Raw genomic sequence first — 55,594 nt, forward strand, 5'->3', positions numbered from 1 at the left:
TGTTCGGTGTTCGGTGTTCGGTGTTCGGTGTTCGGTGTTCGGTGTTCGGTGTTCGGTGTTCGGTGTTCGGTGTTCGGTGTTCGGTGTTCGGTGTTCGGTGTTCGGGTGGTGCCCGGCGTCCGGGCCGCGGTCATCGGGTTCGGAACCCACGTCCCTCGGGGGCGCGGCGCCCCGGATTCGCGTCCTCGGTCGGCGCGGGGTGGCGAGGTGGAGGCGCGGGCCGATCTGCGCTGTCCGCCGGAGAACAACCCCCACTCGGTGCGTCGATCTCGCTCGCGCGTAGGCCGCTCGATTCCTGCCGGTCTGTGCGGGACCTCCTCGCGGGATGACTGCCGACGGTATGCACGCGACGGCCGGGCCGGGTGACGGTGGAGTCCCGCACCGGGGTCGCGTCCCTTCGGGCCGGCCCCGGGGAGTGCGAGACAGCCGCCGGCGCGGGCGCCGGCGGCAAGGGGTATGACAGTGGCACCGCGCGGGGGCAGGGGCGAGCCCGGTGTGGGATCTCCCGTGGATTACAGCTCCCGGGACCAGTTCTGCCCCACCAACTCCCGGCCGAAGCTGTGATGCCGGTATTCGTCGTCGAGTTCGAATCCGGTCGCCCGGTATATCCGGCGCGCCGAGGTGAGCACATCGTTCGTCCACAGCGTGATCCGCCGGTAGCCGGTGGAGCGCGCGAAGTCCAGGCAGGTGGTGACGAGTCGCCGGCCCAGGCCGTACCCGCGCGCCTTCGGGTCCACCAGCAGGATCCGCAGTTTCGCGGTCTCGGCGTCACCGCGCGAGCAGAGCACGCACCCCACCCGCTCACCGTCGAGAGTGGCGATCCAGGCGGCTTCGCTCTCGGGGTCGTGTTCGCTCGCGTAGCCGGTGACTATCTGGGCGACCAGCGTTTCGAAGCTGCTGTCCCAGCCGAACTCGGCGGCATAGATCTCACCGTGCGCCTGCACCATCCAGCCCAGATCGCCCGGCTGCCCGAGCGGGCGGATCACCGGGCCGGGGGTCGCGCCGGTTTCTGTTTCGATCATGTCCGTCCTCCGGGTACGGCCTGGGCTGCCCACCACTGAAACGACTGTTTCAGTGGTGACAGAATGCCCGTATGGCGGACTCGGACGCAACCCCCTCGGCTCGGCAGACCGAACTGCTCGAAGCGGCCTACCGGTACGTCCTGGCCCACGGGCTGGCGGAGATGTCGCTGCGACCACTGGCCACGGCGATCGGGACCAGTCCCCGGGTGCTGCTGTACCTGTTCGGCAGCAAGGAAGGTCTGGTGCGTGCGCTGCTGGCCCGCGCCCGGGCCGAGGAACTCGCACTGCTCGCCGCCGTAGACGTGCCCGCGGATCCGCCGCACGATCGGCTGCCGCGGGTCGCGGCGGCGCTGTGGGCCTGGCTGTCCGACCCCGCTCGACGCGCTCTGCTCACGCTGTGGCTGGAGGGTTATGTCCGGTCGCTGGTGGAACCGTCCGGCCCGTGGGCGGATTTCGCCCGGGAAACCGTCGCGGACTGGCTGGAGGTGCTGGCGGCGGCGCAACCCGCCCGGATCCGGCAATCCGACGCGGGCCGGGCGGAACGCACCCGGGTGCTCGCGGTACTACGCGGCGCGCTCCTCGACCTGCTCGCGACAGGTGCGGACGACCGGGTGGGCGCGGCCGTCCGGCGGGAGTTCGGCGAACCCGAGGTGGCGACCGGGGTCGATCGGGTGGCCGGCCCGACGGGGGTGTAGCCGCCCGGCACGGAACCGACAGCGGGCAGTGGACCGGCGTGGTGCGGGAACGAGAATCAGCGCGGGCCGAGGAACAGGGTCTGGGTGCTGCGACCCAGCGGGCCCTTCTCGTCGAACAGCGCGGACTCGGCCGAGCCGATACCGTGCGGCTGCGGATGGGTGACGGCGTCGAGGCAGACCCATTCGCCGACCGGCTGACGGTGCAGGGTGACGGTGAGATCGGTGTTGATGAACAGGTAGCGGTCCCAGTCGAGGACCGCGCTGACACCGTTGCCGGAGTCCGCCGCCGCGAGAGTGCGTTCCAGCGGGCTGGGCGTGGTACCGGCGACGATCGGGTACTTCAGCCGGATCCAGCACACCGCGGGGCCCGGTTCGCGGAACGAGCCGGTGACGTAGCGGTATTCGATACCGGTGTGGAATCCGACAGGCTGGGTGGAGGGGAACGGTTCGGGATCGGGCGTCTGGTCGGGGCCGGGGCGTGCCCCGGTCGGTAAGAGGTGCTCGGGGATCTCGAGTTCGGGGTCGGCGAGTTTGAAGCGCCACGCGACGGCCCGCATCACGGGACCGCGGTCGGTGGACAGCGTCGCCTCGATCAGTTCCACGCTGCGTCCGGGGCGTACGAGGCGGGCCTGCGCGGTGAGGGGGGCCAGGGGGACGGGACCGAGGATCTCCACGGCGACCCGGCCGACCTGAAAACCCGGGCGGGGTTCGCACCGTTCGATCACATGGCCGAGCAGCGCGGAGGGCGGGCCGGCGTGCTGGGCGTCGGGCGACCACGGACCGCGCGTCAGTTCGGTGGAGACGAACCGCTGCGGGTCCGCCGGATCGGGCAGGTAGAAGGCCTCGGTCACATCGTTGTCCGTTCGTCCGGTCGGCGCTCGCGCCGTCTGTTCGATCTCTGTCCCGACCGTACCGCCGGGGCGGAGGGTGCCGGAGGGTGGGCAGACGAGTGCATGCTTGCATGCAAGCTTGTATCTATCAGCTAGAGTGGCCTGCGTGCGGACATCGTCGTACCCGGCCGATACACCCGGGCAGAGTGCAGCGGATCGGGCCTACCGGCTCACCAAGGAACTGGTCCTGTCCGGTGAACTGCCGGGCGGCCACCTCTTCAGCGAAACCGAGATCGCCGGTCGGCTGGGGTTGAGCCGTACTCCGGTCCGGGAGGCGTTCGTGCGGCTGCAGGCCGAGGAACTGCTGACCCTGGTGCCCAAACGCGGGGCCATCGTCGCACCGGTACCGCCGGGTGAGGCCGAGGACGTGCTGGACGCCCGGGAAGCCGTCGAAACCGCGGCGGTCCGCCGTCTGCTCCGCACACCCGAGCAGGTGCCCGCCGCCGTCGACCGACTGCGCGCCGCGCTCGCGGTCCAGCGCGGGCACGCCGAGTCCGGTGACCTCGAGGCCTTCGCCGAGGCGGACGAACTCTTCCATCGCACCCTGGTCGAGTCGGGTGGCAACGCCCTGCTGATCCGCTTCTACACCGGGCTGGCCGATCGGCAGCGCCGGATGAACGTCGCCGCGCTCGGTCCGGTGCCCGGCCGCATCCCGGTGGTGCTGCGGCAGCACGAGGAACTCGTCGCCATCATCGAATCGGGTGACGCGGGGGCCTTCACCACCGCCCTGCGCGCGCATCTGGACGGGACCCACCGGCGATGAGGCAGGGTTCGTGGCATGCGGCGGTGGCGGCGATCTTCGTCTGCGCCTGGGGCGGTAACCAGTTCACGCCGCTGCTGGTCATGTACCGGGACGAGGGTTACTCCGCGTTCCTGGTGAACGCGCTGCTCGGCGCCTACGTTCTCGGTCTGGTGCCGGGTCTGCTGCTCAGCGGCGCGCTCTCCGCGCGGTTCGGGCGGCGCCCGGTGGCGGTCGCGGGGGTCCTGGCCTCGCTGGTGGCCAGTCCGCTGCTGGCGGCCGGGGTGTTCGGTGTCGGCTGGATCGCGATCGGCCGGCTGATCACCGGTTTCGGGGTGGCCGTGGCCATGGCGGTGGGCACCACCTGGACCACCGAGCTCGCCGTCCGCGCCGGGCGCGGCCCGGCGGCCGGCGCGCGGCGGGCCGCGCTGTGGCTCACGCTCGGCTTCGGTTTCGGCGCGGGCGTCGCGGGGGTTCTCGCTCAGTGGGGTCCGGCGCCGATGGTGCTGCCCTATGTCGTGCACGCGCTGCTCGCCGCCGCGGTGCTGCCCGCGGTGCTGCGGGCGCCGGAGACGCTGCCGGCCGGGACGGGGACGCCCGGACGGTTCTCCGGTCTGCGGCATCCGCGGTTCCGGCGGGTGATCGTCCCGATGGCGCCGTGGATCTTCGGTTCCGCCGGAGTGGCCTACGCGGTGATGCCGCAGCTCGTCGGCGACCGTGTCGGGCAGTGGGGCCTGCTGTACTCGACCACCGTCACCGTCGCCACCCTCACGGTCGGCGTACTGGTCCAGCCGCTCGCCAAACGGCTGGACCGCACCACCAGCGCGCGGGCGGTGGCGGTGGCGATGTCGGTCATGTCGGCCGGGTTGGTGGTCAGCGCGCTGGCCGCGCTGGTCCGCTCGCCTGTCGTGGCCCTGGTCGCCGCGCTCGCCCTGGGATGCGCGTACGGGATCGCGCTGGTCTCCGGCCTGCTCGAAGTGCAGCGGCTGGCGGCGCCGGAGGAACTGGCCGCGCTCACCGGGGCCTACTACGCCCTGGCCTACCTGGGGTTCCTGTTGCCGTCGCTGCTCAGCCTGCTCAGCCCGGCGGCCGACTATCCGGTGCTCCTCGGCGGGCTGGTGCTGGTGGCGCTGTCGGGCACCGCGGTGATAGCCCGGCACTCCCGGTCGCATCTGCCCGCCGTGCCGGCTCCCGGGCAACAGCTGGTACCGGCGAGTTGAGTAATCGCGCCTCGCCGGGGTCCGCGGAGGGTGTGCAGCGGCGAGGGGAGGCCGCGTGACGCGGTTCAGAGGCCCGGGGTGGGGATATCGCGTACCGAGAAGCGGTGGTCGGCCTGCCGGAGCAGTTCGCCCGGGTCGTCGGTCGGCGGATAGATCCACCACTCGTTCACCTTCCGCTTGCGCTCCTTGGCGCTCGCGCCGGTCGCGACCACGCGGCGGTCCCAGCCGTGGGTGAAAACCGCGCCGGCCGAGCCGAGGTCCAGGCAGGTGACGTAGGGCGCCGGTGCGAACGGTACGGCCGGGAGCCCGAACAGATCGGCGGCGGCGTTGTGGCCCGCGAACTTCCCCAGTTGCAGCGCGTGCTGGCAGCACTGCAATACCGGGTGTCCCGGCTCGGCGTCCGCGGCCGCGGTATCCCCGGCCGCGTACACGCCGGGGACCCCGCGTACCCGTAGCTGCTCGTCCACCGCCAACCGGCCCAGCCGGTCCCGGTCGGCGGGGATGTCGGCGGTGAGCGGACTCGCCTGCACTCCGGCGGTCCACACCACCGTCCGCGCCGCGATACGGGTGCCGTCGGACAGTACGACCCCCTCGGGTTCCACCGCGCTCAGGCCGACACCCAGATGTTGTTCGACTCCCAGGCTCGCCAGGGCCTCCTGGATCTGCGGCCGGGGGCCGGGTCCGAGTTCGGGCCCGACCGTATCGGCCCGCTCCACCAGCACGACGCGGACCGGCTCGTGCGTGGCGAGCGCGCCGAGCCGGTCCACCAGTTCGGTGGCGATCTCGAGCCCGGTGAAGCCCGCGCCGACGACCACGGCGGTGAAGCGCCCCGCACCCGGCGGCAGGTCCGGCAGCCGGTGCAGATGCGAGTCCAGTGCCGCGGCGGCCGGGAGGGTGTCCACATTGTGCAGCAGCTCGGCGCCCGGCACACCGGGCCGGACGAGCCGGCTTCCGGTCGCGATAATCATTCGCTCCCAGGGGATTTCCGCTGTCTCACCGTCTCTCCCGACGACGGTCACGGTCCGGTGCGCGGTATGCACGGCGGTCGCGGTACCCGCGATCCGCCGGACTCCGACCGGCCCGAGGATGCGATCCAGCGAGATCCGCATGCGGTCGGGTTCGGCCTGGTAGAGGCGTGGCCGGATGACCAGATCGTCGCCGGGGTCGATGAGGGTGACGGGCAGGTCGCGTCCCGCCGCGCGGGCGAGCCGGACCGCGCCCGCGGCGCTCCACACCCCGGCGAAACCACCGCCCAAGACCACGATTCCGGACATGTCATCCTCCTGGGGATCGGCTATCTGGGAGAGAAAATGTCTCTATTCGGAGACCTCGCGGCGGTCCGGCACCCGGGAGGCGCGACCACCGCCGCGAGTTCAGGGGTTCGCGAACTCGCGCCGGGTGCGCTGCGCCGAGGCAGCCGGAGCGCCGGCGGCGAGGTCGGCGATGGTCTGGGCGGCGAGCTCGCGTCGCCACGCCAGTTCAGCGCGGCGCATGGCCAGCGAGATACCGCACGGCCGGGTGAACTCCGCGCCGCCGCTGTGACCGCTGCCGCCGCGCTGCCGGATCTCGGTGCAGCGGAACGGTTCCACCCCGCCTTCCACGGCGGTGACCACATCGAGCAGGGTGATTCGTTCCGGCGGCCGGGCCAGACCGAAACCCCCGCGCACACCCGGGGTGGAGGTGAGGATCCCGGCCCGGACCAGCGCTTGGAGACGTTTCTTCAGATACTCCACCGGTAGGTCGAACCAGGCGGCCAGCCGGGCGATCGGTACCGGCCAGCGGTCATCGAGCCAGGCCAGCGTGACACAGCAGTGCAGGCTCCACTCGACGCCCTCGCCCATTTTCATAACCGGGATACTAACTATCCCCATTTCGCCTACGCAAGGCCGGGCGGGCCGGCTCCCGCGCGCGGAGCCGGCCCGGAAACCTCAGCGGCTGAGCGCGGGACGCTTGCTGTCGAACTGCCAGCCGGGGATCAGGTACTGCATGGTCGCCGCGTCGTTGCGCTCGCCCAGCCCCTCTCGCTGGTACAGCTCGTGTGCGGCGGCCACCCGCTCCTCGTCGAGATCGACGCCGAGACCGGGACGCTGCGGCAGGGTCAGTTCACCGTCGACGATCCGGTAGGGATCGCGGGTGATGCGCTGGCCGTCCTGCCAGATCCAGTGCGTGTCGATGGCCGTGATTGCGCCGGGCGCCGCCGCCGCGACCTGGGTGAACATGGCCAGCGAGACATCGAAATGATTATTCGAATGCGAACCCCAGGTCAGCCCCCAGGCGTCACAGAGCTGCGCGACGCGCACCGATCCCGCCATCGTCCAGAAATGCGGATCGGCCAGCGGAATATCGACCGCCCCGGTGCGGACGGTGTGCCCGAGTTCGCGCCAATCGGTGGCGATCATATTGGTCGCCGTCGGCAGGCCGGTGGCCCGTTTGAACTCGGCCATCACCTCCCGGCCGGAGAACGACCCCTCCGGGCCGACCGGGTCCTCGGCGTAGGCGAGGACATCGGTGAGTTCCCGGCACAGCGGTACCGCTTCGCGCAGCAGCCAGCCGCCGTTGGGGTCGAGGGTGATCCGGGCATCCGGGAACTCCTCGGCCAGCGCGCGCACCGCGGCGGCCTCCTCGGGACCCGGCAGTACACCGCCCTTGAGCTTGAAATCGCGGAAGCCGTAGCGAGCCCGCGCGGCCCGGGCCAGAGCCACCACCGACTCCGGCGTCAGCGCTTCCTCGTGGCGCAGGCGCATCCACTCGTCGGCGTCCGCCGGTTCGTCCGTACCGGATCGGTAGGGGAGATCGGTACGCCCGCGATCGCCGACGAAGAAGAGGTAACCGAGCGCGGGCACCCGGTCCCGCTGCACACCCTCGCCGAGCAGGGCCGCGACCGGTACCTCCAGATGCTGCCCGAGCAGGTCGAGCAGGGCCGATTCGACCGCGGTCACGGCGTGCACCGTGACCCGCAGATCGAAGGTCTGGTTTCCCCGCCCGCCCTCATCGCGGGCGGCGAAGGTGCGCCGGATATCGGTCAGCACAGCGTGGTATTCGCCGACGCCGCGGCCGATCACCAACTCCCGGGCCTCGGTGAGGGTGGCACGGATCCGCTCGCCGCCGGGCACCTCGCCGACCCCGGTGCGACCGTCGGAATCGGTGAGGATCACGAGATTGCGGGTGAAATAGGGGGCGTGCGCGCCGCTGAGATTGAGCAGCATGCTGTCGTGGCCGGCGATGGGCACGACACGCATCTCGGTGACGCGGGGGGTGCGGGTGGTCATGAACGCTTCTCCAGGGTGGTGACCGCGGCGGTGGCGGGGTGGGCGGGCGCGTCGAGCGACCCGGGTTCGGGAAGGGTTCCCGCGGCGGCCGGGGCCGTGTCGCTGTTCGCTGCGCTCGACCTGCGGACGAGCAGGACCGAGGCGGCGGCGAGCACGGAAGCGGCGGCGAGCGCGTAGAGGCCCCAGGTGACCTCACCGGTGGCCGATTTGATCAGGCCGAAGCCGTACGGCGCCACGAAGCCGCCGAGGTTTCCGAGCGAGTTGATGATGGCGATGGCGGGGGCGAGGACGAGCGGATGCAGCCCGGACTGCGGAATGGACCAGAACAGCGGGCTGGCGCTCTTGAAGCCCATGGCGGCGACGCACAGGAAGACCAGGGCGAGCCACGGCGACGCGATGGCGGCGAGGTAGGTGCCGACGGCGGCGGTGAGGAGCGCGACGATGAGCAGGGGCCGGCGGTTGCCGGTGCGGTCGCCGATGCGCGCCGAGGCGTACATGGCGACCACCGCGCAGATCCAGGGCAGCGAGGAGAGCAGGCCGACGGTTATATCGTTCACGCCGTCGATGCGGCGGATGATCGAGGGCAGCCAGAAGGTGTTCGCGTAGATGGAGAGCTGAATGGCGAAATAGATCCAGCAGAAGAGGATCAGTTTCGGATCCAGCAGCATCCGCCAGCGGGACGCCCGATGCGCGACCCCGGAATTGGCGGCCTTGTCGATCTCCTCGGCGGAAATGGTATCGACGAGAGCTTTCTTCTCACCGTCGGTCAGCCATTTCGCGTCCTTGATATGGGAGTCGAGGAAGAAGAAGGCGATGATGCCGACGAACACCGACACCGTGCCCTCGATGCCGAACATCCACTGCCAGCCGTGCAGGCCGAGGCTGTCGTCGAGGGAGAGCAGCGGGCCCGACAGTGGACCGGATACCGCCGCGGCGACCGAGGACCCGGCGACGAAGAGGGCCGTGGCCCGGCCGCGATGGCTGTTCGGCAACCATTTGGCCAGGTAGAAGATGACTGCGGGGAAGAACCCGGCCTCGGCCGCGCCGAGCAGGAAGCGCAGCACGTAGAACATGGTCGCGTTCTGGACGAACATCATGGCGGCCGAGACCAGCCCCCAGCTGACCATGATGCGGGTGAGCCAGACGCGTGCGCCGTACTTCTCCATCATCACGTTGCTCGGTAGTTCGAACAGGGCGTAGGCGATGAAGAAGACACCCGCGCCGAAACCGTAGGCGGCGGCGCCGATACCGACGTCCGCTTCCAGGTATTCACGGGCGTAGCCGATATTCGAGCGGTTGATCTGATTGCAGATCAACATGATGATGAACAGCGGGACGACGCGTCGGAAGAACTTCGACACGGCTATTTCCAGTTCCGCAGTCGGCTGCCGAGTGAACGACATCGTCCACTCCTTTCGGTCGAACCGCCACCGCGCTACGCAGTGCCGTGGGAATACGTCTGAGGCCCGGTGACTCGCCTCACAGGCACTGAATGTAAAGACCTCGGGTGATTCCGGTCCAACACCAATTACGGATGAATCGATACAGGAAAGGTATCGAAAGTGGCGGAGGTGCTCTCGTCCGCCCCCGCCAATTCCGTCATCAGCCTGGTGAAGGCCGGGTTCTCGTTACCGTGGCGCCACACCAGGTCGAGTTCCACCTGGGTCTCCACTCCCTCCAAGGGGTGGTAGACCACGTGGTCGAACCGCATACCGGTGGCCGATTCGGGCACCAGCGCCACGCCCCAGCCCAGGTTCACCAACGCCAGGATGCTGTGGATCTGGGTCATGTACTGGGTGATCACCGGGATCACGGCCGCCGCGTGCAGCACCGTGGTGATCAGGTCGTGGAAGTACCGTGCCTCGACCGGCGCGTGCATCACCATCTCCACGCCGTGCAGCGCGGTCACCGGTACCGGTCCCGTCTCGGTCGCCAGTGGGTGGTCCGCGGGCAGGGCCACGATCAGGCCCTCGCGCACGAAGGTGCGCGTGGTGAGGTCCGGCCGGGTGATCGGCGGGCGCACCATGCCCAGATCGAGAGCTCCCTCCGAGAGCGCCTCCACCTGGTCCATGGTCACCATTTCGCGCAACTCCACATCGACATCGGGTAGTGCCGCCCGGGTCGCGGCGAGCACCCGCGGCAGCCCGGAGTGCACGCTCGCCCCGGTGAATCCCAGCCGCAGCACACCCCCGGTGCCGGCCGAGACCCGGCGCACCGCCAGGGTGGCCCGTTCGGCCTGCTGGAGCAGCCGCCGGGCATCGAGCAGGAAGGCGCGACCGGCGCGGGTGAGTTTCACCGTGCGGTTGGATCGGTCGAACAGTTCGGCGCCCACCTCCTTCTCCAGGAGCTGGATCTGCCGACTCAGTGGCGGCTGCGTCATCCGCAGGCGTTCCGCCGCCCGGCCGAAGTGGAGCTCCTCGGCCACGGCGACGAAATGGGTGAGCTGGACGAAAGTGAACATCCGATACCGACCTTGTATTGATAGATATGTAATCAGTGTTGGACGTGAATCATAGGGGTTCCTAGGGTGAGGGCAGCAGGTCACCCTCGAACAGGAGTCGCACGCCATGACCACTGCCCCTCCCCAGGAAGTCGCCCGGAAGCTGGGCTCCGGCCTGCTGTCCTTCCCGGTTACGCACCTGCGCGCCGACGGCTCGTTCGACGAGGCCGCCTACCGGGACAACATCGGCTGGCTCGGCCAGTACGACGCGTCCGGCCTGTTCGCCGCGGGCGGCACCGGCGAGTTCTTCTCCCTCACCCCGGCCGAGGTCGACCAGGTGGTCACCGCCGCCGTCCAGGAAGCGCCGGACGGTCTGCCGGTGATCGCCCCCGCCGGGTACGGCACCGCGACCGCGGTCGAGATGGCGCGCGCCGCGGAACGCGCCGGCGCGAGCGGCGTCCTGCTGCTGCCGCCCTACCTCACCGAGGCGAGCCAGGAGGGTCTGGTCGACCATGTGCGGCAGGTCTGTGCGGCCACCGACCTCGGTGTCATCATCTACTCGCGCGCCAACGCGGCGTACTCCGAAGCCGCCGTCGCCGAACTCGCCGACCGCTGCCCCACTCTGATCGGGTTCAAGGACGGTATCGGCAATATCGAACAGATGACCCGGATCTACGCCGGGGTCGGCGACCGCCTCACCTACGTCGGCGGCCTGCCCACCGCGGAGATGTTCGCGCTGCCCTACCTGGCGCTGGGCGTGACCACCTACTCCTCGGCGATCTACAACTTCCTGCCCGAGTTCGCGCTCGACTTCTACCGCGCCCTGCGCCGCGGCGACAACGCGTTCGTGCTGAACGCGCTCAACGAGTTCGTGATCCCGTACTGCGACCTGCGCAATCGCAAACCCGGCTACGCGGTGAGCGTCATCAAGGCGGGGATGAAGGTCATCGGCCGCCCGGCGGGCCCGGTGCGCAGCCCGCTGACCGATCTCGACGAGACCGAACTCGCCGAACTGGCCGACCTCGTGAAGAAGGTGAGCTGATGACCAGCACCGAGACCACACACCTCACCGGCGCGAACCTGCTGGGCGACACCGAGGTCCCCGGGACCACCGGGGCCTTCCGCGCGGTGAACCCGGCGACCGGCGTCACGCTCGAACCGGAGTTCCACGAAGCCGACGCCGCCACCGTGGCACGGGCGGCGACCGCCGCATGGACCGCTTTCGCGGAATACCGGGCCACCGATTTCACCCGGCGTGCCGCGTTCCTGGACGGTATCGCCACGGAGATCGAGAACCTGGGGGAGGTCCTGGCGCAGCGTGCGATCGCCGAATCCGGTCTGCCCGAAGCCCGTATCCGCGGGGAGATCGGCCGCACCACCGGGCAGCTGCGGCTGTTCGCCCAGGTGGTGCGGGAGGGCAGCTGGACCGGCGCCCGGCTCGACCGGCCCGATCCGGCGCGGACGCCGCTGCCGAAACCCGATCTGCGCCAGCGCCGTATTCCCGTGGGGCCGGTGGCGGTGTTCGCCGCCAGTAACTTCCCGCTGGCCTTCTCGGTCGCGGGCGGTGACACCGCCTCCGCGCTGGCCGCCGGCGCACCGGTGGTCGTCAAAGCGCATCCGTCGCATCCCGGTACCTCCGAACTGGTGGCGCGCGCGGTGCTCGCGGCAGCCCGGGAGCACGGTCTGCCGGCGGGAACCTTCGCGCTGGTGCACGGTGGCGTGGAAACCGGCCTCGCGCTGGTCCGCGACCCACATATCCGCGCGGTGGGTTTCACCGGATCCCGGCGGGGCGGGCTGGCGCTGGCCGCGGCCGCTGCGGCGCGGCCGGTACCGATCCCGGTGTACGCCGAAATGTCCAGCGTGAACCCGGTCTTCGTGCTGCCCGGCGCACTGGCGCAACGCGGTGCGAGCCTGGGCGCGGAATTCGTCGCCTCGCTGACCACCGGCGTCGGGCAGCTGTGCACCAGCCCGGGTCTGGTCTTCCTGGCCGACGGGCCCGGCGCCGACGAATTCGTGGCAGCGGCCACCGAGGCGATCGGTGCGGCGTCCGGTGCGCCCATGCTGAACAAGGGGATCGCGGCGTCGTTCACCGCCGGTGTCGAGCGCCTGACCGGGACCGAGGGAGTGCGGCTGGCCGCCACCGGGGCCGCGGGCGCGACGAGTTGTTCCGGCGATCCGCATCTGTTCGTCACCACCGCCGCGCGTTTCCGGGCCGACCGCGCACTCCAGGACGAGGTGTTCGGTCCGAGTTCGATCATCGTGCGCGCCGCCGACACCGCGGAACTACTGGCACTGGCCGGGGAGTTGGAGGGCCAGCTCACGGCCACCGTGCACGCCACCGCCGCCGACCGGGACATCGCCCGGCCGCTGCTGGGGGAACTGGAGCTGATCGCGGGGCGGGTGCTCTTCGACGGCTGGCCCACCGGTGTCGAGGTCGGGCACGCGGTGGTGCACGGCGGTCCCTTCCCGGCGACCACGGCGTCGGCCACCACCTCGGTGGGATCCCTTGCCATCGAACGCTTCCTGCGCCCGGTGAGCTACCAGAACGTGCCGGAGGAACTGCTCGCCGACGAGATCCGCGTGGAGAACCCGCTCGGCATCTGGCGCCGGGTGGACGGGACGGTCACGCGGGACTGATCCCGCGTGTCTCGAGCGGAACCGCTGCCGATCTCCGGATCCGGGTGGATTCCGCGGTGCGCACCGTACCCGAACGGTGGCGGACCGGCGGCGTGGGAACATCCGCCCCGGTCCGCCGGCCGGGCCCGCAGAGCGGTCGGCGGACCTCTCGTGGACAGCAGTTCTCGGTCGGGTGCCGTGAGCGCGGCACGGGCATCCGATGGCCGGAGTGTCCGGGATCCGGCCGAGGAACCTCGTGAGCGGGGACGCGCACGAGAATCATCGACCTGATCCTCATTCGAAGGCGGTGGCCCGCCCGACCTTCTCCCACTCGGCGACTTCGGCGCGTACCGAATCGAGGTGGGCGAGTACCGAATCCACGGAATCCGCGCCGAGCGGCAGGCGCAGGGGCGTGCGCTCGGCCTCCAGCGCCGCGCGGATAGCGGCGGCGGCCTTGGCGGGATCGCCCGGTTGGGTGCCGTCCCCCGTCTCGACCATGCGCCGGGTGGCGCCCGCCGTCTCGGCGTAGACCTCGTTCTCGGCGCTGAAATACGCGGCGCCGGCCCCGAAGAGCCCCGTCCGGAAGGCGCCGGGTTCGACGACCAGCACATCGATCCCGAACGGTGCCACCTCCTCGGCCAGCGCCTCGGAGAAGCCCTCGAGCGCGAATTTGGTGGCGCTGTAGGCGGAGAAGCCGGCGAACGACAGCTGCCCGCCGACACTGCTCATCATGACGATCGCGCCGGACCGCTGGGCGCGCATCTGCGGCAGTACCGCGCGAGTGAGTGCGGCGGGCCCGAAGAAGTGCAGGTCGAACAGGTCGCGCAGTTCGCCGTCGGTGGTCTCCTCGACCGCGCCCACCTGGGTGCGGCCCGCATTGTTGACCAGCACGTCGATTCGGCCGTAGCGTGCGACGATATCGGCGACCGCGGTCTCCATGCGCTCGGTATCGGTGACGTCCAGCGCCAATGCTTCCACCTGGTCGGGGTGGGCGGCGACGAGATCGTCGAGGGCGGCGGTGCGGCGTGCCACCGCGATCACGGTATCGCCGGCGTCGATCGCCGCCCGGGTGATCGCGCGGCCGAAGCCGCTGCTCGCACCGGTCACCAGCCAGATCTTCGGATTGCCCACTATGTTCTCCTCGGTTCGAGTCACGAGAACGATCCTGGCCCCGCGCCGAGATGATGTCCAAGACCGGTTGTGATAACCGTTGGTTATGGATGTGCACGGACGGGACCTCCGCTACTTCGCGGCGGTCGCGGAGCAGTTGAACTTCACCCGCGCCGCGGAGAGCCTTTTCGTCTCCCAACCCGCGCTGAGCAAGCAGATCCGAGCGCTCGAACGGCAACTGGGCGCACCGTTGTTCGATCGGGACGGGCGTTCGGTACGGCTCACGCCGGTGGGGGAAGCGCTCCTCCCGCATGCGCGGTAGCTGCTGGCCGCGTGGGAGGCGGCGCGCACCGATGTGGAGGCCGCCAAGGCCGGGCAACAGGCCGTGCTGACCATCGGTATCAGCACCAGTCCGGGTCGCGGGCTGCTCCCGGCGGTGCGGGCCCGGTTCGCGGCGGCTCATCCTGCCGCCAAACCCGTGCTGCGCCAGCTCGGCTGGCTCGACCCGACCGCCGGGCTGGCCGACGGGTCCACCGATGTGGCGTTCGTCTGGCTGCCGCTGGCCGGCGCCGACCGGTACGAATGGGTGGTGGTGGCGCGCGAACCGCGGGTGGTCGCACTACCCGGATCCCATCCCCTCGCCGGGTGCGATGTGGTGGAGTTCGCGGATCCCTCCCGGAAGTAAAGTAGAACGTGTTATAGTTTTCGCGGTTTGCGAGCCCCGTGGGTGGTTCACGGGCCGCGGCGCCATGTGGCGGTGCCCGCGGCTCGTGACCGCGCCGGAGCACCGGTCGATCTTCGCCGGTTCCGCTCGGTCGGGCCGGCCCGAAAGGCAGACGAATGAACACTGAACCGCACGTCGACGACACCGCCCTGCTGCACCGCGAGCCGCTGGCGGTGGACCTGCTGGGCAAAGCTCTCGAGCGATATGCCGACCGCACCGCGGTCCATATCGACGACGCCACCCTGACCTACCGCGACGTGCGCGATCAGATCAGCCGGTTCGCCCAGGCGCTGGCCTCGGCCGGACTGGGTGTGGGCTCTCCCGTGGCGGTGCTGTCGGCGAACCGCCCGGAGGTGATCTTCGCCCAGGGCGCCAACAATGTGAACGGATCGCGGGCCATGGCGCTGCATCCCATGGGCTCGCTCGACGATCACGCCTACGTCCTCGAGGACGCGGGCGTGGAAACCCTGATCTACGACCCGAGCGGTTTCGACGAACGTGCCGCGCAGTTGCGGGACAAGGTGCCCGGGTTGCGGAACCTGTTCTCGTTCGGTCCGTCCGAGGCGGGGACCGATCTGATCGAACTGGCCGCCGGGTTCACCCCCGAGCGGGTGCGCGGTCCGCAGGTGGATCCGAACGCGACCATGAGCCTGGCCTATACCGGTGGCACCACCGGTAAGCCCAAGGGCGTGGAGATGAGCTTCCGCGGCAGTACCACCATGCTGCGCATCCAGATGACCGAATGGGAGTGGCCCGACGAGGTCCGGTTCCTGGTGTGCACCCCGCTGAGCCACGCGGGCGCCGCGTTCTGGGGCCCCACCGCCCAGCAGGGTGGTTCCATCGTGGTGCTGCCGTACTTCCATCCGGCCAAGGTGCTCGAGGCGATCGAGAAGTACAAGATCACCGCGACCATGCTGGTGCCCACCATGCTCTACGCCCTGCTGGACAGCCCCGACCTGGACAAGTACGACCTCTCCAGCCTGCAGACCGTGTTCTACGGCGCCTCCGCGATCTCCCCGACCCGGCTGGCCGAGGCGATCGAGAAGTTCGGTCCCATCTTCTTCCAGTTCTACGGCCAGGCCGAGAGCCCGATGACCATCTCGGTGCTGCGGCGCGGCGACCACGACCTGAACAAACCGGAGCGGCTGGCCAGTTGCGGCCGCCCGGTGCCGTGGCTGTCGGTGGCCCTGCTCGACGAGAAGGGTAACGAGGTACCCCAGGGTGAGCCGGGCGAGGTGTGTGTCCGCGGCCCGCTCGTGATGAACGGGTATCTGAACAAACCCGAACAGACCGCGGAGGCCACCGAATTCGGCTGGCTGCACACCGGCGATATCGCCCGGCAGGACGAGGAGGGTTTCCTCTACATCGTCGACCGGAAGAAGGACATGATCGTCTCCGGCGGGTTCAATGTGTATCCGCGCGAGGTCGAGGATGTGCTGTCGGCGCATCCGGCGGTGAGCGCCGCGGCCGTGATCGGTGTGCCGGACGACAAATGGGGTGAGGCGGTCAAGGCGGTCGTCGTGCTGCGCGACGGGCAGTCGGTGCCGGTCGAGGAACTGCAGGCGCTGGTGAAGGACCGTAAGGGCGCGGTCTACACCCCGAAAACCGTCGATTTCGCCGAGAGCATCCCGGTCAGCCCGCTCGGTAAACCGGACAAGAAAGCGCTGCGGGCGCAGTACTGGGGCGAGGGCCGGCAGGTCAACTGAGGTCGGGCGGGCAGCTACCGCTCGTATATTTTTCGTCGATGGCCGGCGGAGATCACCAGGATCACCAGCTTTCCATCGTCGCCTCGTAGACGAGCCGGTAGTTGCCCACCTGTCAGCGGACTCCGGGACGCCCGGTTGATGCTTCGACGTCCACGCCGCCCCGTCGGTCCGGGTCGTTATTCGGCAAAGTCGGTGCGACCGGCAGGCGTAACGGGCCTCCTCGGGGGATGGGGTCGCCGCGTCCTTCGCCGGGCGGTCCGCGGCATTCGCATCCAGCATTCGTATTTCATGGCACGGCTTCGTCACCGGCGGCGAGGATCTCGTCCATCATCTGTCCCAGGGTGATCCGTTCGGGCTCGCCTGCTTCGGTAAGTGCTTCGCCCGCCATATGCTCCAGTTGCTCGTCCTCCCATTCTTCGCGCTGGGCGAGCATGAACAACGGGACGATGGCGGCCGCCGGCCGACCGCCGCGAGTGATCACGGTGACGTGCCCCTCCCGCGCAGCGGCATCGACCACGGTCGGCAGTTGTGCACGAACCCGACGAATACTCAGCCGATCGTTCATACGGGCAATGTAGGCCTGTGTGTACTACCTCGACGAGTCGAATAGGCCGCCGGGGCCGAGGTCGAGTCTGCCGTCGGTGATAGGAGCGAGTGGGCGAAGACCTCAGTGATCCGGTGGACCCGTGAGGATCGCGGTGACGGTATCGATCAGTTCGGTGAGCAGTTCGTCGGGGGAGAGCCGGGTTCCGCTGAGCGCCAGCATGCCCCGCAGACCGTCTGGGTCGCCGAGCGTCTGGAAGGTCAGATTCATGGCCTGGGTGAGGCGGAAGCGGATGGTCCGGGACGCGACACCGGGGGCGGTCTGCTCCAGCAGGGCGTTGAACCGCAGGGCCTGGGGGGCGAATCCCTCGGTGAGTTTGGTGAGCGCGGGATGGTTACCGCTCATGATCCCCGCGACCAGGCGGATCCACGGGGTGCCGCCGGCGGCGGCGAGTTCGCCGACCGGGCGGACGAAGGCGTCGGCCAGCGACCGGGCATCGGGTGTGCCGGCGGCCTCCACGGCGTCCAGCAGTTCGGCGCGGCGGGTGTGCAGTTGTTCGCTGCGGCGGCTGATCAGGGCGTCGACCAGGGCGTCCTTGGAGCCGAAGTGATAGTGCACGGATGCGACGTTCGCGCCGGCCTCGGCCATCACCGAACGTAGGGAGACCGCGTCGATCCCGCGTTCGGCGAAGAGCCGTTCGGCGGCCAGGATCAGGCGCTGATCGGTGGGGAGACCGGCCTCGGGGGAGTGCCCGGGGCCGGGGTCCGGACGGGCCTCGCCGCGGGCCGCGGCCGGGCCCCGGCGCGGGGATGCGGCGGGCGAGGACATCGCCCGCCCGGACCGCACCCGGCTTCTCGTCATGACCGGAACTCTAGGAGACCGTGTCCGGCGCACCGTACAGGGTCACGACGCAGGCTCCACCGAGCCCGAGATTGTGGGCGAGCCCGAGCCGCGCGCCCTCCACCTGACGCGCACCGGCCGCACCGCGCACCTGGGTGACCAGTTCCGTGCACTGTGCCAGCCCGGTGGCGCCGAGCGGATGCCCCTTGGAGATGAGCCCACCCGACGGGTTGACCACCCAGCGGCCGCCGTAGGTGGTCGCCCCCGACTCCACCAGCGCGCCGGATTCGCCTTCGCCGCACAGACCCAGCGCCTCGTAGGTGAGCAGCTCGTTGATGGAGAAGCAGTCGTGCAGTTCGAGCACATCGATATCGTCGATGCCCACCCCGGCGGTCTCCAGTACCTTCCGGCCGGCGATCCGCGCCATGGGCGCGCCCACCACATCGATCATCGACCCCGACTCGAAGGAGGCGCCGGTATCGGTCACCAGTTCCTGGGCGAGGATCGGCACCGCCCGATCGAGACCGTGTTCGCGCACGTAGCGTTCGCTCACCAGCACCGCCGCGCCGGCGCCGTCGGACATGGGGGAGCACTGCGAGCGGGTCAGCGGATCGGAGACCAGTTTGTCGCCGAGCACCTGGTCGAGGGTGTAGGCGTCCTGGAACTGGGCTTTGGGGTTGCGGGTGGAGTGTTCGTGGTTCTTCACCGCGACCCGGGCCAGCTGCTCCCGGGTGGTCCCGTACCGCTGCATGTGTTCGTTCGCGGCGGCGCTGAAGAACTGGGCGGTCATCGGCGCGTGCCCGAAACCGGCGGCCGCCTTCAGCGCGTCCATGTGCCGGTCCACCGTGGTGACCTTCGGCATGGTGCCGTCGCCGGACATCGCCTGTTTGGTCATCTGCTCGAACCCGACCGCGAGCACGATATCGGCGAGCCCGGCCTGCACCCATTCCCGGGCGAGCACGAGCGCGGTGGACCCGGTGGCGCAGTTGTTGTTGACGTTGACCATCGGGATACCGGTGAGGCCGATATCGTAGAGCGCCCGCTGACCCGCGGTGGAGGGCTGGAAGACGTACCCGACGGCGGCGCGCTGCACCCGGTCGTACCCCACTCCGGCGTCGGCGAGCGCCTGGCCCACCGCTTCGGCGACCATCTCCGGATACGTCCAGTCCCGGGACTGGATCTTCTCGAACTTGGTCATCCCGACGCCGGCAACGTATACCCGCCCGCTCATGATCTCTCCTCGGAAACTGGTGTCTGCGGCCCGCGGAGGCCGACGCGTTGGCGGAGGTATCGCATCACGATCTCTCCTCGGTAGCTGGTACACGCGAACCGCGGAGGCCCGAGCGCCGGCGGAGGTAGTGCATCATTGCTCTCTCCTCGTCTCGTGCGGTCCCGCGGTCCGCGGAAGTGTTGTCGCCCGTTGCCGGGCGGTGGTGGGGCCGGGCCGAGGGCACCGGACCCACCGGTCAGGAATTCGGTGGTTCGGCGCCGACCACCCAGAGCGCGTGGAACTGCGCCGCCCCGCCCATGGCGTGGCCGATGGCGCGGCGCGCGTCCGGTACCTGGTGCTCGCCCGCGGTACCCCGTACCTGCATGGCCGCCTCGGCGAACCGCAGCAGGCCCGTTGCCCCCGTGGGGTTCCCGGACAGCACCCCGCCGGACGGATTGATCGGCAGTTCTCCGCCGAACGCGGTGCGCCCGGAATCCACCACCTTCCAGCCCTGGCCGACCTCGGCCAGGCCCACGTTCTCCAGCCAGATCGGCTCGAACCAGCTGTAGGGGATGTAGAGCTCGGCGGTATCGATCTCGCGGGCCGGATCGGTGATCCCGGCCTGCCGGTACGCCTCGGCGGCGCACTGCCGTCCGGCCTCGGGGTTCACTTCGTCGCGGCCGGCGAAATGGCCGGTCTCGGTGCGCCACGACATGCCGTGGATCCAGGCGGGGGGACGGCCGGTGTGGTGGGCGTCGTCTTCCCCGGTGATCACCACCGCGCACGAACCGTCCGAGGAGGGGCACGACTCCAGGAAACGGATAGGGTCCCAGAGCATCCGGGATTCGCGCACCTGCTCCACGGTGATATCCGGTAACTGGATATGCGCGTACGGGTTCCGGGTGGCGTTGAGACGGTGGTTGACCGCGATCTGCCAGCCGATGTGCTCGGGTGCCGCCGACCGGCGGATGTATTCCCGGATCACCGGCGCGAAATGCGCCCCGGCGCCCGCGCCGAGTTGCGCGCTGAAGGGCAGCCCGCGCGACAGCGCCCAGGTGAAATCACCCTCGGATTCCTTGGAATACGCGACCACCAGCACCCGCCGGGCCAGACCCGCCTGCACCAGATGGGCACCGTAGATGGCGGCGTGCCCGCCGACGCTGCCGCCGGTGAACACCCGGGTCACCGGTAGTCCGCGGGCTCCCATCGCGTCGGCGAGGTAGAGCTCCGGATTCATCACCCCGTCGAACAGGTCCGGTGTCTTCGACAGCACGACGGCGTCGATATCGCCGAATTCCAGTTCGGCGTCGGCCATTGCCTCGTCGACGGCTTCGCGCACCATCGCGCCGATGGTGACCTTGCGTTTCTTGGCCTGTTTGCTCTGTCCGATTCCGACGACCGCGAGTTTCACCGGTCTCCCTCCATAAGGCAGATCATGTTCTGCTGGAGCGCGGGCCCGTTGGTGGCGTGTGCCAGCGTGCGGTCCGCGCGACCGGTCAGGATGTGCTGTGCCGCGGCGCCGATCCGGATGAGTCCGGTGGCGGTGGTGGGCCGGGCGACCAGTGGCCCGCCGCCGGGATTGATCGTGGCCCCGGACAGTTCGAGTGCCTGCGCCAGCAGCGGTTCCTGGTAGCTGTACTCGGTGTGCAGTTCGGCGATCTGGACCTCGCGGGCCGCGAAACCGGCCTGCTCGGCGGCCTTCGCCGCGGCCACCGTCACCGTGTCGACGCGGGTCAGGTCGCGGGTCCCCGGATAGTGGCTGTCCATCCGGTGGTCGGCACCGCGCACCCAGGCCGGGCGCCGCGCCAGTCGCCGCGCGGTATCACCGGCCGCCAGCACCAGGACCGCCGCGGCATCGCCGATCGGACCCCGATCGTGTTCGCGCAACGGCGACGCCAGATACGGCGCGGCCAGCAGTTCGTCCACCGTGAACTCCCCGGACACCTGCGCGCCCGGATTGCCCACCGCGCCCGCCCGGGCCCGGACCACCACCTCGGCCAGCTGTTTCTCGTCCAGCACCCCGGCGGCGATCAGCGCCTGCGCCTGGAGCGCGGCCAGCGCGTCCTGGTGCGGCCGCAGCGGGGCCAGGAAGTACGGGTCGAGCTGGGTGGCGGTCACCTGGTCGAGATCGTGGGCCAGCGACCCGCGCCCGACCCCGTAGACGACCGCGATCTCGCCCTCGCCGAGTTGCAGCCACGACCACGCCTCGTAGGCGGCCCAGGCGGCGTCCATCTCGACATGGGATTCCGAGATCGGCGGCCACGCACCCACCGCGTCGAGCGATTCGATATAGGCGAAGGTCCGGCCCTCGTGGAAATCGTGGCTCCCCGATGTCCAGAAATCGACCTCGGTGCGATCGATACCCGCCGAGCCGAGCGCCTCGCGCATCACCGGCAGCAGGATCTCGGCCATATCGTCGTGCCGGTCGGCCGACATCGCCGGCGACTGCGCGAATGCGACCACCGCGATATCACGCATCGGAACCTCCTGCGACCGGCCGGTAGTAGCGGATGCTGTTCATGGATGTGTCCAGGTCCTCTTCGGCGCACCACACCGGTTCCACCCGCATCCCGATGTGCACATCGGCGAGTTCGACGTCCCGGATCAGATGCATGAGGGTGGTGTCCGCGCCGTCGACCTGGATATAGGCCACCAGGTACGGCGGGTCGATCACCTGGCCGGGGAACGGGAAGTTCACCACGCAGAACGTTTTCACCACGCCGGTGCCGTCGAGTTCGAACGGCGCGGAGAGCTCGGCCAGGCAGCGCGAGCAGAATTCGGGGAAGGGCAGGTACACGCGCTCGCAGGTCGGGCAGCGGCGGGCCAGCAGGCGGCGTTCCTTCAGCCCGCGCAGGAAGGCCGAGCGCCCGGTTCCGGCGACGAAGGTGTAGTCCACCTTGTGCGGGCTGGTGAACGATTCCACGGGCATGGGCAGGGTGCTCATCACGACCCCACCGGTTCGAAGCAGACGATATCGCGGATACTGCCCACCCGTTCGGCGCGCCAGCGGGGTGCCACCCGCAGGCCCGCGGCCAGGCGGGAGGAGTCGCCGCCGGTGTCGACGGCGTGGAAGAGGCCGCCCTCGGTGCCGTCGATGGTGATCAGGGCCCAGGCGAAGTGGTCGGCTTCGATATCGTCGCCGGGCCGGGTGGGCACCCAGGTCCAGTGGGTGACGGTGCCGGCGGGGGTCAGGTGGACCAGGTCGCCGGTGGGCGCCGCGGTGGCCGGGTCGAATTCCAGGGCCGGGCAGAGTACCGCGCCGGCGGCGGTGCGCACCCCGTACAGTTCGCCGTCGCGCAGACCGCCGAGGAACGTGCCGATCTTCTCGCCGACCGTCCGGTTGTACGGGAATTCGATGCTGTAGGGCGCGGTGAGACTCGCGTCCGGGGACTCGGCTGTCATCGGTCTCCTGCCGATCGGGGGCGCGGTCCGGCACTGGACCGCGTGTCGATGGTGTCCCGCGCGATGGCCCCGTGTCAATCACTTGATTGAATCGGTTGATAGCGGCATCGTAGGTAGTCCGGACTTGTTCGGGCCATCCCCGGTGCGTCGCCCGCGCGCATGACGTAAGCTCCGAATTCGAGTAGAACCTGTTCCAATTCCTCCGGTGAGGAGAGATCACCATGGCCATCGTTGAACAGCTGGAGCCGACCGCCGACGGACGCCGGCGGCTCGAGCTGCGCAGCCCCGCTACCCGCGAACGCGTCGGCGAGATCGAGGTGAGCACGGCCGACGATGTGGCCGCGGTCCTGGCCACGGCGCGCGCCGCGCAGCCCGGCTGGGCCGCCCGGCCGGTCGCCGAACGGGCCGCGATCATCCGCAACGCGGTCTCGGTGCTCCTGGCCCGGCGTGACGAGATCGTCGAAACGGTGATGCAGGAGACCGGTAAACCGCGGGTCGAGGCGCTGGCCGTGGAAATGGTGCCCGCCTGCGACTTCCTGAACTACTGGAGCGGGCGCGCCACCAAGGATCTGGCCGACGAGAAGCGCCGCCTGCACGGCTACATGCTGCCGCTGAAGAAACTCGTCATCAACTATCAGCCGCTCGGCGTGGTCGGCGTGATCACCCCCTGGAACGGCCCGTTCATCCTCTCCCTGAACCCGATCGCCCAGGCCCTGCTGGCCGGCAACTCGGTGGTGCTCAAACCGTCCGAGGTCACCCCGCACTCGGGGGAGTGGGCGGTCAAGGTGCTGCACGAGGCGGGTGTCCCCGAGGACGTGCTCCAGGTCGTGCACGGTGACGGCGAGACCGGCGCGGCCCTGGTGAACGGCGATGTCGACAAGATCTCGTTCACCGGCAGCGTCGGCACCGGTAAGAAGATCGCCGCCGCCTGCGCGAGCCGGCTGATCCCGGTCACCCTCGAACTCGGCGGTAAGGACGCGATGATCGTCTGCGCCGACGCCGACCTGGACCGCGCCTCGCTCGGCGCGGTGTACCTGTCGATGTTCAACACCGGTCAGGTCTGCGTCGGGGTCGAGCGGATCTACGTGGTGGAGAGCATCGCCGACCGGTTCATCGAGGAGGTGCGCAAACGCGCCGCCGAGGTGACCTACGGCGCCGTGGGCAAGGATGTCGGCCCGCTCTTCTGGGACCGGCAGCTCGAGATCGTGGAGAAGCACGTCGAGGACGCCAAGGCCAAGGGCGCCACCATCCTGCTCGGCGGGGAATCCGATACCGCCGAGGGCGTGTTCTTCAAGCCGACGGTGGTCGTGGACGTCACCCACGATATGGACATCATGCAGCAGGAGACCTTCGGCCCGATCGTCGCGATCATGCGCGTCCGGGACGAGGAAGAGGCCGTGAGAATGGCCAACGACTGCCAGTACGGCCTCAGCGGCAGTGTGTTCACCAAGGACAAGGCCAAGGTCGTGCGGCTGGCCAAACAGCTCGAGACCGGGTCGGTGGTGCAGAACGACGCGTCGGTGATCTACGGCGTGGCCGAGGCGCCCTTCGGCGGCCGGAAAGACAGTGGTCTGGGCCTGGTCAACGGCCGGGACGCGCTGCGCGGCTTCGCGCACCCGCAGCCGGTGCTGCTGGACCGGTGGGGCCTGAAGAAGGAGAACATCTGGTACCCCTACAGCGAGGCCACCGCCGCCACGCTGGAGAAGACCATCGCCACCCTGTTCGGCAACAAACTGCTGCGCCGCCTGGTGCGCTGACCGGTGGCCCGGCCGCCTGCGCGATCAGGCGGCCGGGTGATCGGCGGGTTCGTCCTCGCCCGCGGCCGCGGATTTCCGCCCCCCGGAGCGAGAGCGTTTGACCACCTCCCAGACGATCGGGAGCACCGAGACGGCCACGATGAGCAGGAAGATCAAGTCGACATTGTCGCGCACGACCGCGATCTGGCCGAGTAGATAGCCCAGCATGGTGACTCCCGCGCCCCACAGCACGCCGCCGACGATGTTGTAGGTGAGGAATACCGAGTACTTCATCTTGGCCGCACCCGCGACCAGCGGTGCGTAGGTTCGCACGATCGGCACGAACCGGGCGAGCACGATGGTGATCGGCCCGTGCTTCTCGAAGAACGCGTGGGATTCGTCGAGATAGGACCTCTTCAGGATCTTCGCGTCGTCGCTCTTGAACAGCGCGGTGCCGCCCTTGGCGCCGATCAGGTACCCCACCTGATCGCCGGCGATCGCCGCGAGCGGGATCAACACCAGCAGCACCCCGATCGGCGCGAAGGGTTCGATCTCCGCCGATTTGGAGGCCGCGATGAGTCCCGCGGTGAACAGCAGCGAATCACCGGGCAATAGCGGGAACAGCAGGCCCGACTCGATGAACACCACGACGAGCAGACCCAGCAGGACCCAGGTGCCGAACGAATTGAGCAGATTCACCGGGTCGAGAAAACCCGGCATCAGGGCAAGTTCGGTGGTGGCCGCTGCGACGGCTGAGTAACTCACCCCGCCGAAGATACCGCAGCGCGGTGCGCCGGTTTGATCCGGATTGCCCGAATAGTGAATATTTAGCGGCCGGGTAGCCGCTCAACGGCCGGTGGCCTGCCGGCGCAGCGTGGCCTCGATCGAGGCCACCCGCCCGGCGGGGATTCCCCAGGGCTGCTCCAGCCCCAGTCGCGAATCCAGGTCCCAGAGCACGCACTCCTCACCCGGACGCGCCACCAGTGACCACGCCACCACCGTACGGCCGAGCCGGCTCGCCGTGTCCTCGCCCTGTCCGTCGTTCGCTGGACTGCCGTCGCCGTCCGGGTAGTGGTGCAGGAACTGCCCGTAGGCGCGCTCACAGAACCGCGCGTACCGCCGGGTGCACAGGATGAGCCCGTGCCACGCCTCGTCCACCGCCTGCGACGGCATCCCGATCACCTGATCGTCGGCCATGGCCGCGCCGCAGCAGCGCAGCCACTGGCGCAGTCCCGTGGCCACGAGGTCGCGCGGTTCCCACGGGCAGGTCTTGAAAACCGCCTCGGAGAGTTCCAGCTCCTCGACCGCGCGCTCCACGGTGGCGGGGTCTGTCCCGCGCCGGTGCCGGAACGGGGCGAAAGTGAACACCTGCCCAGTATCCCGGACCGCTTGCCGGGGCGGTCTCCCGGAGGGGCCGGTCCCGGTTAGGCGCGGAGTCCGAGCCGAACGTCCGGCGGACTCGTGGGCCACAAGCGTTCCGCGCCCGACAGTTCTCTCGGTACCGTCGATTAATGGATCTCGCGCCATTGATCATTCTGCTGGCATTCGGGGTGGGCTGTCTCGCGGTGGTCGTGGGCATCGTGCTGGTGATCGTCAAGACGAGTTCGCCGCGCGGTGGTAACCGGCCGCGGCGGGGTGGCTACGGCTCGTCCAGCGGTATCTGGTCCGTCGACGGCTCGGGCGGTGGAACTTCCGACAGCAGCGGCCCTTCCGATAACAGCTGCGGCGGCGGTAGTAGTTGTGGTGGTGGAAGCAGCTGCGGGGGAGGTGGTAGTAGTTGCGGCGGTGGCTCGTCGTCCTAGCGGCCCGCCGCGCGGGTTGCGCCCGCCGACGCCTGGAGCCGCCCGCGAGTCGCGGAAGGCATAGCCACAAGCCTTTCGCCCGGCCTTGTCCGTAACCGCAAGTTGCGTTCAACATTTCGCGCCAGCGGGAAGGGGCCGTTTGTGAGAACGCACAAAATTCCGCCTGCCGAATAGGACTCGCCCGCGGCGCTTTTCACAGGTGGGGAACCTGCCGGCGTGTTGCGCCCATACCGATTCGGTATCGGTAAAACTGTGCAATTTCACACCGCATCAAGGGTTTTGAGTTTGTATCCCAAATTGTTCGGCGGTGCATCGATCTACCTGTAGATCCGTCATATCCGGCGAAACGGTCTCCGGTTCGCCGCACCCGGCGCACGCACCATAGACCCATCTCGGGTGCGACGTCACCGTTGACATCATTACTGTGCGTGCCGTGGTTACCGCATTGGTAGTGCTCGCAATCCTGATTCTCGTTGCCTCCGTCGTCCATCTCGCCAGCCGCCCCCCGGAGGACCTCCGCCCCCGGAGAGCGCGTGCGCGGGTCGGCTCGGAGAGCTACTCCGACTGACCCGCACCACTCGCGGGCGATAGCACGACCACGGCAATCGGACGCTTCGTCATCTTCTGGTACTCGCTGTACCGGCCCTGATTCACAGCGTCCACCAACCCCCAGCGGCGCGCGTACTCCGGATCGTCGGGCAGAGTGACCCGGGCTCGAACCGGGAACGCGCGCCGCCCGACTCGAATCTCGCACTCCGGCCGCGCCCGCACATTCGCCAGCCACCCCGGCGGCCGCGGTGATCCCCCGTTCGACGCGGTGACCAGATAATCCGCCCCGTCCCTGGCGTAGGTCAGCGCCGACGTCCGCTCCAACCCCGTCTTGCGCCCCACGGTCCGCAGCAGCAGGGTCGGATTCCCGAACAGCAGTCGATGCCCCACCAGCCCGCCGCTCTTCTCGTACAGCCACTGATGCGCCTGCAACGCCCGCACGAACAGCTTCCCCACACGCCCTCCTCCACTCCGGCAACGATCCCCAGCCTAGCCAGGACCCCGGTGCTCCACACCCTCCCGGACCCGATCGACTGGCCCCCGCCACGCCGACCGGGTACCATCCGACAGTTGCGACCTCAGGTCGCTACCAGGGGCGGTAGCTCAGTCGGTTAGAGCCGTGGACTCATAATCCATTGGTCGTGGGTTCGAGCCCCACCCGCCCCACGTCAGAGCCCATTTCCCCGCCCCGGGAGATGGGCTCTCATCGTTTAATCATCGCTTTTGGACCAGAGTCCTGTCCAGCATCGCGGCTACCAACCGGGAGCTTGCCCGCAGGCTCAAGACCGATATACGAGAGTGGCTGGACCCCGCACTGGCTGAGTTGGAGGACGAAGGCATCGTTCTCACCTCGGAGGCGAAACAGGGTGGTCGGCGCCATCGGCTGGCCGCCGCAAACAGCGACGGGGGTACAAATGGTACCCCCGTGTGAGATAGCCACTCTGACCTGTGAAAACAGGGGGGTACCGACAGGTACGACAGGGGTACGGCACCGGGGGTACGGGGGTACCTGCCGTACCCCCGACGAAAAACGCTATCTACCTGCGGGTTCGATCTATCGGCGACGGGGGTACCAAATGTACCCCCGTCCCTGTTCCTGCCCTACCCGACGACACTGACTGGGGTGCCATGACCCACCGTCCGAATGCCGGATTCCCGTCCATTCGCAAGCTGGCCGCCACCCTCTCCGACGACCGGCTCGCCGGCGCCGAGTGCATCGGCTTGGCCCAGCTGTTCGACCCGCGCGGCCAGAGCGAGCCCGACGCCGCATTCACCTACCGGACCGACACGGCGGGGAAGGTCTGCGGCCGGTGCCCGGTCCGGGGTGAGTGCGCCACGGTCGCCGGTGAACTCGGCGCCGCCGCGGTCGGTATCTGGGCCGGGGAGATCCGTAGCGCTCCGGCCCCGGTCGGGCGACCGAGGAAGGAAGGCGCCGTGTGACCGCACGCGAGATACCGCCCGCCTACATCTGCGAGCGGAAGCGCAACAGATACACCGCGGTCCGCTACGTCCGGGTGCGCTGCCCCCACTGCCGCACCCGCCACTGGGTACCGGATGAACGACAGGGAACCTGCCCCCGCACCGCCCAGCTGTTTCGTATCACCGTCCGGCCACGCGTCTATGACCCATGGGAAGGAGTTCGATGAACATCAACGACACCGAAGTACGGGCCGCGTTCCACGCCATCGACGAATTCGTTCGCCGGAGACGGCGCCACGGCGCAGGAATACCCGAGTCCGTCCGCCGCCTTCATGTTCGGCTCTACCGCGACGTGCGCGGGGAGGTCGACCCGGAAGACACCCCAGACCCGCGGACCGCCGATGACGAGATCGGAACAACCGAGGCCGCAGCCCTGCTCGGATGCTCACAGAGGCACATCCGGCGTATCGCCGCGGACCTCGACGGCATTCGGGTAGGCCGTGACTGGATATTCAACCGGCGCACCGTCGCCGAGTACGCCGAAGCCCGCGCCGCGTAGGCCCGTCCGCATACGGACAGGTCAGCGCGTCTCTGCGTGCACACTCGAGGTAGTGGCGTCGAGCACCACTTGTCGGAAAGAAGGGGTCGACCCCCGGGTTAACAGGATGACCCGCCGGTCGGCCCCTTTCGCATCTGCACACCGAGGAGCGCAATGGACATGGCAACGGCAATGCAAGGGCTGTACGACTCAGTGGTCGACTTCCTCGCTGCACTGGACGACAGAGAGTTCGAAGCCCTGATAGCTCAGGCGCGCCCGCCGGGCGACGAGGAACCCGAACGCCGGACCAAGGAGTCCGCCGTCGAGATGGGCCGCAGTGAAGCGCTGCGCCGTCACGGTCGTACCCGCGGAGGAGAGGCCCGCTGATGAACGAATCACCGATGAGCCTGATTCAACTTCGTAGCCGCCTGAAGAACCCCGTACTCGGTGAAGCCGTGGAGAGCCTGCCCGGATACACCGCGGCCATGGACGTACTTGAGCAGTCCATCCAGCGGCGCGACGCACTCGGCGCACCCCCCGAACTCATCCCCGAGGAGGTCGAAGAGGTCATTACCGCCGGTGTGATCCCCGACGACTTCGCCGAACGCGTCAGCGCTCACCGCGCGGCCACCGCCGACCACCAGGCCACACACGAAGCACTCGAGATCCTGCGCGGCAAGGCACTCCACCGGTGCAACAGCATCATCCTTGCCAACCTCGACCAGGTATTCGTCCACCTCAACGGACGCTTGGTCGCGGTCGTCGACGAAGCCAAAGCCCCGGCCGAAGTACTGCGCGATATCCACAGCGCAGACGACGCTATCCGCGCCGGCACCGACGCCATCCGCGCATTCGAACAGTTCGATGGACTGTGGAAGCGCTACCGCGAGATCCGGGAAGCCCAAGACCACGCGCTCCGGCATTTCGGAGGTGCGGACCTGATCCAGCAGGGCCGCAGCAACCGCTGCCGTGACGAACTGGCGAATGATCTGTTCATCGCCAACCTCGACGAGGTGTACCCGCAGTGGCGGCACTGGCCCGGCGACAGCCGAGAACACAGCGTCGACCGCGGACCATGGCCCGAGCCCGGTCCGCTGCAACTCAAGTGGCTGATCGCCAACGGCGCGTACCTGTGGGTGCCCACCAAGCCGCAGTTCGACGGACTGAAGGCAGCCCGCACGGCCATGAACCAGGAAGTCAGGAAGCAGGCCGAAGCAGCCGAGCGCAAAGGCCAGACATTCAAGGCACCCCGAACCGCCGCAGACATCCGCCGGCTCGTGCCCAAGGACGACCAGGGCCGGCCGCTCTGGCAGGCAGCGAAGGACTGGCCCGACATCGCCGAACTCACCCGCGGGTACTGACCATGCCCAAGGCACCACGCCGCTGCCCCGAACCCGGGTGCCCACACCTCATCAAGCACCGCAGGTACTGCCCCGAGCACACACCGTCATGGAATGTGCCCAGCGGATGGACCAGGCCGCCAGGCTGGGACAGCGACCGCCGGACAGTACTCGAACGAGACCACGGCATATGCCACATCTGCGGCAAGCCCGGTGCGGACACGGTGGATCACCTCATACCGCAGTCAGCCGGCGGACCCGATCGGCTCGACAACTACGCCGCGGTCCACGACCGAGTGCCCCCGCACTGCCACAGAACCAAGACGCACCAGGATCGGAGCAGACATGCCCGTTGAACCGCGAGAGTGGCGAGCAGGCCCCAGGGGTAGGGCATCGGGCCCCCTGCCCCGGTGGCTCCCCCCATCGGGACGCTCTGTGATCTTCGACCCGCGCACGCATTCGGTAGAACCCGGGGATAGCCCGGCTATCCAGTCAGGAGGTACCACCCATGCGCCACAGCGCTGAGGCACGGAAGATGCTGCGCGCCTTGGATGCCGAGCTTGCCGAGGTATCGCAACGACTCGGCCAACCAGTCGAATGGTCCGAGCGAGACCGGGCGATTTTGGACCTGATCGCGGCCAATATCGACCGAAAAACCGACCTTTCCGAGCGGTATTCCGAAGCCGAGGACACCAAGACCCGGGTCAAGCTCTCGGCGGAGTTGCGGTTGCTCGAGGCCGCCCTGGCGCGGCTGCTGAAGCAGATTGACCCCGAGCCGGCCATTCAGTCGCCGCGGTCGGTGCAGGCTTCCCGGGCGGCCCGGACTCGGTGGGAGCGGCGCCGTGCCTAAGTTCACGACTACGCGCGGCGCGGGCGCGACCCGGCCTGTATCGGTGGGTGGGTGAGCAGTTGGAGCGCCGGCATGCCGAGCCGGATCCGCGGTTGGAATCCGGGCCCACTGAGGGGCGGCCGGTGCCAGAGCAGTTGGCCCTGTTCCGTGAGGGTCTACCCGTGTCGATACCGGCGTGGCTGTTGGATGGACACAGCGCACATGCGGCCGGGTGCGTCGGGGTGGTCCCGAAGGATCGGCAGGTGCGCGCTGCGGCCTACGTGGTGTCGGCTGACGACACCGTGGTTTCAGAGTCTCCTGTCGGCAGCCGCTGAGACTCGGCTACTGGTACATAGGCGCCCATGCCCGAACAGTGCGCTGGAGGTATTCGGGGTACCTCGCAGGTCGAGAACCGATATTCGACGGGATCACTGATTGTGCCTCGATCAGCGCCACTGCGCATTCGGTGGTGATCAGTGCCCCGGCGAAAGCGTCCGCAACGAGGCCGAGCAGGTTCGTCGTTCCGTTGAGGTAGTCGGTCATCCATCGGTATCCGTGAACCGATGCGGAGCCGATGTTGTATGCGCGCTTGCCTGCGAAGCCGACGCGCCCCGCGAGCTCGTCCGAATCGTGGGGCGGGGTGTTCTCCGTCAGCCATTTCGCCACATCGTTCATTTGGAACCGGAACGCGGGAGTCTTGACCATCGGTGTGGACCGGACTGTGTTGCGGCGTTCTTCGAAAAGCTTTTTGTGTTCGAGGAAATCGGTGTGGTCTTTGTCGGAGAGTTTTGCTGCGCCGTCTTCGTGGCCGTTCTCGGTGATCGAGATGAAGGTGTTCTGTTCGTCGAGTTCCTTCGAGAGGACACCGAGCGCGCGCTGTCGGCGGACCTCGCGATCAGTATCCAGAAGCACCCAAATCGCTCGGGTGGACAGTTCCATCGCGGCCCGGCAGAGGTTGATCAATGATGGGGCATGCAGCTCGCGTGTGCGGCTGCCGTCCTTGACCAGCACAGACGCGGAAACAAGGTTGTCGGTTGCTGTCATGGCGGGAAACATTGCCGCGCCAGACACCATGTAGCTGTCGGAGAACTGGTCGGAGAATCCGGCGTCATCGAGTGCCAGGCTGCTGCCGGGCTCGGGATGACTCGGCAGCAGGCCCCAAGTTTTCAGCTGTTCACCTCGTTCTGCACGGGTTTTCATCCGGCCAATTTGAGGGACGAGCAGGTCCAAATATTCATTCATGCAACCGTTTCGAGATCTACTGAGGCGGTGTTACGGGCGCTCTACTGCCCAACGCCGCACCATGCGGCGAACCCGCGCAGACTCTCCGTGCTCCGTGCTTCCTGGCGTGCCAGCACCCGCACCGTTTCGTGCACCATCGGGTGGTACCGGGTCTGTATCGGCGCGATCTTCCGGGCCGTGTTCAGCGCGTCCAGAGTCTTGGCTCTGTCACCGTGCAGCAGGAAGCCGCGTGCCAGGTCGATATACAGATGCCCGGCTCGGGACTTCGGGGTAGACGCTGGCACCGGTAGATGCCGGGCCCGGTTGATTCCCTCGGTTCCGTCGAGCATTTCCACGGCCAGCCCGACCGACCAGATACCGACATTCGTGGGACCGAAGTAGAACACCGGTTCGTGGTAGTCCGGATCCCCGACCCGCGCGGCCGTCTCCCGCGCTTCGGCGAGATGTGAGTCCGCGGTATCCCGATCCCCGGCGCGTGCAGCTGCCAGCCCGGATTGCAGATGCAGGCCGCCCCAGCTCACCAGGTGCTCTGTGTCGTCGGTGGACAGTTCGGATTCCAGTTCGGTCCGGCACCGCTCGAGGTAGACAAGGGCGGTGTTCCAATCGCCCGTTGAGGTGAGGATGGACGCCCGGAAGTACTGCGCCGAGGTCACCCACAACCGGCTCCCGGTCCGCCCGGCTGCCCACCCGAGACGCTCGATAGCCACCGTCATTAGATCGGTGTATCCGAGCTTGTGAGCCAGCCCGCGGGCGCACAGGTACATCTCGCACAGCAGTCGATAGGCGCGCTGCAGGTTACCGCCCCGCTCCGAATGAACCAGCGCACGAACCTCCGTCATGAGCGCGGGCAGGTCCTGCGACATCTGCCGCAGACTCGACGCCCGCCGTAAGGTCCGCATCCGCTCCACATCCGCGGCTACCTCAGCAATCGGTCGCGGCTGGAGTCCGGCCGGCGGAATGTCGTAGGCGGCCAGTTCGCTACGGATCAACGCGATACCTGAGGACACCTCGGTTTCGTCACGTGTGGTTCGCGGGTACGGCTGCCCAAGGAGTTCGGCCGGACTCGTCTTGAACGCCTTGGCCACCGAGGACACGAACGCTGGCGAGGCCGGCGCCCTTCCCTGCTCCACGGCGCGCACCAGCGACACCGACACGTTCGCTTCCTGCGCCAGGCGCGCTTGTGTCCACCCGGCGAGCTTGCGTTCTTCTGCTACCCGCTGGCCGATGCCGCGGTTTCGTTCGTTGCTCATCGTGGCCCCATCCTGGCGTGTCCCTGACAACCAGTGTGACAAAACAATTGGCAACCCACAGCGTTCGCCAGGTTGAACCTTGAATCGGCACCCGGGGTGAGTTGACCCCCGACGCTCACTCCGGGCGCTACCACCACACACCGGAGCAGGGGACAGGGGCATCACATGGCCGGCGAACAGCCGAAGGCGATCGGGTTGGTACGACGGAGTGTGAGCGTCCGCGGCGCGAACGTTCACACGATCGCGGATCAACATGGCTACCGGATGGTCATGACGGTGGTTCTCGATACCGGGCCCCTGGTCTCTGCTCTGGTAATCGCGCAGAACGTCTACGAGCACAACCCCGCCGCCATCATCGTGCCGGGGTTCGAGCACGCCGACCCGGTACGGCACATCATCACCGATCTGTGCGACCTCGTGACCCCGATGCAGGTCTATCCGCGCGGCTACCGCTGGCCCCTGCTCGACCTCGACGGCCCGCTCACGTGACGGGCCACGGCGTCGCCCTGGTCCTGCTCTCCCTCGGCCTGGTCGGGTTCACCGTCGCGCTGTTCCGCGGGTAATACAGAATCCCGTAATACCGTCCGCCGGACATAGGGAATTCGGTGGGGTGTGCCTAGTACGGGTCGGCGACCCGGGGGTACGCGGTGAGCGAGTACCCCCAGGTCGCCCAGCTTGCCGCGGTCGACAACCTACGTGACATCGCGAAGATTGACGGGGTACTCACCACCGAGTACCCCGGTTGATCATTTTGTCGGCGCCGGCAATATGACCTGCCGGAGTTCTTCGGCGATCACCGCAATAGTCCATCGTTTATTCAGCGGATATGGGTGAGATTTGATGAGAAACGTCACGGCATCAACAGCAATCCTGTACCTCGAAACGCGCTGTGCACGAGCAACATATGAGTAGCAACGAGATGTGACGAAACGGGTCGGCTTATAATCCATTGGTCGTGGGTTCGAGCCCCACCCGCCCCACAAGATAAGCGCAGGTCAGGGTTCTTTGCGCTACGGCCGAGAGATGGCAAAACGGTCGTGGGACAGCAGTGGGATAGCAGTAGCCGAACTGCAATCCCACTGGCTGTTTTCGGGCCGGTGCCCAGCTCAGGCAGTGACGCCGAGCCTCGCTGCGAGCGCCCGCGATTCACGCTCGTTGAGCCGACCGCCATGCGTGACCAGTTCGGCCGCCAGCGACCGTGCGAGTGGATGACACCTCATCGACTTTTCGCTTACGGCGGTTCCGGTGCGCAGCGAGCCGAGTGTGCCGAGCCAATCCTGCTGTTGTGCGTACGCGCGGGACAACTCCAGCCACAACCGCGACCGCCGGTCCACCGATGGCACCGCGTCGGGGTCGACGACGCTCGCCGCGTCCAACGCTCCGCCGGACTTGCGCAGGTCGACCTGCACCGACACGGCGCTGATTTCGGTGTTAGCGACAACCGAACAGCGTCCAAGGGTGCGCTGTCCCGGTAGGGAGTGCGCGCGCCATTCCCATTGCTTGATCTATGCCGCGCAGCGCGTCACCCTCGCGGCCGATACGTGCGGCTGTAATAGCGCCGTGCAGTTGGCAGGCACCCCGGAGTGCTTGTGCGTCCTGGTCGCCGTCCAAGTGTGGTTCGAGTAGTGCGACGGCGTCGGACGCGAGCCGGTAGGCGTCTTTCCTCGCGGCCCGTCGAGCGCCAGACGTTGCCGAGTACCCACGACGATGTTCTGGATGCTCGCCAATCGCGCGTGACCCAGGCCCGGGCCGTGATCACCGACTGGAAACCGACTACAACCAGTCAGGATGACGGCTGCGGTTTCGTACGCACTGGGAATCGGGGCTCGAATCGAAGGCGGTGCAGTCGGTCAGCTGAAGGTGATGACCACAAGAGGAAGGCTGTCGTCTCGGGCGGGTCGGGCGCACCTTTCGTCGTCCGATCGAATCCGGGCATAACTGCCAAACCTGGCGTGTTCTCGAGTTACCTTCTGAGAGAAGGCATTTCGAACATATCCAGGGGGTGAGGCGGCATGGCCGGGAACGACGGCCGAGTGTGCTCTGGCCGAGGGATGACCGCAGCGGTGGGTCCACGCGGTGAGCTCATCCGTATCAGCGAGCCGCCTACCTTCCTCGCGTGGAAAGCCCGCAGGGACTTGGCTTGCTTGCTGTGCGGCTACCGAGTGGTGCCCTACACCCACTATCGCAGTGGAAATCGATTCATTCGGCATGGTCGCGGCATCTCGACCAGCTCTAACGGAAGCAGAGGCCGAGGATCGCAGAACTTCGAGCACGCCCTTCTCAAACACTGGATATGCAATGAACTTCGCGCTCACGGTATCGGCGACGCACAGGTGCAACCGCGCATGGACCAGCATCACCCTGATGTGTCCGGAAGTCGCGACGGCTATCGCTATGCGATCGAAGTCCCATGGAGCCCGATCAGCCTCGATGCCGGTCGGATACGCACGAAGTACCTTCACGACGCCGGATACGACCAGGTGCTCTGGGTAACGCGCCATGCTGGCTGGGCCGACCAACTCCCTGCCGTTGATCTCCGCACCTCTGTCCCGACGGTGGACGACGATTACGGCATCCGAACGGGATTTCTGTCCCAAGACCTGAACGGCTCCGCCGAACCGATCGCGCAGCCGACTTCGCTGCGCAGATTCCTCCGCCAGTGGGCCGAACCCGACAGTTTGGCCTGGGCATATATGACCACCACCACAGCAGGATGGGCCACCGTGACCGAGTGGAAGCAGTACACCCAACAACAGGCCCGCACCGTTGAGCGGCTGCAAACCGAGCTCGAGGATGCCTTGCAGTGCCGGGACAACTTCCGAGAGATCATCGTCGACCAGCGGCAGGTTCTCGAAGAAACCGAATGCACACTGGAAGCCGCACGACGTCGGGTCGAGCGCGCTGCGCACGTCGACGAGAAATCCAGCCAACTCCGTGCCGCCGCCGTCGAACATGGCGAGACGCTCGCTGCCATTCGCGAACAGATGAGCCATGCTGAGCAAAAGCATGACCGTGAACAGCAAGCACTTCGCCGCGCGGCCGATGAGGAACGGGCAGCTGAACGCGAGAGGCGCCGGGCCGTCGAGCAGCGTGCTGAATTGCTCGATGAGCAGGTGAGCGCTGTCAGCGCGGCAGTGGCGACCCGAGACGTGGTCATCAGGGTGTTGTTCGGAGCCTGCTTCGTCCTGCTACTGCTGATCTGGCTACTCTGAACTTCTCGGGAGGGCCCCTGCGGGGCGGGGTGCGATCGACCGTCGGAACCAGACGCAACCTGGTGCCCGACAGTAATGTATTTGCACTTTCGCTTCTGTCTGACCTTTATTTTCGTAGGTAAGAACACTGCCTGGAGTATTTGATCTCATAATCCTTCCCGAGAAAGAAGGTGGTGAGCACCAAACCCGGGGCCGTTCAATACCCTCTGCGAAGAGCCTCCCAGCCCCGTTGTGCTGTGCGAAATCAGCAGCGCCCAGCGGGTCTGCTCGAAGGATGACGGGAAGAATCTTGTCGTACAGCGCTCTGAAAGCCGAAGCTTGGCTCGGCCTGCCGAGAGCATCATCGAGGCCATAGCCGAATGTACGCAGCGCGATATCGCCACTCGTTCTGGTGTGGTGCGTCTCATGCCCCAGAAGTATTGCCCGATGGTCCCTGGAATACGTGCCACTCACATCGTGCCACGTTGAGCCGGCAGGCCACCCAACTGGACCTTGCCCATTCCCGCGCGTTGCTGCAGACCATGCCGGGTGGCCGAGATCCAACACACTGCGATCACCTAGCCAAATCCCCCCGTCGGGCTCTCCTCTCGTGAAATCCGCAAAGATTTCGTGCCACTTCGCGGGAGCCAACGCCAACGACCGAGCGCTCCGGCGAGCATGGGCGGAACCGTCCGTGTGATACAGGTCGCCATACAGGTACTTGATATACCCGCTTGCCGATCCGCCCGGCGGGTACGGCGGCCTCGTATTCGGCGGGACCGGCGACGCAGAGCTCTCACCTGTGCCTGCTTCCCTTCCCGAGTATCACACCCAGACGTGCGGCGATTCTGGAGAAGATTCCGCTGATGCCGTCGCCCAACTCGCCCTCCCGCTGTGCGAATACGGACCGCAGCACCGGAAACATCGATGCCCTTCGGTCGCGTTCCCAACCAGAACCACGCAGGTTCAATGGATCGATAGGAAGATGAATTCTGGCACGACCCGGACTTCCGATCAAACTGAGAAGCTATCGCTGAACTGAATCGTCCCGGTGAGTCCGGAGACTCGCGAAGATGTCTTACGTGGGCGTAATTCATTGTCCGGCATGATGCGACCCGTGGTCGACAGGCTTGCTCAGAGACGGGTCCCTGATGGGCTGTTCACGGCGGACATGTCCCATACTCGCAGCCCGCTGCGCCGAAACCGTGCTTGATGGCGCTGTTCTTGCTGGTCAGCACACCGCTCGGAGTGTTTGATCTCATAATCCATTGGTCGTGGGTTCGAGCCCATCCACCCCCACAAACAGGGTTCTACCGGCATAAACGTAGAAAACGGTGGCCGATTTCATCCATCACCACCTGTGGTTCTGCCCCCAGCGGTGAGGCGTCATATCGACCACGTCGATCGAGGCTGGGCTATCGTCGTTGGACGCTGTGAACACGGCCCGGGTCATGCCCCGAATAGTGCTGTCGTTTTCGGCGTCTGCGCCGGATCGATCGAATACGGATGACATGAAGACGAATCAGCCCGATCATCGGACACAATGGCTGGCCTTGACCGCGCCGGGCTGGGAGCCCGACGAGACGGCGCAGCAACCACCGGTGCATGTGATCGTAGGCGGCTGGCAGATCGATGACGATGGCCGGTCGGGACCCTTCGAGCCGAATCTTGCCTACCTGCCCGCCGACGAGTCGACGCCCTCCGATCCACTCGATGCACTTCTGCGTCGGGCGGCCGACGATGCTTCGCAATCCACAGACCGGCAGCGTCTGATCAGCGATTTCCTAGCTACCTTACGGCACTCGATCGTCGATATCGGATGCGATGCCGCGGGCCGGCCGGTGATCGGTACGACAGACGGCGTACCGTGCGTGCTGATCGCCACCGCCGCAGTGCAACGACAGGGCGTCGACGCAGACCGCTGGCACCCGGTGGTGGGCGAGAACCTTGCCGACGTCGTTCCCGCCGGTGTGGACGTCCTCATCAACCCCTACAGTTGTGCGCCGTGTCGTTTGGCGGTCGACGCGCTACGACCGACCGCGCCCCGATCGTAAGGTGAGGCCGTGCCCGCCAACACGTGGAAATCGCTGCTCGCCGATCCGCTGATCAAGCTCTTCAACAGGCAATCCCGTGGCGTGGCGGAGACGTTCGTCGGGACCGCGGGGACGATTCGCAAGGCCGACGGGACGCTCACCGCAACCGATGGGTTCAGTGCCTATGGGTTCCATCGTCTCGCGGCCATCCGGGCCGAGGACTTCGTACCCGACCGCGAAGTGGTATTCAGGCCGTCACAGGTGGTCAGTGCACGACACCGCGCGGGGCAAAGATTCAAGGAACCTGTCCTGGTCATAGATTATCCCGTCGACGACTCCACCCACATGAGGCAATGGGCGAGCGGAAAGTACTTACACAAAAAGGATCCGAGCGGAAGGTATTCACCCGACAAGGATCATGGTTACAGCATCGTCAGACCCGACGATGTCGAGCTCAGAACCCCCAGCCGCGGCGGTGGAGAACTGGACGGTGCATCATCGGTTCGCCGAGGGTCGGCGGACAACACATTCGTCCGCAGTCGCTCGTTGTCCGAGCCGGTGAACACCGCGACCGCCCAGGCATCCGACAGCACGCCGAGTCGGCAGCACCTGCTGACGGTCAAGACCCGATGGTGGAAATCCGAGACGGTCGCCGTGGACGACGAAACGCTGTTGAAGATACAGAAAGCGGACCAACAGCTGACGCGGGCCGCTCGGGAAAACGGTGGCCCGGTGGTGTTGCTGCCCGATAAGAGCTTTCCCACCTCCGCCGACGAGCATATCGAGAACCTGCGAACGAACATCGGCGGTCCCGCGGTGTACGTACCCACTGGCGATGTCTCGACGACGATCGGCGATCCACAGTCCCTACCCTTCGCAGTGACCGATCGTGTGGTGCCGAGGCAGATAGGGATAGAAGTGCACAAGGTCGACGACAGCCCCGCATGGCGAGGCATGGGAGCAAAGCCGGAAAGCCCGGAGTGGTGGGCAAATCCATAAAGGCCGTACCGGTTTCACCCCGTGTGGTGCCTGTCCGATCCTATCGGCCATCGAAGAGACAGACGAGGGATGGCGACAGAGATACCGTATGACGCCGCGCCCTGCCTCTGCCGACTCCCGTACCCGGATGTGAACGAACCGCCATCGTCGGTCCGGCCGATGACCACGACCTGTTGGTCTCGGGTACGATTCCAGGACCACCAGGAGGTGCCGGCGTGCGAGGGCGGTGGGGTCAGGGAGTGGCGGCGTCCACTGCCAGGGGCGCTGCGTACACGACCCGGTGGGCGGGGATGGGCGCAAGGGGCAGCGGTGCTACGTACGGGACTTCACGACGGGGAGACGATTCCCGGCGGCACCATCCGAGAGCAGGCCTATACGAGTGGCGCCACTCGTGGATATCGGCCTCGGTGGGGGCGCGGCGGCCGTGTCCGATCTCTGGAACTTCGATCCCGGGCCGGCCCGCAGACGTCGGCGATGCGACGGCGGGTAGCCCGGCGTCGCGGCGACACTGACGCAACCGCACCCGGAGCGCACGGCGTGCGTCGGCCGGCGGTCCCGTCGCTACCGTGCGGCGTCCGCGGAACGTAGATAGTCCTCGTGCCGAATCGACTGTCTCCAGGTACGGAGATAAATGTCGCGGCAGAGCTGGATTTGACGTGCCTCATCGGTGACCGCGATGCCGGCAGCCCTACCGGTTTCGGAGAAGAGGGTGTAGGCGACGGTCCGGCCGTCGATCAACCAGAAATCGTCCGATACCCGATCTCGCGAGTCGGCGAGGTGTCGTGGCAACCAGCGGATGTCCTCGCCGTTGGCCACCGCGTTGCCGGTGCGCGACAGCAGCCACTCGACGTACTCGCTGTGCGGGGTGGTGACTATGCGCGTCCGCTGAATTCGTACCCCGCGTGCCACCGTTGCTCGTACCAGGGGGCCCCACGGGTCGTAGTCGACCCCGCCCGCACTCTCGTAGTCGTCTCGCGTCTCTAGGTGCCACGCATAGGTCCGTGCGTCCGCGAAGAGCCGCGTGAAGATATCCGGCGTGTTCTGATGGATCATCGTGCGTCGCGCCTCACTTGCTCTCCCACCCGGACCGCCACGGCCATCTCATGGCTCGGAAATAGGATCTTATCGAGGGTTTCGGCGTCGGTCACCGGTTCTCCGGTCAGGAAAACGTTTCGTGACCTGTTCTGTCACGCAACGCCCCGGGCACGACATCTCTGCACGGCACGCGCCGCGCGAGACAACGCTGCGGGTACCGATGGATCCCGGGCTGTTCCGGTCTTCTGCGTTTCCTGCGTTATTCGAGGTCGACGGCTGCCCTCACGGTGCCGTCATCGCCCATTGGTGTCCCGGCCGGAAGCAGTCGTCGTGCGGCAGTATTGTCCCCGGTGGTGACCGCGACAACACGACGGACACCCGCGGTTACGGCGGCGCTGCGTAGTCTTCCGGCCACCACTCGACCGACCCCGCGCCCACGGTGGGAACGGCCGATCCAGACCCCGGCCTCGAACGAGTCGCCTTGATACTCCAGTCGTGCCGCACCGACAGCCCGGCCGTCGACTGTGATGACATAGGTGAGTTCCACCGGCTCCTCGGCTCGGAGCGCGCGTCCACGGTGGAACTCCAGAAAGGCCTGCTGTCGCTGAGCGGTCCATCCCGGGTCCCCGGAGACCGGGGGCATGACTTCCGCCGGGTCGGCATCGGCCACGGCCGCCTCCAGCAGTGCTCCGAGATTGTTCTCGGTCAGCGGCTCCAGTTCGATCGACATCGGCTTCTCTCGCACAGAGGGAGGCTGCCGGTCGGGCTCGGAGGTGTCAACGGAATTCCAGTCGGTCGAGTCCGAGGTGGGTGGGCTCGCAACCATCCGACCGGCTCGCGCCGAGAGAGTGCGGCCCGATGCTACCGGACAAGATGGGCTCGACCAGCAGGCGACGTGAATGAACCCGGGGCCGGCCACCGAGGAACCGGCTCGGGGCGGCCGGTAACAGTCGTTCGCTCACCGCCCACTGGTCATCGGTCAACGACGAGTCATAGCCAGACTTACACGAACACGGGCACACCAGTCGACATCATCGACCCGGCACCCCGGATAACACGAGAGACAAGCCCTTACGACACCAGGTTCCCCAACACTTTCTGAGCAGTGGCGCGATCAGTGGGCGGCCGGTAACCAGGTGCGGGCCGCGGTGACCAAGGCGCCGACACCGACCGGCAGTGTCGGTTCGATGACGGGGGCGTAGCGGGGCGAATGGTTGGAGGGCACGGTGAGCAGGGCGGGGTCGGTCATATCGCCCGTGGTGAACAGGGCCGGGTCCGCGCCTCCGAGCAGCCAGTAGGACAGCGGGGCGCCGGAACCGGTGGCGAAGATGCCCACATCCTCGCTCCCGGCGCCGGCTCCCGGATCGAGGATATTGTCCGGCCCCAGCCAGGACGCGAAGGCATCGAGGGTGCGGTGCAATGCGGCCGGGTCGTTGGTGACGACCGGGAAGCGTTCGATCTCGGTGATGGTGGGCTCTTCGGGCGCGCCGGCGGTGGCCGCTTCGCCGCGCACGATGCGTTCTACGCTGTCCAGGATGCGCCGGCGCACGGCGGGGTCGTAGCTGCGGATGTTCAACCGGATCTCCGCGTGACCGGGGATGACGTTCGCGGCGTCGCCGGCGTGGATCGCGCCGACGGTGAGCACCGCCGTCGCGGTGCTCGGGATCTCCCGGGAAACGACGGTCTGCAGGCGCAGCACCGTCGCGGCGGCCAGTACGACGGGATCGACCGAGGCCTCCGGCATGGAGCCGTGTGCGCCCCGGCCGACGAGCCGCACGCGCAGCGAATCCGAACCCGCGTACGACGGGCCCGGATGTCCGGCGATCCTGCCGGCCGGCAGGGGCGCCACATGCTGGCCGAGCACCACGTCCGGCATCGGGAAACGGTCGAAGAAGCTGTCGTCGACCATGGCCTGCGCGCCGGCCCCCAGTTCCTCGGCGGGCTGGAAGACGAGCAGCAGGGTGCCCAGCCAACCGGAGTTGTCGGCGGCGAGCGTCTGTGCCGCACCCAGCAGGCAGGTGGTGTGCAGGTCGTGACCGCAGGCGTGGGCCACCGGGACCGTGCGGCCGTCCTCATCGGTGACCGTGGCGGTGCTGGCGTAGTCGAGGCCGGTGTCCTCTCGGACGGGGAGTGCGTCCATATCGGCTCGCAGCAGCGCGGTCGGCCCGGTGCCGTTCTTCAGGACGCCGACCACCCCGGTCCGTCCGATTCCGGTGGTGACGTCGAACCCGGCGCCGCGGAGCCGGTCGGCCACGAGCGCGGCGGTGCGGTGTTCGCGGAAGCCGAGTTCGGGGTGCCGGTGGATGTCCTTGTAGAGATCCACGAGTGCCCGGTCGGTGACGATGCCGCCCGATGTGGTCACGGGATTTCCTCCGATGTCGTCTTCTGCTGGGCAGATGACCCGACCGACAAGGTCGTCCATGGAGCCGGTACGCAGGCGGAGCGGTCTGCGTGTTCAGTCCATTCTTCCATGCGCGGGTGGCGGCGTTGACCGGGCGCCGGTCGACTCGTACCGAATCGAGGTGGCGGCTTCCGGGACTGCGCCCGCCGCATGGCTTAAGCTATGGCCTCGGCAATACGAAATGCTCGTGTTCCTGCTGCTGCGCTCGACCGGAGATATTCGCAGTTTTCGATTTGATCTGTTGGATCGAAGCGTCACCGTTTCCTGCTATTGGTCCGCCGACCAGCAGTGTCGTGCTGTGTCTGCGGCGATCGTGCCTTCCGGCTCGACAACTGCCCTGGATGAACCACACGCATGAAGGATCGGTATGAAGAGCGAAAAACGTGCCTGGGTCGCAGTGTTGACAGGAACCCTCATCGTCGCCGCCGGCGGCGGGGCGGCCGCCGCCCCACCGGTATGGACGCAGCCGGCGCCGCTACAGTCCCACGGCACCGGGGGCGACATTCTCCGTGCCGAAGCGTCGCAACTCGTGGCATCGGCCCCGGGAATACCCGGAACGGTCCCGGCGAGGTCGACACGCCTCACCTACGCCAGCAGCGACACCCATGACGCGCCGACCACCGTGGTGGGCACCTATCTGGAGCCGCTCGCGCCGTGGACCGGCCCGGGGGATCGCCCGCTGGTGGCGTACGCGGGCGGCACCCAGGGGCAGGGCCCCGAGTGCGCGCCCTCGGCGATGGTGTCGCAGGTGGTCCGATTCCAGCCGCCGGCCGACATGATCTTCGAATACGACGTCATCGCGATCTATCAACTGCTCGCTCGCGGTATGGGAGTGGTGATCACCGACTATCACGACCTCGCCGCGCCGGGTATCCACAACTTCCTCAACCGCAAGACGCAGGGCTACGCGGTACTGGACTCCGCGCGTGCCGCGTTGCGACTGCCCGATACCGGACTCGGTCCGAACTCGCCGGTCCTGCTGTACGGCTACTCCCAGGGTGGAATGGCCTCCGCGGCGGCGGCCGAGCTGCAACCGAAGTATGCCCCGGACCTGAACGTGCGCGGCGCCTATGTGGGCGGGCCTCTGGTCAGCCCCCAGGACTACATCGCGCGTTTCGACGGCCGCCCCGGTGTCGCGACGGCCATCGCCTGGATCGTCAACGGTATCGCCGCCGACTATCCCGACACCCGTCCGGTGCTCGACGCCGCGCTCAACAACACGGGCAAGGCGATCATGAACGAGGCGATCGGTAAATGCGGCGGCCTCTCCAGCAGCTTCGCGCAACCGCAGAACACGACGCAATGGACCACCAGCGGACTGCCGCTCACGGCCGTGATCGACGGCTCCCCGGAACTGAAGCGGGCATTCGACGAGCAGCGGCTCGGCGGAAGCGCCCCCGCGGTACCGGTGCGCATCTACTCGGCCAGGCACGACGAGGGAGCTCCGTACCCGGCCGTGCACGGGATGGCCGCGAGCTGGTGTGGTGGCGGCGCGGCCGTTCAGCTGGAATCCGACGCCGGGTTGCCCCCGATATCCGCCGGATTGCTGGGCACCCACGATGTGGCGTTCTTCCCGTCGCTGACGACCTCGCAGCAGTGGGTGACCGATCGACTCGCCGGCATGCCGGCTCCCGTGAACTGCGCGGCCCTACCCTAGTTCCGGGGGAGACACCACCCATTCCGGAACTCCGATAACCCGACCGGCAGCAGGCCTGCCACTGTCACGCGCCCTCGGCTGATCGCGTGCATCTCGGTACTGTTCCCGGCCACGGTCGGTCCAGGGGTGTCTGCGCCCCGGACCGATCCGGCCGGGCGTACCGATATGTGCGGCGGTTCAGCGATACCCCGTTATTCGTACCCGATCGAATGCGCCGGATGAACGAGCGAGACGGATATGACACCTCTCAGACGCGCGGACGCGCGTGATCACAAACGCTATCTCTGGCCGCTGAGCACCGTGGCGCCCGGTTGCGCGCTACTACCGGCGGAACTGGTGCACTCGACCGGGCTCACGCTGTTCTGGTGGATCGGCCCGATTCTCGTCTTCGTGGTGATCCCGGCGCTGGACATCGCAGTCGGCAGCGACGGCGTCAGTCCGCGCGACGAAGACTACGAGGCACTGTCCAACGATCGCTATTACCGCTGGTGCACGTTTCTCTTCCTACCGATGCAATTCGCCGGTCTGGCCATCGCGGGATACATGTGGTCCGGCTCCGAACTGGGGCTCGTCGACAAACTGGGACTGACCGTAACATTGGGTATTGTATCCGGAATCGGCATCAATGCCGCTCATGAGCTCGGTCATCGGGTAGAGCGTGTCGAACGCTGGCTGGCGAAGATCGCGTTGGCGCAATCCGGGTACGGTCACTTCTTCGTCGAGCACAATCGTGGCCATCATGTCCGCGTCGCCACCCCCGAGGACCCGGCGAGCGCTCGCTTCGGCGAGCCGCTGTGGGCGTTCATACCGCGCAGCGCGGCCGGCGGCTTCCGTTCGGCCCTCGCCCTGGAACGGGAACGCCTGTCCCGCAGAGGAAACAAGTGGTTCAGCCGGGACAATCAGTTGCTGCAGGCGTGGTCCATGAGCGTCGTGTTGTTCGGCGCGATGGTTCTCGTCTTCGGCCCCGTCGTCCTTCCGTTTCTGGTGCTGCAGGCCGTGATCGGCATCGCGCTGCTCGAGACCGTCAACTACCTGGAGCACTACGGTCTGCTCCGAGCCCGCCGTGCCGACGGCCGTTACGAGCGGTGCACACCCCGCCACAGTTGGAACAGCGACCGCCTGGTCACCAACGTCTTCCTGCTCCACCTCCAGCGCCACAGCGACCACCACGCGAATCCCGGCCGCCGCTACCAGACGCTGCGCAGTTCCGACGAGGCCCCGCAACTGCCGTTCGGTTACGCCACCATGGTCCTGCTCGCCGCCGTCCCACCGCTGTGGCGCGCGGTCATGGACCGCCGGCTCCTCGCCCATTACCGCGGCGACCTCGGGCTCGTCAACCGGAAACCGCGAAGCTACCGGAGAGAGGCCCCTGGGAAGTCCGGCGACGTCCTGGTGTGACAGCTCGGTGTACGGGACAGCGCCGCGATGCGTAACGTCGGGATCCTGCTGGCGGAGCGAGACGAATCCGCCGCAGCCGAGGCCTGGTACGCCAAGGCGATCGATGCCGGAGACACGCTGGCGATGTACAACCTCGGAGTCCTGCGCGGAGCGCGGTGAGATCGTCGACGCCGAGTCCTGGTACCGCCGGGCTGCCGACGCCGGGAGTACCCGAGCGAGATCGAATCTGCACAACCTGCGGTATGAGCGGGGTAGGTCTCGCCGGGACTGAATTCCGGCGCCCCTCTCGGTGGGTTCCGAACCCGTGTCATCGTTTCCATTCGAGGTGTTTCCGCGAGCCTGCCGCACCGCTGATGGTCTCAGGAGGTTGCTCCGCACACGGCCGTGACGGCCGCGGTGTCCCAGTAGAACGGGCGCACTTCGGTGATCAGTCCGTCGGTCACGGTGATCGTCTGCAGGAGGGGGAAATCCAGTTCGCGTCCGGTGGTGCGGGACCGGGCGCGCACCCGGGTGAGCACCACGAGCGGGTCCGACTCGGACAGGATCGTCTGCTCGGCCATATCGAAGCGATCCCAGGTGGCGCTCATGGCGAGGAAGAATCGCTCCATACCCGCGTGGCCGCGCCAGACACCGCCGTAAGGGAGACCGTCGGCCTGGTGGAGTTCGACCTCGGGTGCGAAGAACGGCGCGAGCGTGGTGAACGAAGCGCGGCCCGGGCCGCCCGCCGCGAGATACTCGGCTTCGGCCCGATACATGCCCTCGAGGATGTGCCGGGCCGAGTGTGCAGAAGTTGCGCTCATGGAACAACTATCGGGGTGAGGCGGACCGTCCACCGGCGGCAATCGGACAGGGCGTTCTGCGGGGATCCGGATACCGCCCGCCGGTTGTCGAGAGTCGTGCGGGAGCGCCGATACTTCCTGCTGTGGTGGTGCGACCGCACCCGGGGTGCCGTACTCGGGTCACTGCGCGAAGCGGGCGATGGCGCCCAGGACGGCGGCGCGCAGCGCGGGGCTGCCGGTGTGCCCGGAGTCGTCGACGATCCGCAGTTCGGCGTCGGGCCAGGCACGGGCCAGTTCCCACGCGGTGCGCAGTGGTGCGGACAGGTCGAGACGGCCGTGGATGAGCACACCCGGGATGCCCGCGAGGCGAGGGGCCTCGCGCAGCAGGATGCCGTCCGGGAGCCAGGCGGCGTGGGCGAAATAGTGGGTGCAGATCCGGACGAAGGCGAGCCGCGCCGCGTCGGGTTTCGCGCTGTACTGGCCCGGCGTGCCGAGATTCTCGTGCGCGATCACGGCGTCCTCCCACGCGCACCACTGCTGGGCGGCCCGCGCGCGGACCTCGGGGTCCGGGTCTTCCATCAGTCGCCGATACGCTTCCACCAGCTCCGTGTCCCGGACGCCGGCCGGGGCGCCGGCGCGGAACCGCTCCCATTCGACCGGCAACAGCAGTCGCAGGCCGTGGTAGAGCCAGTCGATCTCCTGCGGGCGGGTCGTCGTCACGCCGGCCAGCACGATTCCGGTGACCCGGCCGGGATGACGTTCGGCATAGGCGAGGATCAGCGTCGAACCCCACGAGCCGCCGTAGAGCAACCACCGGTCGATACCCAGATGTTCGCGCAACGCTTCCATGTCCGCGAGCAGATGCTCGGTGGTGTTGTGCCGCATATCGACCGCCGGGTCGGCGGCGTGCGGCAGGCTCCGGCCGCAGCCGCGCTGATCGAACAGCACGATCCGGAAGGCCTGCGGGTCGAATCCGGTGCCCGCGCCGCGCCCGCCGCCGCTGCCGGGCCCGCCGTGCACCACCAGCGCGGGACGACCTTCCGGGTTGCCGCTGGTCTCCCAGTAGATCCGGTTGCCGTCACCCACGTCGAGCAGACCCGAACCGTAGGGTTCGATCGCGGGGAACGGTCGCGGGATCTCGGGAGCGGTCACAGGGCCACGGTAGTGGTCGGCGAGCCGTCGCGCGGTTGGTGCCCGGTGCTACCGCCGTCGGCAGCGGAAGCCGCGGATCAGTCGATATCGAACACGATGATTCCGGCCACCCGGTTGCCCAGGCGTGCGAGACGCGCGACCTCTGCCGTGGCGGCGCGAGGCGGAACCACCCGTGGCGCGCGCACGCCGAGTATTCCATCGCGACAACGTAACCGGGCATGCCCCGCCGCCACCGCGTTCCGCGCCCAGTCGGTCTCGCCGTGGAGCAGCACCACGGCCACGGTGCTGCCCCTGCGGAAAATACAGATCGGTGTTTCGTACCGGGTTCCCGAGTTCCTTCCGGTGTGCTCGATGACGGCGTAGCCCGGGAGGGAAGGGGCGATACGCCGCATCCACGGGTTCACGAACCGCACACCGAACCGGTCGATCCATCTCGGAAAGTAGTGTGGCAGCGCGGCGCCGGTACCCGTCATCTCGCCGAGCCTACGACCGCGCGATCCGGTGAACATCCTTCCGTGGGCGGAATTTCCGGTATACCGGCGAACTCGGCGTTCCGGCCGGAGGGGTCGGGATCGAGTGCTCAGGCGGCGTGCGCGGTATAGATGTGCCGGGCCAGTTCGTCACGCATGGCGATGAATCCGGGGTCGGCGCGGACCTCCGCGAAACCGGCGTCGCCGAGATCGTGCCCGAATGTGGTCGGTGCGTCGTAGATGATCCGGCCCGGCCGGGCTCCCATGACGATGACCCGGGTCCCGAGCAGCAGCGCCTCGTCGATGCTGTGGGTGACGAAAAGAACGGTGTTGCGGCGTTCCCGCCACAGCGCCAGCAGTTCGCTCTGGAGTTTTTCCCTGGTGAGCGCGTCGAGGGCGCCGAAGGGCTCGTCCATCAGGATGATTCGCGGATCGTTGATCAGGACACGGGCGATCTGGACGCGCTGCTGCTGGCCGCCGGACAGTTCGTAGGGCCGCCGATCACCGAACCGGTCGAGGCCGACGAGGGTGAGCAGGCGGTCGGCCTCGGCCCGCCGCCGGGCCCGCTCGACCCCGCGCACCCGGGGCCCGAACTCGACATTGCGCCGGACCGACAGCCAGGGGTAGAGGTTCGGCTGCTGGAAGACGACGCCGCGCTCGGGGCCCGGCCCGGTGACCGGCCGGTCCCCGACCCGGACCGTGCCGCCGCTGGGCGTCAGGAACCCGGCCAGGATGTTCAGCAGGGTGGTCTTACCGCAGCCGGACGGGCCCACCACGCAGACGAACTCACCGCCCTCGACGGTCAGATCGGTCGGCGCGAGGACCTGGGTGGGGGATCCACCTCCACCACCCGGGTAGCTCATGCTCACCCCGGAAAGGGTCACCCGGTGGGTGGCGGCGGTCACCGGGCCGCTGCCCGCGCGGCGTCCGGGTAGATGGCATCCCGGTAGGCCTGCCCGGAGCCGACCGCCTCGATCCCGCCTTGGCTCAGCAGGAATTCCGCGGTGTTGTGCAGGGCACCGGCGAACGCGCCGCCCAGGTATTCCGGCCCGGCCTGCTCGGCCGCGGTCGGATAGGTGTAGCCGGCCAGCTGCGGGCGCGCCTGCCCCGGGGCGATACCGAGCTGGGCGCCGATCGCGACCGCGGCCTCCTCGGGGTCGGCGCGCACCTGCTCGATCGCGTAGTTCTGGACTTTCGCCCACACCGCCGCGAACGCGCCGTTCCGGTCGAGGAAGGCGGTGGTGGCCGCGGCGACATCGAACGTCGGGGCGCCCTGGGCCGCGGTCTCCGCGCTGGAGGTGAGGACGGTGCCGCCGGCCTCGGTGAGTTCGGACAGGGTCGGATCCCACACCCAGGCCGCATCGATCTGGTTGCCGGACCAGGCGCCGGGTATCGCGTTGGGTTGGAGATTGATCAGGTTCACCTGGCCGGTCAGTCCGGCCTTGCCGAGTGCGGCGAGCAGGCTGTAGTGCGCGGTACTGCCGAAGGGTGTCGCGACCCGCTTACCGCGCAGACCGGCGAGCGAGGTGACCGCCTTGTCCTTGACCACCAGCGATTCCGATTCGCCGATCACGTCGTGGATCCACAGCACCCGCACCGGAAGGTGCAGCGGCGCGGAGACCGCTTTGGTGGCCGGGCTGGAGCCGAGGGTGCCGATATCGATACTGCCCGCGCCGAATGCCTGCACCACATCGGCGCCGGAGGAGAACTGGCTCCAGGTGACGGTCGCGTTCGGCAGGCACGCCTCCAGCAGGCCGCGGTCCTTGACGTAGAGGTCGGCATTCGGGATCGCCTGGTATCCGATGCGGGCGGTCGCGGTGACAGCGGTGTCGGGGGTGAAGGGGCAGGCCGCCGCGCTGTCCTGGGCGCCGCTGTCGCCACGCCCGGATTCGACACAGCCGGCGGTGGCGGCCACGCCGAGGGCCAGTAGTAGCGCGGCGGCGCTCCGAAGTGTGCGTTTCATACCTTGCCTTTCCAGGGGACCGCCACATCGCCGGCCAGTTTCAGGAGGGAATCGAGGCCCAGCGCCGCGCAACCGATGACGATGATGCAGGCGATGGTGAGCGGTGTGTCCAGCTGTGTGCCGGAGATGTAGGCGAGCCCGCCGATCCCGGGAATGCCGTTGTTGAGCTCGGCGGCGACCACGGTGGTCCAGGCGAACGCGGTGGCGAGCCGGATACCGCCGATGACCTCGGGCAGGGTGGCGGGTAGGACGACGCGGACGATCACCTGGCGCCGGCCTGCGCCCAGTGAGCGGGCGGCGTGCAGGTAGTCCTGTTTGACGCCGGTGACGCCGGTCAAGGTCGCGATGGCGATGGGCGGGAACGCGGCCAGGAAGAGCAACCAGATCTTGGAGACGTCCCCGATACCGAACCAGACGATCAGCAATCCGATGTAGCCCAGCGGGGGCAGTGCCCGCAGGAAGTTCAGGATCGGCTCGGTGATCAGCCGGACCGGGGTCGACATGCCCATGACGAACCCGGTGAGCGGCCCGGCCACGACTGCCAGCCCGACCCCGGCGCCGATCCGCTGGAGACTGGCGAGCAGATGTTCCCACAGGTAGTAGTTCTGTTCCCCGATCACCATCCGGTCGACACCCGGCGCGATCGGATGCCGAGTACCGGCGCGGACGAAAGCGTCCCAGACCGCGCCGGGTGGCGGCAGATACAGCGGGTCGACCAGGCCGGCGGCGGTGACCAGCACCCAGAGCGCCAGTACCAGGACGAGGGCGGCGAGCCGGGTCGCCACCGGCCGGATCAGCCGCCGGTAACCGTCGCGGCGGGCGACGGGCGCCGCCGGCGCGGCGGCGATGTCCGTCGTGATCTCGGTCGCGGTCACCGCGCACCCCTGAATATTCGCCCCACGTCGGTCACCGCACACTCCACACTTCCGCCCGACCAGGGCCGCTGAACCGGTCGTCGGCGACCGGCGGGGTGGGACGGTACCGGGCGCGGGCGGGAACCGGCAGGGTTGCGCGCGCCGTGAGCGAAACCGGGCGCCCGGATCAGACCGGAACGCCGCCGAGTGCGCCGAGGAAGCGCCAGGTCGCCAGTTCGTCCTCGGGGCCGCCGAGGTCGGTCTGGGTGACGAGCAGTTCGGTCGCGCCCGCTTCCGCATAGCGGCGCAGTTGCGCTTCGACCTCGGCCGCGGTGCCGATCACGGCCAGCTCCGCGGCGGTGGCGACACCCTCGCGTTCCAGGACCCTGCGATAGGACGGGATGCGGTCGTAGAAGGCCATCTGTTCGCCCGCCCGGGTCCGGACCCGCTCGGGACGGTCGGTCACCACCACCGCGACCCCCGCGATCACCCGCGGCCCCGGCCGGCCCGCGGCCCGGGCGGCGCCTTCCGCCCGCGGCACGATATCGCCGCCGAGGGTGCGTGGACCGGCCAGGAACGGCACGATCCCGTCGGCGAGTTCGCCCGCGACGGCCACCGCCTGCGGGCCCATGGCCGCGACGACGATATCGGGCCTGTCCCCGCCGGCCACCGCCGCCGGGAGCGGCGGGGCCGCGGAGACCGTCTCTCCGGTGAAATCGACCGTTCCCGTGGTGAGTACGGAGCGTAGGACGGTGAGATACTCGCGCAGCCGCCGGATCGGCCGCTCGGTGCGGATACCGAAGGCGGGTTCTTCCAGGTCGCGCGCGCCGAGGCCGAGACCGAGAGTGAAACGGCGGTGGCTGGCGGCATGGGCGGTCTGCGCCTGGCTCGCGACCACGAGCGGATGGCGCGGGTTGATCGGCACCACCCCCCCCAGCCGCCGTAGCCGGGTGCGCACCGCGCGCCGCCCCGATGCGCTGAGCGCGGGGCCGAGTACACCGCCGCAGATCAACCGCACCGTCCGGCCTTGTTCGGCGAGTTCGCCGGCGGTCTCCAACCCGGTCAGCCCCGCGCCGACGACCGTGACCGGGGCGTGGGCGGCCGACCCGGCCAGTGCCGCGCGCAGGCGCCGCGCCGGTCCGAGTTCGGACGGGGACAAGGCGAATTCGGCCGCGCCGGGTACCGCCGAGCCCGGCGTCGCGGTGCTGCCGACGGCGTAGACGAGGTAGTCGTAGGTCAATTCGTCGCCGCCGGCCGTGTGGACCGTCCGGGTGCCGGTGTCGATCCGTGTCGCGGTGTCGACCAGTAGATCGATTCCGCTGCCGAGCAGTGCGTCGTAGCCGACGGTCGCCGGACCCGTATCGGCGGCGAACTGGTGCAATCGGATCCGTTCGACGAACTCCGGCCGCGGATTCACCAGCGTGATCCCGAGGTCCGGGCGCCGGCGCAGCCGGTTGGCGGCCAGGGTTCCGGCGTATCCGCCGCCGATCACGAGGACATGGGCGCGCTGTCGAGGCATGGTGGCTCCGTTCTCTGAGGGCTCCTACCACTGGGACGAGACCGGGCCGGGGCGCGTGACGCGGTGTGAGCACTGTCTCTGCCGGGTGACCGGGACCCGGTGCCCGCGGGGTCCGCGCTGCCGGATGCGAGGGTGTTCCGGATGTCGGTGCCGGTTGCTACTTTTCGCGTCGAAGCGCAACGACGACGAGCGGGACCAGTATGACCACGGCAACTACGACCTATCTCGAACTGTCGGAGGAAGGAGGATCGGCGCACAAGTTCTACGAGGTCGCTGTGGACGGTACCCGGGTGACGATCCGGTACGGCCGGATCGGCGACCACGGGCAGAGCAAGGTCAGCTCCTTCGCCGACGCGCAGAAGGCGCAGGCGGCGGCGCAGAAGAAGATCGGCGAGAAGGTCCGCAAGGGCTATGCCCCCGCGGTCCCGGGCGCCCGGGCGGCGCGGCCGGTCACCCGCCGCGCGATCACCAGCGGGCGTTCCACCGCCCGGACCGCGCCGGTGCTGTGGACCTTCGATTCGGGTGCCGCGGCGTTCGGTATCTTCATCGACTCCGAGCGCTGCTGGGTGGGCAACGAGAACGGCGACGTCTTCACGCTCACCCCGACGGGCGAGGTGACCGGTCGCTTCCGGCTGCCCGACTCGGTCAAATGTATTGTCGCCGACGATTTCTGGATCTACGCGGGCTGTGACGACGGCCGTGTCTACGATCTGTCCGGCAAGGTGCCGCGGGCGGCCTACGATATCGCCGCCGACGTGGATATCTACTGGCTCGATATCCACGACGGCATCCTCGGTGTCTCCGATGTGCAGGGCGGCCTCACCGTGATCGACCACGAGGAGGAATCGCTGTGGTCGCGGCGCAGCGAGGGCGATTCCGGCTGGATGGTGCGAATCGACGCGGACGGGGTGTACCACGGACATTCGGGCGGGGTCACCAAATACGATCTGGGCTCCGGTGACCACCGGTGGCGCCGCGGCACCGGCGGTGCGGTGCTGTTCGGCTGGCAGGAGGCCGACGCGGTGTACGCCGGTACCGCGCGCAACCAGGTGCGCATGCTGGACAAGGACGGCCGGGCGGACCGGGCGTTCCAGTGCGATGCCGCGGTGTACTCGTGCGCGGCCTCGCCGGACGGGCGCTACGTCTTCGCCGGTGACAACTACTCCTCGGTGTACTGCTTCGACGCCGACGGCCGCCGGCTCTGGAAACTCGGCACCGGCTGCGGGTCGGCGTATTCGATGCAGTACCACGACGACCGGCTGTACCTGGTCACCACCGCGGGCACCCTGGCCTGCCTCGATGTGAGCGAGACCGCGGTCGGCGACGCCGAGCAGGGGGTGCTGCCGCCGACCGTCTCGGTGAAGGCGCCGCCGCTGGCGGCCGTGGTGCCCAGCAGCACCGTCGAGGTGGTCACCGATGCCGGGGGTGGTGTGGTCGTCGAATGTATCGATGTGGGCGGGCGGCTGCGGGTCCATATCGTCTCGCCGGGCTACCGGCGGGAATGGAATGTCCAGTTCCCCAGAGATATCCGGCAGGCCGGTACCCGCTACGTGGTGGACGGGGTGGCCGAGTCGGCCCGCGGCGGCTTCTACCGGGTGCGCGGGGACATCCGCCGGCTGACCTGATCGGGTCGGCCGGACCGTCGCCGCCGCGTTGCTGCGGGACGGATACGAGGTCACCGGGGGTGCGCGAACCCGGTCGGCACCCGGATCTGCCCACGGACCCGCGCGTGGTCGCGGGGGACGCCCGTTTTCGGCGGAGTGGGCGGCGCTGCTCCGCGGGGTGGACGGCGTGGTGTCGGCGGTGACGCCCTTCACGGCACCGTCTGGTCGCGGTGGGGCCGGCCGCGACGCTGGAGCTGGACTCGGGCGGCCGCCTGTGCGACGACGCCGATCTCTTCCCGCCGCGGTTGCGTCTGTTCGCCGCAGCGCATCTGCGGCAGGGCCGTTCCGTGTTCCGAAGGGGGATTACGGAGCGGCCCGGCGGGGCGGTGCGCGAGCGCTCGGAATCACGCTGAGCGCAATGCTGCCCGATGGTCCGACCACCGCCTTATCGTCGGCAGGTGGTATCGCGTAGCAGAGCTCGACGGCATCTCAAAACGGTCACCGGAGTCAGCGGCGGTACCGATATCTACGCGGCGGCGGTGGATCCGGGACGGTCGACGCTCGACACCGCGATCGCCGTCGCGAAGGTCGCCGAGGAGCACAGGTTCGACGCGCTCTTCGCCGCCGATCTGCTCAGCTTCGGCGCGCAGGGGGCGATCGGCGCGCAGGAGCCGCTGATCCAGCTTTCGGCATCGAGCTCGGTGACCAGGCATATCGGCCTGATCGCCACGGTCACGACCACCTTCCACCACCCCTACAATCTGGCCCGGCTCTTCGGCACCCTCGATCATGTGAGCAACGGCAGGTCCGGCTGGAACGCCGTGACCTCCTCGCTGGGCGAGGAGAACTCCAGCGACGAGGAATTGCCCGGGCCGGAACAGCGTTACGCGCGGGCCGCGGAATCGCTGGAGGTGGTGCACGCCCTCTTCGACTCGTGGGGCCCGGGCGCCCTCACCCCGGACGGCCGCGGGGCGCCGTACTCGATCCGGCCCGCGTGCGCCCGATCGACTACCGGGGTGAGCATTTCACCGTGCGCGGTCCGCTGAACATCCCGCCGCTGCCGCAGCGACGCCCGGTGCAGTTCCAGGCCGGTCAGTCGGCGGGCGGGATCGAACTCGGCGCCCGTTTCGCCGAAGCCGTGTTCACCTCGCTCACCACACTCGACGACGCCCGCGCGTACACGGACAAGATCCGGGGCCGCGCCCGGGACCTGGGCCGGCCGGCGGGGCTGCCGTATATCTTCAGCTCCTTCCACGCCACCTACGGCGCGACCGAGGCCGAGGCCGCGCGGCTGGTCCGGGAGCAGGAGGAGTCCTTCGATCTCGAGGCCGGCCGCCGGCTGCTCGCGGATATGCTCGGCGGCGGGGTCGACCTCTCCGATCTGCCCTTGGATCGGCCGCTGCCGGA

General features: G+C 68.2%; 55 protein-coding genes, 2 tRNA genes and 1 pseudogene (1 of these 58 only partly in view). 27 read left to right on the top strand and 31 right to left on the bottom strand.

All coding sequences use genetic code 11. The features are described from left to right. Positions 1 to 512: 512 nt before the first annotated feature. Entirely contained in the window at positions 513 to 1,022 is a 510-nt protein-coding gene (locus ABZV91_RS06545) for a GNAT family N-acetyltransferase (protein ID WP_355236403.1), read from the bottom strand. A 71-nt stretch (positions 1,023 to 1,093) separates the two neighbouring features. Between ABZV91_RS06545 and ABZV91_RS06550 the strand changes: the two genes are divergently transcribed. After that, complete coding sequence (locus tag ABZV91_RS06550; protein WP_355236406.1) at positions 1,094 to 1,717, top strand: TetR/AcrR family transcriptional regulator; 624 nt, start codon at positions 1,094 to 1,096, stop codon at positions 1,715 to 1,717. Positions 1,718 to 1,773: 56 nt separating this feature from the next. Here ABZV91_RS06550 and ABZV91_RS06555 read toward each other — a convergent pair whose 3' ends face one another. Continuing rightward, on the bottom strand, positions 1,774 to 2,568 hold the full coding sequence (locus tag ABZV91_RS06555) for a thioesterase family protein (RefSeq protein ID WP_355236409.1): 795 nt from the start codon (positions 2,566 to 2,568) through the stop codon (positions 1,774 to 1,776). A 145-nt stretch (positions 2,569 to 2,713) separates the two neighbouring features. Here ABZV91_RS06555 and ABZV91_RS06560 point away from each other — a divergent pair, with 145 nt between their 5' ends. After that, positions 2,714 to 3,370: a GntR family transcriptional regulator gene (locus tag ABZV91_RS06560; protein WP_355236412.1), complete on the top strand. Its 657-nt coding sequence runs from the start codon at positions 2,714 to 2,716 to the stop codon at positions 3,368 to 3,370. Continuing rightward, positions 3,367 to 4,566 (top strand): MFS transporter, encoded by a 1,200-nt coding sequence (locus ABZV91_RS06565; protein WP_355236415.1) that lies wholly within the window; start codon positions 3,367 to 3,369, stop codon positions 4,564 to 4,566. The genes ABZV91_RS06560 and ABZV91_RS06565 overlap by 4 nt, the downstream gene beginning before the upstream one ends. A gap of 65 nt (positions 4,567 to 4,631) precedes the next feature. On the opposite strand, the gene ABZV91_RS06570 is transcribed toward ABZV91_RS06565, so the two are convergent. The 5 genes from ABZV91_RS06570 to ABZV91_RS06590 form a co-directional block, all read right to left on the bottom strand. Next, a complete protein-coding gene (locus ABZV91_RS06570) occupies positions 4,632 to 5,840 on the bottom strand; it encodes an FAD-dependent oxidoreductase (protein WP_355236418.1) in 1,209 nt (402 codons plus the stop codon). Between the two features lie 99 nt (positions 5,841 to 5,939). Continuing rightward, positions 5,940 to 6,413, bottom strand: a complete 474-nt coding sequence (locus ABZV91_RS06575) for an Rrf2 family transcriptional regulator (RefSeq protein WP_355236421.1) — start codon at positions 6,411 to 6,413, stop codon at positions 5,940 to 5,942. An 81-nt stretch (positions 6,414 to 6,494) separates the two neighbouring features. Further along, positions 6,495 to 7,835 (bottom strand): glucarate dehydratase, encoded by a 1,341-nt coding sequence (gene gudD, locus ABZV91_RS06580; protein ID WP_355236424.1) that lies wholly within the window; start codon positions 7,833 to 7,835, stop codon positions 6,495 to 6,497. After that, on the bottom strand, positions 7,832 to 9,238 hold the full coding sequence (locus ABZV91_RS06585; protein ID WP_355236427.1) for an MFS transporter: 1,407 nt from the start codon (positions 9,236 to 9,238) through the stop codon (positions 7,832 to 7,834). Before ABZV91_RS06585 ends, gudD begins: the two co-directional genes overlap by 4 nt. Positions 9,239 to 9,363: 125 nt before the next feature. Next, positions 9,364 to 10,296: a LysR substrate-binding domain-containing protein gene (locus ABZV91_RS06590; protein ID WP_355236430.1), complete on the bottom strand. Its 933-nt coding sequence runs from the start codon at positions 10,294 to 10,296 to the stop codon at positions 9,364 to 9,366. Positions 10,297 to 10,402: 106 nt separating this feature from the next. Here ABZV91_RS06590 and kdgD point away from each other — a divergent pair, with 106 nt between their 5' ends. Further along, a complete protein-coding gene (kdgD, locus tag ABZV91_RS06595) occupies positions 10,403 to 11,317 on the top strand; it encodes a 5-dehydro-4-deoxyglucarate dehydratase (RefSeq protein WP_355236433.1) in 915 nt (304 codons plus the stop codon). Beyond that, positions 11,317 to 12,912: an aldehyde dehydrogenase (NADP(+)) gene (locus tag ABZV91_RS06600; protein ID WP_355236436.1), complete on the top strand. Its 1,596-nt coding sequence runs from the start codon at positions 11,317 to 11,319 to the stop codon at positions 12,910 to 12,912. The genes kdgD and ABZV91_RS06600 overlap by 1 nt, the downstream gene beginning before the upstream one ends. A gap of 273 nt (positions 12,913 to 13,185) precedes the next feature. Here ABZV91_RS06600 and ABZV91_RS06605 read toward each other — a convergent pair whose 3' ends face one another. Continuing rightward, complete coding sequence (locus tag ABZV91_RS06605) at positions 13,186 to 14,046, bottom strand: oxidoreductase (protein WP_355236439.1); 861 nt, start codon at positions 14,044 to 14,046, stop codon at positions 13,186 to 13,188. 61 nt (positions 14,047 to 14,107) lie between these two features. On the opposite strand from ABZV91_RS06605, the gene ABZV91_RS06610 reads away from it, so the two are divergent. The 3 genes from ABZV91_RS06610 to ABZV91_RS06620 all read left to right on the top strand — a co-directional run bounded on the left by ABZV91_RS06610 (position 14,108) and on the right by ABZV91_RS06620 (position 16,431). After that, the gene (locus ABZV91_RS06610) at positions 14,108 to 14,323 is read left to right on the top strand and encodes a LysR family transcriptional regulator (protein WP_355236441.1); all 216 of its coding nucleotides are present in this window, start codon (positions 14,108 to 14,110) and stop codon (positions 14,321 to 14,323) included. Positions 14,324 to 14,356: 33 nt separating this feature from the next. Then, positions 14,357 to 14,686 carry a LysR substrate-binding domain-containing protein gene (locus ABZV91_RS06615; RefSeq protein WP_355236443.1) on the top strand — a complete coding sequence of 110 codons (330 nt, stop codon included), beginning with the start codon at positions 14,357 to 14,359 and terminating at the stop codon, positions 14,684 to 14,686. 155 nt (positions 14,687 to 14,841) lie between these two features. Beyond that, complete coding sequence (locus ABZV91_RS06620; RefSeq protein WP_355236445.1) at positions 14,842 to 16,431, top strand: AMP-binding protein; 1,590 nt, start codon at positions 14,842 to 14,844, stop codon at positions 16,429 to 16,431. Positions 16,432 to 16,717: 286 nt separating this feature from the next. Here ABZV91_RS06620 and ABZV91_RS06625 read toward each other — a convergent pair whose 3' ends face one another. The 7 genes from ABZV91_RS06625 to ABZV91_RS06655 form a co-directional block, all read right to left on the bottom strand. Further along, positions 16,718 to 16,996, bottom strand: a complete 279-nt coding sequence (locus ABZV91_RS06625; protein WP_355236447.1) for a type II toxin-antitoxin system prevent-host-death family antitoxin — start codon at positions 16,994 to 16,996, stop codon at positions 16,718 to 16,720. 102 nt (positions 16,997 to 17,098) lie between these two features. Beyond that, a complete protein-coding gene (locus ABZV91_RS06630; RefSeq protein WP_355236450.1) occupies positions 17,099 to 17,836 on the bottom strand; it encodes a TetR/AcrR family transcriptional regulator in 738 nt (245 codons plus the stop codon). Positions 17,837 to 17,846: 10 nt separating this feature from the next. Beyond that, positions 17,847 to 19,046, bottom strand: a complete 1,200-nt coding sequence (locus tag ABZV91_RS06635) for a beta-ketoacyl synthase N-terminal-like domain-containing protein (protein ID WP_355236453.1) — start codon at positions 19,044 to 19,046, stop codon at positions 17,847 to 17,849. A 235-nt stretch (positions 19,047 to 19,281) separates the two neighbouring features. Next, entirely contained in the window at positions 19,282 to 20,436 is a 1,155-nt protein-coding gene (locus ABZV91_RS06640; protein ID WP_355236456.1) for a thiolase domain-containing protein, read from the bottom strand. Further along, entirely contained in the window at positions 20,433 to 21,503 is a 1,071-nt protein-coding gene (locus tag ABZV91_RS06645; RefSeq protein ID WP_355236459.1) for a lipid-transfer protein, read from the bottom strand. Before ABZV91_RS06645 ends, ABZV91_RS06640 begins: the two co-directional genes overlap by 4 nt. Next, the gene (locus ABZV91_RS06650; RefSeq protein WP_355236462.1) at positions 21,496 to 21,969 is read right to left on the bottom strand and encodes a Zn-ribbon domain-containing OB-fold protein; all 474 of its coding nucleotides are present in this window, start codon (positions 21,967 to 21,969) and stop codon (positions 21,496 to 21,498) included. Before ABZV91_RS06650 ends, ABZV91_RS06645 begins: the two co-directional genes overlap by 8 nt. Next, complete coding sequence (locus tag ABZV91_RS06655) at positions 21,969 to 22,427, bottom strand: DNA-binding protein (RefSeq protein WP_355236465.1); 459 nt, start codon at positions 22,425 to 22,427, stop codon at positions 21,969 to 21,971. The genes ABZV91_RS06650 and ABZV91_RS06655 overlap by 1 nt, the downstream gene beginning before the upstream one ends. 221 nt (positions 22,428 to 22,648) lie before the next feature. Between ABZV91_RS06655 and ABZV91_RS06660 the strand changes: the two genes are divergently transcribed. Further along, on the top strand, positions 22,649 to 24,184 hold the full coding sequence (locus ABZV91_RS06660; RefSeq protein WP_355236467.1) for an aldehyde dehydrogenase family protein: 1,536 nt from the start codon (positions 22,649 to 22,651) through the stop codon (positions 24,182 to 24,184). Positions 24,185 to 24,208: 24 nt separating this feature from the next. Here ABZV91_RS06660 and ABZV91_RS06665 read toward each other — a convergent pair whose 3' ends face one another. The 3 genes from ABZV91_RS06665 to ABZV91_RS06675 form a co-directional block, all read right to left on the bottom strand. After that, entirely contained in the window at positions 24,209 to 24,883 is a 675-nt protein-coding gene (locus tag ABZV91_RS06665) for a VTT domain-containing protein (RefSeq protein WP_355236578.1), read from the bottom strand. Positions 24,884 to 25,009: 126 nt separating this feature from the next. After that, on the bottom strand, positions 25,010 to 25,531 hold the full coding sequence (locus tag ABZV91_RS06670) for a hypothetical protein (RefSeq protein WP_355236470.1): 522 nt from the start codon (positions 25,529 to 25,531) through the stop codon (positions 25,010 to 25,012). 989 nt (positions 25,532 to 26,520) lie between these two features. After that, positions 26,521 to 26,970 carry a nitroreductase family deazaflavin-dependent oxidoreductase gene (locus tag ABZV91_RS06675; protein ID WP_355236473.1) on the bottom strand — a complete coding sequence of 150 codons (450 nt, stop codon included), beginning with the start codon at positions 26,968 to 26,970 and terminating at the stop codon, positions 26,521 to 26,523. A gap of 136 nt (positions 26,971 to 27,106) precedes the next feature. Here ABZV91_RS06675 and ABZV91_RS06680 point away from each other — a divergent pair. From ABZV91_RS06680 to ABZV91_RS06715, 8 genes are all read left to right on the top strand, one after another. After that, positions 27,107 to 27,180, top strand: a tRNA-Ile gene (locus tag ABZV91_RS06680). A 462-nt stretch (positions 27,181 to 27,642) separates the two neighbouring features. Then, positions 27,643 to 27,954 (top strand): WhiB family transcriptional regulator, encoded by a 312-nt coding sequence (locus tag ABZV91_RS06685; RefSeq protein ID WP_355236475.1) that lies wholly within the window; start codon positions 27,643 to 27,645, stop codon positions 27,952 to 27,954. A gap of 202 nt (positions 27,955 to 28,156) precedes the next feature. Next, positions 28,157 to 28,492, top strand: a complete 336-nt coding sequence (locus tag ABZV91_RS06690) for a helix-turn-helix domain-containing protein (protein ID WP_355236478.1) — start codon at positions 28,157 to 28,159, stop codon at positions 28,490 to 28,492. Between the two features lie 159 nt (positions 28,493 to 28,651). Continuing rightward, positions 28,652 to 28,858 (top strand): hypothetical protein, encoded by a 207-nt coding sequence (locus ABZV91_RS06695; protein ID WP_355236480.1) that lies wholly within the window; start codon positions 28,652 to 28,654, stop codon positions 28,856 to 28,858. Then, positions 28,858 to 29,832, top strand: a complete 975-nt coding sequence (locus ABZV91_RS06700) for a hypothetical protein (protein WP_355236483.1) — start codon at positions 28,858 to 28,860, stop codon at positions 29,830 to 29,832. The genes ABZV91_RS06695 and ABZV91_RS06700 overlap by 1 nt, the downstream gene beginning before the upstream one ends. Positions 29,833 to 29,834: 2 nt before the next feature. Continuing rightward, positions 29,835 to 30,167, top strand: a complete 333-nt coding sequence (locus ABZV91_RS06705; RefSeq protein WP_355236486.1) for an HNH endonuclease — start codon at positions 29,835 to 29,837, stop codon at positions 30,165 to 30,167. A 179-nt stretch (positions 30,168 to 30,346) separates the two neighbouring features. Next, entirely contained in the window at positions 30,347 to 30,661 is a 315-nt protein-coding gene (locus tag ABZV91_RS06710; protein WP_355236489.1) for a hypothetical protein, read from the top strand. A 41-nt stretch (positions 30,662 to 30,702) separates the two neighbouring features. Continuing rightward, positions 30,703 to 30,773, top strand: a tRNA-Gly gene (locus tag ABZV91_RS06715). A 209-nt stretch (positions 30,774 to 30,982) separates the two neighbouring features. Here the strand turns inward: ABZV91_RS06715 and ABZV91_RS06720 are convergent. Both ABZV91_RS06720 and ABZV91_RS06725 read right to left on the bottom strand, forming a co-directional pair. Next, positions 30,983 to 31,882 (bottom strand): hypothetical protein, encoded by a 900-nt coding sequence (locus ABZV91_RS06720; RefSeq protein WP_355236492.1) that lies wholly within the window; start codon positions 31,880 to 31,882, stop codon positions 30,983 to 30,985. A gap of 41 nt (positions 31,883 to 31,923) precedes the next feature. Next, positions 31,924 to 33,132: a helix-turn-helix domain-containing protein gene (locus ABZV91_RS06725; protein ID WP_355236495.1), complete on the bottom strand. Its 1,209-nt coding sequence runs from the start codon at positions 33,130 to 33,132 to the stop codon at positions 31,924 to 31,926. Between the two features lie 165 nt (positions 33,133 to 33,297). On the opposite strand from ABZV91_RS06725, the gene ABZV91_RS06730 reads away from it, so the two are divergent. Further along, positions 33,298 to 33,621, top strand: coding sequence for a hypothetical protein (locus ABZV91_RS06730; protein ID WP_355236498.1), 324 nt, complete (start codon positions 33,298 to 33,300; stop codon positions 33,619 to 33,621). Between the two features lie 617 nt (positions 33,622 to 34,238). On the opposite strand, the gene ABZV91_RS06735 is transcribed toward ABZV91_RS06730, so the two are convergent. Further along, the gene (locus ABZV91_RS06735) at positions 34,239 to 34,547 is read right to left on the bottom strand and encodes a hypothetical protein (RefSeq protein ID WP_355236501.1); all 309 of its coding nucleotides are present in this window, start codon (positions 34,545 to 34,547) and stop codon (positions 34,239 to 34,241) included. Between the two features lie 930 nt (positions 34,548 to 35,477). Here ABZV91_RS06735 and ABZV91_RS06740 point away from each other — a divergent pair. The 3 genes from ABZV91_RS06740 (at position 35,478) to ABZV91_RS06750 (ending at position 39,355) form a co-directional block, all read left to right on the top strand. Continuing rightward, positions 35,478 to 36,344 carry a hypothetical protein gene (locus tag ABZV91_RS06740; protein WP_355236504.1) on the top strand — a complete coding sequence of 289 codons (867 nt, stop codon included), beginning with the start codon at positions 35,478 to 35,480 and terminating at the stop codon, positions 36,342 to 36,344. Positions 36,345 to 37,756: 1,412 nt separating this feature from the next. Beyond that, positions 37,757 to 38,377: a type VII secretion system-associated protein gene (locus ABZV91_RS06745; protein ID WP_355236581.1), complete on the top strand. Its 621-nt coding sequence runs from the start codon at positions 37,757 to 37,759 to the stop codon at positions 38,375 to 38,377. Between the two features lie 9 nt (positions 38,378 to 38,386). Continuing rightward, positions 38,387 to 39,355 carry a hypothetical protein gene (locus ABZV91_RS06750; RefSeq protein ID WP_355236507.1) on the top strand — a complete coding sequence of 323 codons (969 nt, stop codon included), beginning with the start codon at positions 38,387 to 38,389 and terminating at the stop codon, positions 39,353 to 39,355. Between the two features lie 561 nt (positions 39,356 to 39,916). On the opposite strand, the gene ABZV91_RS06755 is transcribed toward ABZV91_RS06750, so the two are convergent. From ABZV91_RS06755 to ABZV91_RS06765, 3 genes are all read right to left on the bottom strand, one after another. Continuing rightward, positions 39,917 to 40,408, bottom strand: a complete 492-nt coding sequence (locus ABZV91_RS06755) for a DUF6879 family protein (protein ID WP_355236510.1) — start codon at positions 40,406 to 40,408, stop codon at positions 39,917 to 39,919. A 241-nt stretch (positions 40,409 to 40,649) separates the two neighbouring features. After that, entirely contained in the window at positions 40,650 to 41,135 is a 486-nt protein-coding gene (locus tag ABZV91_RS06760) for a GNAT family N-acetyltransferase (protein WP_355236513.1), read from the bottom strand. Positions 41,136 to 41,504: 369 nt separating this feature from the next. Then, positions 41,505 to 42,752, bottom strand: coding sequence for an amidohydrolase (locus ABZV91_RS06765; RefSeq protein WP_355236516.1), 1,248 nt, complete (start codon positions 42,750 to 42,752; stop codon positions 41,505 to 41,507). A gap of 226 nt (positions 42,753 to 42,978) precedes the next feature. Here ABZV91_RS06765 and ABZV91_RS06770 point away from each other — a divergent pair, with 226 nt between their 5' ends. From ABZV91_RS06770 to ABZV91_RS06785, 4 genes are all read left to right on the top strand, one after another. Next, entirely contained in the window at positions 42,979 to 43,149 is a 171-nt protein-coding gene (locus ABZV91_RS06770) for a hypothetical protein (protein ID WP_355236518.1), read from the top strand. A gap of 9 nt (positions 43,150 to 43,158) precedes the next feature. Further along, on the top strand, positions 43,159 to 44,448 hold the full coding sequence (locus ABZV91_RS06775) for a lipase family protein (RefSeq protein WP_355236521.1): 1,290 nt from the start codon (positions 43,159 to 43,161) through the stop codon (positions 44,446 to 44,448). Positions 44,449 to 44,685: 237 nt separating this feature from the next. After that, entirely contained in the window at positions 44,686 to 45,846 is a 1,161-nt protein-coding gene (locus ABZV91_RS06780; RefSeq protein ID WP_355236523.1) for an alkane 1-monooxygenase, read from the top strand. 27 nt (positions 45,847 to 45,873) lie between these two features. Continuing rightward, a complete protein-coding gene (locus ABZV91_RS06785) occupies positions 45,874 to 46,005 on the top strand; it encodes a hypothetical protein (RefSeq protein ID WP_355236526.1) in 132 nt (43 codons plus the stop codon). Between the two features lie 200 nt (positions 46,006 to 46,205). Here the strand turns inward: ABZV91_RS06785 and ABZV91_RS06790 are convergent, their stop codons facing one another. The 7 genes from ABZV91_RS06790 to ABZV91_RS06820 form a co-directional block, all read right to left on the bottom strand. Beyond that, positions 46,206 to 46,646: a nuclear transport factor 2 family protein gene (locus ABZV91_RS06790; RefSeq protein WP_355236528.1), complete on the bottom strand. Its 441-nt coding sequence runs from the start codon at positions 46,644 to 46,646 to the stop codon at positions 46,206 to 46,208. 159 nt (positions 46,647 to 46,805) lie between these two features. Beyond that, positions 46,806 to 47,777, bottom strand: coding sequence for a prolyl aminopeptidase (gene pip, locus ABZV91_RS06795; RefSeq protein WP_355236531.1), 972 nt, complete (start codon positions 47,775 to 47,777; stop codon positions 46,806 to 46,808). Between the two features lie 77 nt (positions 47,778 to 47,854). After that, complete coding sequence (locus ABZV91_RS06800; protein WP_355236533.1) at positions 47,855 to 48,250, bottom strand: nitroreductase family deazaflavin-dependent oxidoreductase; 396 nt, start codon at positions 48,248 to 48,250, stop codon at positions 47,855 to 47,857. 107 nt (positions 48,251 to 48,357) lie between these two features. Beyond that, the gene (locus ABZV91_RS06805; protein WP_355236584.1) at positions 48,358 to 49,110 is read right to left on the bottom strand and encodes an ABC transporter ATP-binding protein; all 753 of its coding nucleotides are present in this window, start codon (positions 49,108 to 49,110) and stop codon (positions 48,358 to 48,360) included. A gap of 38 nt (positions 49,111 to 49,148) precedes the next feature. Beyond that, positions 49,149 to 50,210 (bottom strand): glycine betaine ABC transporter substrate-binding protein, encoded by a 1,062-nt coding sequence (locus tag ABZV91_RS06810; RefSeq protein WP_355236536.1) that lies wholly within the window; start codon positions 50,208 to 50,210, stop codon positions 49,149 to 49,151. Beyond that, the gene (locus ABZV91_RS06815) at positions 50,207 to 51,004 is read right to left on the bottom strand and encodes an ABC transporter permease (RefSeq protein ID WP_355236587.1); all 798 of its coding nucleotides are present in this window, start codon (positions 51,002 to 51,004) and stop codon (positions 50,207 to 50,209) included. The genes ABZV91_RS06810 and ABZV91_RS06815 overlap by 4 nt, the downstream gene beginning before the upstream one ends. 247 nt (positions 51,005 to 51,251) lie before the next feature. Continuing rightward, a complete protein-coding gene (locus ABZV91_RS06820) occupies positions 51,252 to 52,583 on the bottom strand; it encodes a TIGR03564 family F420-dependent LLM class oxidoreductase (protein WP_355236539.1) in 1,332 nt (443 codons plus the stop codon). A gap of 200 nt (positions 52,584 to 52,783) precedes the next feature. Here ABZV91_RS06820 and ABZV91_RS06825 point away from each other — a divergent pair, with 200 nt between their 5' ends. Together ABZV91_RS06825 and ABZV91_RS06830 are read left to right on the top strand one after the other, a co-directional pair. Then, complete coding sequence (locus tag ABZV91_RS06825; RefSeq protein ID WP_355236542.1) at positions 52,784 to 54,208, top strand: WGR domain-containing protein; 1,425 nt, start codon at positions 52,784 to 52,786, stop codon at positions 54,206 to 54,208. A 407-nt stretch (positions 54,209 to 54,615) separates the two neighbouring features. Further along, positions 54,616 to 55,594, top strand: a pseudogene (locus ABZV91_RS06830) (NtaA/DmoA family FMN-dependent monooxygenase) (it continues 373 nt past the right edge of the window).

The sequence above is a fragment of the Nocardia sp. NPDC004568 genome (assembly GCF_040609955.1).
Lineage (GTDB): Bacteria > Actinomycetota > Actinomycetes > Mycobacteriales > Mycobacteriaceae > Nocardia.

Excerpts from the sequence above, each read along its gene's own strand:
- ABZV91_RS06545 (WP_355236403.1), bottom strand. The coding sequence starts at position 1,022 with ATGATCGAAACAGAAACCGGCGCGACCCCCGGCCCGGTGATCCGCCCG.
- ABZV91_RS06550 (WP_355236406.1), top strand. The coding sequence starts at position 1,094 with ATGGCGGACTCGGACGCAACCCCCTCGGCTCGGCAGACCGAACTGCTC.
- ABZV91_RS06565 (WP_355236415.1), top strand. The coding sequence starts at position 3,367 with ATGAGGCAGGGTTCGTGGCATGCGGCGGTGGCGGCGATCTTCGTCTGC.
- ABZV91_RS06570 (WP_355236418.1), bottom strand. The coding sequence starts at position 5,840 with ATGTCCGGAATCGTGGTCTTGGGCGGTGGTTTCGCCGGGGTGTGGAGC.
- ABZV91_RS06575 (WP_355236421.1), bottom strand. The coding sequence starts at position 6,413 with ATGAAAATGGGCGAGGGCGTCGAGTGGAGCCTGCACTGCTGTGTCACG.
- gudD (WP_355236424.1), bottom strand. The coding sequence starts at position 7,835 with ATGACCACCCGCACCCCCCGCGTCACCGAGATGCGTGTCGTGCCCATC.
- ABZV91_RS06585 (WP_355236427.1), bottom strand. The coding sequence starts at position 9,238 with ATGTCGTTCACTCGGCAGCCGACTGCGGAACTGGAAATAGCCGTGTCG.
- ABZV91_RS06590 (WP_355236430.1), bottom strand. The coding sequence starts at position 10,296 with ATGTTCACTTTCGTCCAGCTCACCCATTTCGTCGCCGTGGCCGAGGAG.
- kdgD (WP_355236433.1), top strand. The coding sequence starts at position 10,403 with ATGACCACTGCCCCTCCCCAGGAAGTCGCCCGGAAGCTGGGCTCCGGC.
- ABZV91_RS06600 (WP_355236436.1), top strand. The coding sequence starts at position 11,317 with ATGACCAGCACCGAGACCACACACCTCACCGGCGCGAACCTGCTGGGC.
- ABZV91_RS06610 (WP_355236441.1), top strand. The coding sequence starts at position 14,108 with ATGGATGTGCACGGACGGGACCTCCGCTACTTCGCGGCGGTCGCGGAG.
- ABZV91_RS06620 (WP_355236445.1), top strand. The coding sequence starts at position 14,842 with ATGAACACTGAACCGCACGTCGACGACACCGCCCTGCTGCACCGCGAG.
- ABZV91_RS06625 (WP_355236447.1), bottom strand. The coding sequence starts at position 16,996 with ATGAACGATCGGCTGAGTATTCGTCGGGTTCGTGCACAACTGCCGACC.
- ABZV91_RS06630 (WP_355236450.1), bottom strand. The coding sequence starts at position 17,836 with ATGACGAGAAGCCGGGTGCGGTCCGGGCGGGCGATGTCCTCGCCCGCC.
- ABZV91_RS06635 (WP_355236453.1), bottom strand. The coding sequence starts at position 19,046 with ATGAGCGGGCGGGTATACGTTGCCGGCGTCGGGATGACCAAGTTCGAG.
- ABZV91_RS06645 (WP_355236459.1), bottom strand. The coding sequence starts at position 21,503 with ATGCGTGATATCGCGGTGGTCGCATTCGCGCAGTCGCCGGCGATGTCG.
- ABZV91_RS06650 (WP_355236462.1), bottom strand. The coding sequence starts at position 21,969 with ATGAGCACCCTGCCCATGCCCGTGGAATCGTTCACCAGCCCGCACAAG.
- ABZV91_RS06655 (WP_355236465.1), bottom strand. The coding sequence starts at position 22,427 with ATGACAGCCGAGTCCCCGGACGCGAGTCTCACCGCGCCCTACAGCATC.
- ABZV91_RS06660 (WP_355236467.1), top strand. The coding sequence starts at position 22,649 with ATGGCCATCGTTGAACAGCTGGAGCCGACCGCCGACGGACGCCGGCGG.
- ABZV91_RS06665 (WP_355236578.1), bottom strand. The coding sequence starts at position 24,883 with ATGCCGGGTTTTCTCGACCCGGTGAATCTGCTCAATTCGTTCGGCACC.
- ABZV91_RS06685 (WP_355236475.1), top strand. The coding sequence starts at position 27,643 with ATGACCCACCGTCCGAATGCCGGATTCCCGTCCATTCGCAAGCTGGCC.
- ABZV91_RS06690 (WP_355236478.1), top strand. The coding sequence starts at position 28,157 with ATGAACATCAACGACACCGAAGTACGGGCCGCGTTCCACGCCATCGAC.
- ABZV91_RS06695 (WP_355236480.1), top strand. The coding sequence starts at position 28,652 with ATGGCAACGGCAATGCAAGGGCTGTACGACTCAGTGGTCGACTTCCTC.
- ABZV91_RS06700 (WP_355236483.1), top strand. The coding sequence starts at position 28,858 with ATGAACGAATCACCGATGAGCCTGATTCAACTTCGTAGCCGCCTGAAG.
- ABZV91_RS06705 (WP_355236486.1), top strand. The coding sequence starts at position 29,835 with ATGCCCAAGGCACCACGCCGCTGCCCCGAACCCGGGTGCCCACACCTC.
- ABZV91_RS06710 (WP_355236489.1), top strand. The coding sequence starts at position 30,347 with ATGCTGCGCGCCTTGGATGCCGAGCTTGCCGAGGTATCGCAACGACTC.
- ABZV91_RS06720 (WP_355236492.1), bottom strand. The coding sequence starts at position 31,882 with ATGAATGAATATTTGGACCTGCTCGTCCCTCAAATTGGCCGGATGAAA.
- ABZV91_RS06725 (WP_355236495.1), bottom strand. The coding sequence starts at position 33,132 with ATGAGCAACGAACGAAACCGCGGCATCGGCCAGCGGGTAGCAGAAGAA.
- ABZV91_RS06730 (WP_355236498.1), top strand. The coding sequence starts at position 33,298 with ATGGCCGGCGAACAGCCGAAGGCGATCGGGTTGGTACGACGGAGTGTG.
- ABZV91_RS06740 (WP_355236504.1), top strand. The coding sequence starts at position 35,478 with ATGGACCAGCATCACCCTGATGTGTCCGGAAGTCGCGACGGCTATCGC.
- ABZV91_RS06755 (WP_355236510.1), bottom strand. The coding sequence starts at position 40,408 with ATGATCCATCAGAACACGCCGGATATCTTCACGCGGCTCTTCGCGGAC.
- ABZV91_RS06775 (WP_355236521.1), top strand. The coding sequence starts at position 43,159 with ATGAAGAGCGAAAAACGTGCCTGGGTCGCAGTGTTGACAGGAACCCTC.
- ABZV91_RS06780 (WP_355236523.1), top strand. The coding sequence starts at position 44,686 with ATGACACCTCTCAGACGCGCGGACGCGCGTGATCACAAACGCTATCTC.
- ABZV91_RS06785 (WP_355236526.1), top strand. The coding sequence starts at position 45,874 with ATGCGTAACGTCGGGATCCTGCTGGCGGAGCGAGACGAATCCGCCGCA.
- ABZV91_RS06790 (WP_355236528.1), bottom strand. The coding sequence starts at position 46,646 with ATGAGCGCAACTTCTGCACACTCGGCCCGGCACATCCTCGAGGGCATG.
- ABZV91_RS06800 (WP_355236533.1), bottom strand. The coding sequence starts at position 48,250 with ATGACGGGTACCGGCGCCGCGCTGCCACACTACTTTCCGAGATGGATC.
- ABZV91_RS06805 (WP_355236584.1), bottom strand. The coding sequence starts at position 49,110 with ATGAGCTACCCGGGTGGTGGAGGTGGATCCCCCACCCAGGTCCTCGCG.
- ABZV91_RS06810 (WP_355236536.1), bottom strand. The coding sequence starts at position 50,210 with ATGAAACGCACACTTCGGAGCGCCGCCGCGCTACTACTGGCCCTCGGC.
- ABZV91_RS06820 (WP_355236539.1), bottom strand. The coding sequence starts at position 52,583 with ATGCCTCGACAGCGCGCCCATGTCCTCGTGATCGGCGGCGGATACGCC.
- ABZV91_RS06825 (WP_355236542.1), top strand. The coding sequence starts at position 52,784 with ATGACCACGGCAACTACGACCTATCTCGAACTGTCGGAGGAAGGAGGA.